Here is a 46,870-nt window from a genome sequence, read left to right on the forward strand (position 1 = left end):
CTGCGGGAGCTGGTGGCCGACGTGCGCGCCGGCCGCCCCACGTGCGCCGAGTGCCGCCCGCCCGTGGAGCGCGCCCTCACCGATTTGCTGGCCGTGCCCGCCCCCGCGCCCGTTGCCGCACCGGCGCCCTCCCGGCTGGCACAGCGTTATTTCCAAGAGTTAAGCCGCTAGTATCTTGTCTGTTTTTGCACCTCATCCTGCTGTTTTTTACGTCTTGCTGGCCTGCTGCCTGCTGCTGGGTGCGGGGTTGATGGCAATGGCCTGGCAACGCCCGCGCCAACGGCACCGCGGGCTGCGGGTACTGGCGGGCGGCGTGGCTGCCGGGGCGCTGTGGCTCATGGCCTTCCCGCCGGAGCGCGAATTACCAGCAGCACGGGCCGAAGCCATATTGCTCACCGACGGCTACCACCCCGACACCCTGCAGCAGCTCGTGCGCCGGCTCGGAGCTGCCACTCCACAGTGGTACTACGGCAGCAGTGCCATACCCGCCAAAGCCCAGCCGCTGAGCAGCCTGCTCACGCTGGGCGAACAGCAGCCGCCCCTCCGGCGCCTGCACGTGCTGGGCACGGGCCTGCCTGCCGCGCAGTTGAGCGCGCTGGGTACCATTGCCATTCAGCCGCATCCAGGGCTGTCTCCGGCAGGCTTCCAAACAGCTTTGTGGGACCGGCAGGTGGCGCTGGGACAGTCATTTGGCGTGGAAGGGAAAGTAACCCTGCCGCCGGCTGGCGAGCCGGCTTGGGTGTACCTGCGCGCAGCGGGGACACTTCGCGATTCGGCCCGGCTTCCCAAAGGCGGGGGTGCTTTCCGGTTGCGCTACCTGCCCAAAGCCGCGGGGCGCACGCAGTACCACCTGTTGCTGCGCCGGGCCGGCCAGGTACTCGCTACCGAGCCGCTGCCGGTGGAGGTGACTACCCCCGAACTACCCGCCGTGCTCCTGCTCACGGCCACTCCTTCTTTTGAATTCAAATTCCTGAAAAACTACCTGGCCGAAGCGCACTACCCGGTAGCGCTGCGCACCACGGTCAGCCGGGGAATGGTGCAAACTGACTTTGTCAACCAGCCGGCCATGCCGCTGGGCCGCCTCACGCCGGCATTGCTTGCGCGCTTTGCGGTGCTGGTGGCCGATGCTCCTACCCTGGCCAGTTTGGCACGGCCCGAGAGCCAGGCTCTGCAGGCCGCCATCAGCGGGGGCCGCCTGGGCCTGGTGGTAGTGGCCGATGCCGCTCCGCTCCCGCGCACTGTGCCCGTCGGAACTTCGTTTGTCCTGCTGCCCCGCGCCGCAGCGCAGGCCGTGTCGCAGGCCCTAACGTGGCCCGAAGCGCCTACCGAAGCCAAGGCGGCCCTGCCCGCCCAAGTTCGGGCCACACCCTTGCTGCACGCGCTGATTACGGGGCCCAACAATGCGGTGGCGGCGGCCAGCCGCCGGGCGGGCCTGGGCTTTGTAGTGGTATCGGCAGTGCCGGAAACATTTCAGTGGGGCTTGCAGGGCAACACGGCCGTGTACGCTTCTTTTTGGAACCGCCTGCTGACGGCGGCGGCGCCTCCGGCCCCTGCGGCCGCTACCTGGCGGGTAGCAGCGCAGTGGCCCCGGCCGCGCCAGCCGCTCACGCTCCAACTGGCCGGGGCGCTGCCCGCTGTCCAACCCATCGTTGGTCGTATGGCTGGTGGGCCATCGGTGCGGCTGGCCCTGCGCCAGGACCCGCGCCTGCCCGAGTGGAGCACCGCGCAGCTGTGGGCTACGGAGGCCGGCTGGCATCAGGTGCGCGGCCCGGGCAAAACCACCCACAGCTTCTACGTTTTTCCGGATTCTGCGTGGCAGGGACCGGAGTGGCAGGAGCGCCAGCAGGCGCTCCGGGTACGCTCGTCGGTTGAGCGGGCCACCACTGCGCTGCCTCCGGAAACCGTGCGGGTCCCGTGGCCTGCGGCCTGGTTCTTTGGGCTTTTTCTGTTGGCTGCCGGGTATTTGTGGTTGGAGGAAAAGCTGTAGTACTTCGGCGCGCGCGGGCGCCGCTACATGGATAGCAGGAAGGCAAAGCTGAATGGCTTGTTCTGCGGTGAGTGGATGCTTCGCTGCGCTCAGCATGACAGTACGGGTGAGACTAAGCCATTTGCTGAGGCTGCGTGCCGCGTAGCCCCAAACAAAAAGGCCCCTGCCGTAGCGGGGGCCTTAGGTTTTCAGAATAAACAGCCCGCCTGTCTTTCGGCGGGCGGGCTGCTTCACCCTAATTTTTCTGGATGCGACGAATGGCCGTAACCGAATTCTGCTGTACTTCCAGCAGGTAGACACCGGCGGCTAAGCCAGCGGGCAGGAGTACTTCGCGGTTAGCAGCCAGGGCAGCAGGAGCCAGTACGAGGCGGCCGGTCAGGTCGCGTATGGCTACAGTGGCCGCACCGGCCTTGGGCAGCGCCACGGTGATGCGGTCGGTGGCGGGGTTCGGGAATACCGTGAGGCCGGGCAGGGCGTTGCCGGCCAGCGTGGCCGACACTAGGTTGAAGGTAGCAGCGCTGGTAGCCGTGCCACCGAGCGTGGTCACGGTGAGCAGGCCGCTCACGCTGCCCGTACCGGTTGGCACAACCAGCGTGATGCTCGTGGCCGATACCACGGTAAAGTTGGTCACGGTAAAGCTGCCGATTTTCACCGCCGTAGCCCCCGTGAAATTGGTACCCGTGATGGTAACCGCCGTGCCAGGTCCGCCCGTGCTGGGCGTGAAGCTGGTGATGGTGGGCACCAACGCCGGGGCCGTGAAGTTGGTAATGGAGATATCATCGATGCTGATGCGGGGGTTGGAACCCGCTACGGTGTTGGTGCTGGAAATGCGCAAGCGCACGTTTCCAGCCTGGTTTACCGTGAAGGTGTAAGGCGTCAGCGTCGTGGTGAGAACTGCGGGCGCGCCCGCCACCGTCGTGTAGCTCGTACCGCCATTTGTTGAGATTTCGAGCAGGAACGAAGCAGGTGCATCGGTGCCGTACAGCGCAGCGTTGATGGTGATAACACCCGCGCCAGTAGGCTTATCAAAATTCATGGCGATGAATCCGCCGCCGCGAATGCGCGCCGATTTCAAGCCGTTGAACCTGTCGGCAAACGACGTACCAAGCAAGGCATCAGTGAAGTTCCACACGCCGCTGTTCAGCGTCACATCGTCGGCCGCGTAGCTGGTTTTGGTACCGGTTTCAAAGTTCTCGAAAGCACCCGCCGTGCTGGGCTTGCTCACCGTGAACGTGAAGGCGCTCGACGTACCGGCCGCGTTGGTCACCGTGACGGGGAAACTACCAGCCGTAGCCAGCGCACTGGCCGGGATGGTAACAGTCAACGAAGTAGCGGTGCTGCTGGTCTGGGTGTAGTTCACACCGTTAAAATTAACCGTGGTAGTGGGCGTGAAGCCGGTACCGGCGATGGTGAGAACAACATCGGGGCCGCCTGCAACTTGCGAACTGGGCGTGAGGGCCGAAATAGTGGGCGGAACCGCCGCGGGCGTCACCGTGAAGGTAGCCGTGCTGGTGGCCGTGCCACCCGGCGTGGTTACGGCAATGGTGCCGCTGGCCGCTGCGGCCGGCACCACGAAGGTGATGGTGGTGGCATTGACCACCGTGAAGCCGGTGATGCTAACCCCGTTCAGCGTCACTGCCGAAGCGTTGGTAAAATTGGTGCCGGTGATGGTGACGGTAGCGCCAACCTGGGCGCTGGCGGGCGTGAAGCTGGTGATGGTGGGAGCAGGAACCGTGACAGCAGTTACGGTACCGGTTACAGCCACGTTAACGGTGGTTGCGCCGGTGCTGGCCACGGTCACGTTGCCGGCGTAGGTTCCAATTGCGGCACCGGTCAGACGCACGTACACGGGGGTAGCGGCAGCAGTACCAGTAGTTTGCGGTACGGTGACGGAAGCGGCGAAGCCGGAAGTCGCGCTCAGCGACACTTCGTAGCCGGCCGGAGCCGTAACTACTACGCCCGCCGTGAGGGTAGTGCCGCCTACACTTACCGCTTGCGTAGCCGAAGCCGTGCCAACGGCGGTAGTGAAGGCGGTGAGAGTAGTGGGAGTGGCCGTAACGGTAGCCGAGGCCGGTCCCGCGCAGCCCGCGTTAAGGGGCGCGTCGGTGGCGGTTAGCATAACGGGGGTAGTGCCGCCCGTGGGGTTCACGGTGTTTGCACCGGATGGCCACACGCCGTCGGCGTCGCTGTTGCAGTTGAGCACGGCGCCGGTAGCCACCGAATACTCTACCACGCGCTGTACGCCCGCCGCATTGGCCCGGGGCACAAGGGTGTTCCAGGTACCGGCAGTGGTTGAGTAATAAGGAACAACAGAGCTGAACGTTACGCCGATGTTTTCTACCACCGTTGCGGCAAGCGGCCGGCCGGTGCCCGCCACGTTGTCAAAGAGCGCAACGGCATTGCCGGCGGTGGCGTTAGAAGCGCCCTGAATGCCCGTGCCCGTGGAGGCAAAGTCCAGGGTAGTGATGCTCTGATTGAGCGCTAAGCGCTTCTCCACCACGGTAGGTGCAGAATCCTTGGCCAGGGTAATTGCCGGAAATATCAGGTTGCCGGCGGTGTAGCGCGCATTGCCCGAATTCAGGAAGGCAAACCAGCCCGTGTAGGAGCCGGCCGCGTCCGTCACGAAGGTCATGTAGCTTCCAGACGTGGTCAAGCTGGCCGTTGAGGCCGACGAGTAGGTGACGACGTTCGTGGTGCTCACGTTGATAAACACCGGGATGCCGGCCCCCGAACTGGTGGCGCCGCCAAAGTCTACCGTGCCCCCGCCCGTGGTGGCGTTGGTGGTGCCCAGCACGTAGCCCCGGTAGAGGGTAGACGGGGTCAGGTTGCTCACCGTGGCCCGGAAGAGCACCGGCAAGCGGGTGGCAGTGCCACTGGCCATGAACTGCGGTACGATGAGGCCGGTAAAGTCGGCCTGGGTCAGCGCCTGCGCGCTGCTGCCCAGCGGCAATAGCAGGAGCAGCACAGCCAGGCAAGTGAGCAACCGCGTTGTGAAGAAGTGCTTCATATACTTAAAATGAGTGAAAAGGAGAAAAATGAATGATGATAATTGAATGAGAGGAGCTTTGAGCTTCCGCTTCCCAAATATATGCGTGGTTGGCAATATTCTGACTCATGGCATTGGAGCGTGGGGCCCGCTGCCGCTCATTCCCAGAGCGGGTAGTGCTCCAGGTGCACTTCCTGCTCAAAGAAGATGCGGGTGCTTTCCTCAAACGAGCGGGTGAAGTCCGAAACGTAGAAATGATGCGCCGGCGGAGTGGCGGCGGCTGGTGCCAGCAAGCCCTGCGCCGCCAGGTAGGCTTCGGCATCGGCGGCTACCACATCGGAGGCATCCAGCACATCCACTTGCCCCCGGTAGTAGCGCGCAATCTGGTCCTTGATGAGCGGGTAGTGGGTGCAGGCCAGCACCAGCGCGTCGATGTCGGCCAGGGCAGCGTTACTGAGGTAGGTGCCAATGATGTCGTCGCTGATGGAGTTACTGAAAAAGCCTTCCTCTATCATGGGCACGAGCAGCGGCGTGGCTAGTGACTGTAGGTCCACGCCGGCGTCGAGCTCGTCTACCTTCTTTTTGTACACATTGGAGTTCACCGTCTGCTTCGTGCCGATGAGGCCCACCCGGCGGCCGGCATAGGCCCGGCCCAGGTGCGCCACAATGGGGTCGATAACGTTGAGCACCCGCGCTTTAGAACCCACGTACTCGCGCACCAGCTCATAAGCGGCGGCCGAGGCCGAGTTGCAGGCTATCATGATGAGCTTGCAGTGCTGGCGGAGCAGCAGGTCGCAAATCTTCACCGAATAAGCCTGAATGGCAGCGGCGCTTTTGTCGCCGTACGGCAGGTGGGCCGTGTCGCCGAAGTACACAATCCGCTCGTGCGGCAGGCGGCGGGCCACGGCCCGGGCCACGGTAAGCCCCCCAATTCCGGAATCGAACATGCCGATGGGCCGGGAATCGCGGGCCGTGGTCGTGGGCAAACCAGCGGGCAAAGCAGCTGCAGTTGTCATGCGGCAAAGGTAGGCCGGGGCCCGACCTCGACCGCAGCATGGCGAGGCTTTTCCCCGCATACCGGGCCAATTCTTATAAATCTCCTATATTTAGCATCCCTTCAGGACCATCATTCCCATGAGTACCATTCTGGCCGAAATAGACCACGTCCTGGCCGCGCACGACAACCGGCAGGGCCGGCCCGTAGCCATTTACCTGGGCGAACGCAAGCTCACCCAGCTCACCCTGGACGCCGCCCGCTCTGCCCTCCCCGACCTGAGCACCGATTCGGGCCGCCCCCTCACCTACCGCAACCTCGAGCTGCTGCGCGACGAAGTGGACGTGGACGGATTACGGGTTATCTGAGCTGATTTATCTGTGGTTCAAATAAGCGGCTGCAGCACGGTCCACACCGTGCGGGCCACAATGCGGTGCCCGGCGGGCGTTGGGTGGATGCCATCGGGCTGGTTCAGGCGGCGCTCCCCGCCCACGCCTTCCAGCAGAAAGGGAATCAGGACCAGGTCTCTTTCTTTAGCAATTTCCTGGTAGAGGGCTTTAAAGTCGGCGGCGTAGGCCACGCCCAGATTGGGTGGAATCTGCATGCCGGCCAATACGATTTGCGCGCCGGGGCTGCGGCGCCGCACCGTGTCGATGATGGCCAGCAGGTTGCTACGCGTGGCGGTGAGCGGCAGGCCGCGCAGGCCGTCGTTGCCGCCCAGCTCCAGCACAAACACGTCCACGGGCTGGCGCAGCACCCAGCCCACGCGGCTGCGACCGCCGGCCGTGGTTTCGCCGCTCAGGCCGGCGTTGATTACTTCGTATTTCAGATTGAGCGAATCTATTTTCTCGGCTATCAGCCCCGGAAAGGCCTGGTCGGGCTCCACGCCGTAGCCGGCTGTGAGGCTGTTGCCGAAAAACAGCAGGCGCTTCTTGCCGGTGGCGGCCGTGGGTGGCGTGGCAGGCGTGCGGGCCGGGACAGCCGCGGGCGCCGCCGCCGGGGCATCGGCAGTGGTATTGGAGTTGCAGGCGCTCAGGGCCAGGGCAAGCAGAGCGGCAACGCAGGAGCGAACAACAATCATGGGCAGGAATTGGGACCGAAATGGTAAAGGCAGAAAACATCGCCAGGGTTTTGGCGTCTTGCCTGTTGGTAACGAACGGAGACCAGACCGGTTACGTCTTTACTGCTAATTAAAACCGCTGGCTAAACAGCTGGCTGGGCCCCTGGGCTGCTGCTCCCGCCGTTGGGCGGCAATTCATCTCCGATTTATTCTTTTTGCATGAGCATTCTCCGCGTCGATAACCTTACCAAAACCTACGCCAGTGCGGGCCACGAGCTCACGGTGCTGCAAGCCGTGAGCTTCGAGCTGCAGCCGGCCGACACCTTCGCGATTGTGGGGCCCTCGGGCTCGGGCAAAACCACGCTGCTGGGCCTGTGCGCCGGCCTGGACCGGGCCACGTCCGGCAGCGTCTGGCTCAACGGCATCCAGCTCGATAACCTGAGCGAGGACCAACGGGCAGCCGTGCGCAACCAGCACGTGGGCTTCATTTTCCAGAATTTCCAGCTGCTGCCCACCCTCACGGCCCTCGAAAACGTGCTGGTGCCGCTGGAGCTGCGCGGGCAACGCGGCGCGGCCAAAACTGCCCTGGCCCTGCTCGACCGCGTGGGCCTGGCCGACCGCGCCCAGCACTACCCGGCCCAGCTTTCGGGTGGCGAGCAGCAGCGCGTGAGCCTGGCCCGGGCCTTTGCCAACCGCCCGGCCCTGCTCTTTGCCGACGAGCCCACCGGCAACCTCGACCCCGATACCAGCGAACGGGTCGTCAGCCTGTTGTTCGACCTGAACCGCGAGGCCGGCACCACGCTGGTGCTCGTGACGCACGACCTGGACCTGGCGGCCCGCACCCAGCGCACCCTGCGCCTGCGCGGCGGTGCCGTGCTGGCCGATTACGCCAATATCGCTCATGCTCAGCCCAATGCATAGCCCGCCGCCGGCCGCCCGGCCCGCCGTGAGCTGGCTGTTCCGCATGGCCTGGCGCGACAGCCGCCGGAGCCGCGCCCGCCTCCTGCTCTTCATGGCCAGCATTGTGCTGGGCATTGCGGCGCTGGTGGGCATCAATTCCTTCGGCGACAACCTGGCCCGCAGCATCAACGACCAGGCGCGGGAGCTGCTGGGTGCCGATTTGGTGCTGTCGGCCAATCAGCCCTTTGCCCGCACCCTGGAGCCCCGGTTGCGCGGCCTGGGGGTGGCGCGTGTCCAGGAAGTGGCGTTTGCGTCGCTGGTGGAGTTCCGGCCGGGGCGGGGCGTGCGGCTGGCCCAGGTGCGGGCCCGCAGCGGCGGCTTTTTTTATGGCGACTGGGAAACCGAGCCACGGAGCGCGGCGCAGCAGTTTGGCCGGGCGGGCACCGCGCCGGGGGCGTTGGTTGACGACGTGCTGCTGACCCAGTTTGGGGCCAAGGTGGGCGACTCCGTGCAGGTGGGCCGCATCATCCTGCCCATTACTGGGCGGGTGCTGAAAACGCCGGGGCAGTCGGGCTTCGCCTCGGCGGTGGCGCCCACGGTGTTTATCCCGCAGGCGCTGGTGGTGGGCACGGGCCTGGTGCAGCGGGGCAGCCGCGTGCAATACCGGCGTTCCTACCAATTTGCGCCGGGTACTGATGTGGACGCCGTGGTGAAAACCCTGCAAGTGCAACTCGACCAGGCTGATATCGACGCCGACACCGTGGCGGGACGGCAGAAACAAGTGGGCCGCTCCTTCGCCGACCTCACCCGCTACCTGAGTTTGGTGGCTTTTGTGGCGCTGCTGCTGGGCTGCGTGGGCGTGGCCAGCGCCGTGAACCTGTACGTGCGCGAAAAGCTGGCCGCCGTGGCCGTGCTGCGCTGCCTGGGCGCCAGCGGCCGGCAGGCGCTGCTCATCTACCTTATTCAAACCGCCGGGCTGGGGCTGGTGGGGGCCGTGCTGGGTGCGGCCCTGGGGGCTGCCGTGCAAAGCGTGCTGCCCCGCGTGCTGGGTGACTTTCTGCCGGTGGCTATTACCATGAGTGTGTCGTGGCCGGCCGTGCTGATGGGGCTGGCCACGGGGCTGCTCATGGCCGTGCTGTTTGCGCTGCTGCCGCTGCTCAGCATCCGGCGGGTGTCGCCGCTGCGGGTGCTGCGGGTGGCTTTTGAAGACGACACCAGCGCCCCCGACCCCATCCGGGGCGTGGTGCTGGGCGTGATTGGGCTGTTCATTTTGGGCTTTGCCTACAACCAGACCCACAGCTGGAAGCTCACGCTGGGCTTTGGGGCGGGGTTGTTGGTGGCTTTTGCCGCACTGGCCGGCATGGGCCGCCTGCTGATGTGGCTGGTGCGGCGGTTTTTCCCGGCGGGCTGGGGCTACGTGTGGCGCCAGGGCCTGGCCAACCTGTACCGCCCCCAGAACCAGACGCTTACCTTGGTAACCTCTGTGGGACTGGGCACCTTTCTGCTGGCCACGCTTTTTCTGACGCAGGCGCTGCTGCTGGGCCGCGTGCAACTGGCTTCGCAGGGCTCGCAGGCCAATCTGGTGCTGTTTGATATTCAGTCGGAACAATTGGCAGGGGTGAAAAGCCTGCTCACTAGCCAGCAGCTGCCGGTGCTCCTGCAGGTGCCCATCGTGACCATGCGCCTGACGGCCATCAACGGCCGTAGCACCACCGCGCTCAAGAAAGACACAACCACTGGCATTCCGCCCTGGGTGCTCTCCCGCGAATACCGTGTAACCTACCGCGACTCTCTGAACGCCTCGGAAAAGCTCCTGCAAGGCACCGCCCCCACCCGCGGGCCCGATGGCACGCCACTTATATCAGTAGAATCCGGCTACCTGGAGCGGGCCAAGCTCAAGCTGGGCGACACGCTGGATTTCAACGTGCAGGGCGCGCCGCTCCGTACCATTGTGGGCGGCACGCGCGAGCTCGACCGCAGCCGGGTAGAGCCGAGCTTTCTGGTAGTTTTTCCGGCGGGCGTGCTGGAGCAGGCGCCGCAGTTCCACGTGCTGCTCACGCGCACCAGCACCACGGCCGCACTGGCCACGGTGCAGCAAAACCTGGTGCAGCAGTTCCCCAACGTGTCGGCCATCGACCTGGGGCTGATTTTGAGCACGGTGGAGGATATTCTGGGCAAAATCTCCTTTGTGGTGCGGTTCATGGCCGGCTTCAGCATTCTAACCGGCTTACTGGTGCTCAGCAGCTCGGTGGTTATCAGCCGGTACCAGCGAGTACGCGAGAGCGTACTGCTGCGCACGCTGGGTGCCAGCCGGCAGCAGATACTGCGCATCACGCTGGTGGAGTACGGCCTGCTGGGGCTGCTGGCCTCGCTGGCAGGCATTGGGCTGGCCGTGCTGGCCGCCTGGGCGCTGGCCATCTGGGTGTTTGAGGTGGGCTTTGGGCCGGCGGTGCTGCCGCTGCTGGGCCTGGCCGCGCTGGTCACGGCGCTCACGGCCGGCATTGGCTTGTTCAACAGCCGCGACGTGCTGCGGCGCTCACCGCTGGAGGTGCTGCGGGCGGAGGGGTAAGCAACTAAAGCAGGCTGCCCCGCAACTGCCGGGATTCCGGCCAGGGCGGCGCGGCTTTCTGTCCATCACACGTCCTACCTTCGAACCAGTCGAAGGCCTTGCGTTGGTGCCTGTCCGTTTTCCATATCCTGTTGTATGTCTGCTTTTTTCCGACTTTCCACCCGGCTTTGCATCGCCCTGCTTTTCGCTTCGGGCGCGGCGGGGGCCCAGCAATTGACTCTTGTTCACGCCAATGTGGTGGACGTGGCCACGGGCAAAATCCAGCCCGACATGACGGTGGTCATCGCCGGCAAGCGCATTGCCCGGGTGAGTCCTTCGGCCCGGGCCACTCCGCGCACCGGCCGGGTGGTGGATGCCACTGGCCAGTACCTCATTCCGGGGCTGTGGGACATGCATACCCACGTCTACTTCGACGGGACAGCCGCCGCCGGCACCGACCTTATCCTGCCCCTGCTGCTGGCCAACGGCGTCACGGGCATCCGCGACATGGGCAGCGAGCTGGACTCCATACTGAAAGCCCGGGCCGATGTAGCCGCGCACCGGCGGCCGGGGCCGCGCCTGGTGGTGAGCGGCCCCATGCTGGACGGGCCAAAATCGCCGTACAAAGCGTCCATCGCCATTGCCACCGCCGAGGACGGCCGCCAAGCGGTGGCCCGGCTCAAAGCGCGGGGCGTCGATTTCATTAAAGTGCAGTCGCTGGTTCCCCGCGAGGCCTATTTTGCCATCGCAGCCGAAGCGAAGAAAGCCGGGCTTGCGGTGGACGGCCACGTGCCCGATGCCGTGCGGGCCTCCGAAGCCCTGGCGGCTGGGCAGCGTTCGTTCGAGCATCTGATTGGCATTTTCGAGGCCAGCTCCACGGCTGAAGACGCCTACGTGGCGGGCCAGGAAAAGTCGCCCGGGCGGCTGCTGGCTACCTATGATGCCGTCCGCGAGGCCGCCATCATCCGGCGGCTGGCGGCGTACCCGCAGGTGTGGCAGTGCCCCACCCTGTACTGGGAGCGGGGCCAGTGGCTGGTCGATTCCATTGCCTGGCGCCAGGACCCCGACCTGGTTTACGCCGGGCACAGCTGGGTAGCGCAGCGCTGGCCCAGGGCCCAAACCAACATTGCCCGCACCATGGACACCGAGCCGCTGCCGGTGCGCGCCCGCTTCGTGACCCACGAGCTGGAGCTGGTGCGAAAGCTCCACGCGGCGCACGTGGGCTTCCTGGCCGGCACCGACACCCCGGCGGGCGTCGACCTGATTCCCGGGGCCAGCCTGCACTTGGAACTGCAGCGCTTCGTGGCGGCTGGCTTCACGCCCCTCGAAGCCCTGCAAACCGCTACCCTGAATCCGGCGAAGTTTTTCAACCGGCAGGCCGATTTTGGCTCCGTGGAGGCCGGGCGGCTGGCCGACGTCGTGCTGCTCAGTGCCAACCCGCTGACCGATATTGCCAATACCCAGCGCATTGTGGGCGTACTGGCCGACGGTCAGTACTATTCGCAGCAGGACCTGCAGCAACTGAAGCAGCGCCTGCGGCAGGTGGCCGCCGGGAAGTAGCGCTGCCCTATTTTATTGGAGGCAACGTGCGGCTTAACCCGCTGCAGCTTTATCCCATTGAGCAGGCACAGGTTTCATCGAATAGCAGGAGTATATTTGGGAATAATCTCATCGTATATGCACAAGCTCCTACTGCTCTTTGCCTGCCTCATTTGCCTACTGCCCGCCGTGGCGCAGCAGGGCCCCAAAAAACCGCTCGACCATTCGGTTTACGATAAATGGGAAAGCATTGCCAACCAAAAAATCAGCAACAACGGGAAGTACGTGCTCTACCAGGTGAAACCCCAGCAGGGCGACGCCAAACTCTACATAAAAACGGCCGGCAACCGCACGCTGCAGCAAATCAGCCGCGGCGACTCAGCCGTATTTTCGGCCGATTCCAAATACGCCGTTTTCCAGATAAAGCCGCTGTACAAGGACGTGCGGCAGGCCAAAATCAAGAAGAAAAAGCCCGAGGAAATGCCCAAGGACTCCCTGGGCATCTATGCCCTGGAAACCGGCAAGCTCACCAAATACGCCAACGTGAAGTCGTTTCAGCTGGCTGAAAAAGCCTCAGTGCTGGCCTTCCTGGCCACGAAGCCGCTGCTGAAAGACGACAAGACCAAAGCCCCGGCCGACACCCTCAAGAAGCTCACCGACGACCTGCTCGACGCCAAAAAAGCTGGCGCCACGCTCACCGTCGTCAGCCTGCAAACGGGCAAGGCCCACGAGTTTGCTTCGGTCACGGATTACCAGCTCAGCAAGCTGGGCAACAAAACGGCCTTCGCCGTGGCGGCGCCTAAGAAAAGCAAAGATGTAACGTCCGGTTTATTCGTGTTCGACCTGGTTTCGGGCAACGTAAAAAAGCAGAGTACCGGCAAGGGCACTTACAAGAACCTGGCCTTCGACGATGCGGGCCGGCAGCTGGCTTTCACGGCCGAGAAGCAGCCCGAAAAAGCCCTGTTGAAGCCCTTCAGCCTGTACTATTCGGACTTCACGCAGGACTCGGCCACCACCATCATGCGGCCCAGCGACAAGGCCCTGAAAACGGGCTGGTCGCCGAGCGGCTTCGGCAAAATCGTGTTCAGCGAAAACGGCGAGAAGCTGTTTTTCGGCACCGCGCCCGACCCCATTCCGCAGGACACCACGCTGGTGGAATTTGAGCACGCCAAGCTGGATGTCTGGAACTACAAGGACGACTACCTGCAGCCCACGCAGCTCAAAAACCTGAAGAAGGACCTGCAGCGCAACTACCTGGCCGTCATTTACCCCCGGCAGGCCAACAAATTTGTGCAGCTGGAAGACGAGTACCTGCGCGATTCGTACATGGCCGAGAACACCAACGCCGAGTACGTGCTGGCCGTGACCGATACCGCCAAGCGCATAGCGGCGCAGTGGGAAGGCGGCACCCGCAAGCAGGCCTACCTGGTCTCGACGCGCACCGGCGAGCGCATTGCCATCAACCCCAAGGCAGCCAAAAGCCGCTTCCAGCTCTCGCCCCACGGCGACTACGCCCTGTGGTACGACGACGCGGCCAAGGCGTGGTTCTCCTTCGCTGCGGCCACCCGCAAAGTCACCAACCTGACCGGCAAAACCGGCGTGTCTTTCACCGATGAGGAGAACGACTCCCCCACCGAGCCCGAGGCCTATGGCGTGGCCGCCTGGACCAAAGACGACGCCGCCGTGCTGCTATTTGACCGCTACGATATCTGGAAAGTGAACCCCCAGACCGGGGCCGCCGTGAACTTCACCAACGGCCTGGGCCGGGCCAACAAGCTGATTTTCCGCTACCGCATGCCGGTCGAGAAACAGAAGTTTATCGAGCCCAAAGACGAGCTGCTGCTGCTGGCTCAAAATGAGGCGAGTAAGGAATGGGGCTACTACCAAAAGGCCCTTGCCAGCACCAAAGCGCCGCAGCGCCTGACCATGGGCAAGTTTGGGTACTCGCAGCTGCTGCGGGCCAAAAATGCCGACGTGCTGCTCTACACCAAGTCCAACGTGAGCATGTCGCCCGACGTGTACGTGAGCCGCGACTTTGGCAAGGAAACCAAGCTGAGCGCCATCAACGCGCAGCAGCAGGACTACAACTGGTTCACGGCCGAGCTGGTGCACTGGACCACGCCCAAGGGCTACAAGGCCACCGGCGTGCTCTACAAGCCCGAGAATTTCGACCCCGCCAAAAAGTACCCCATGGTGTCGTATTTCTACGAAAAGCTCTCGGACGGCCTGTATAAGTACACGGCCCCGGCGCCCACGCCCTCGCGGCTCGACATTGCCATGTTTGCCAGCAACGGCTACCTCGTGTTCACGCCCGACATCAGCTACACCATTGGCGAGCCCGGCCCTTCGGCCGTGGAGTTCATCAACTCGGGCGTGGAAGAATTGAAGAAAAACAGCTGGGTTGATGGCGCCCGCCTCGGCATTCAGGGCCAGAGCTGGGGCGGCTACCAGGTAGCCTACCTCATCACCCAAACCAACATGTACGCCGCCGCCTGGGCCGGCGCGCCCGTTGTGAACATGACCTCGGCCTACGGCGGCATCCGCTGGGAATCGGGCGTGAGCCGGCAGTTCCAGTACGAGCGCACCCAGAGCCGCATCGGCGGCACGCTCTGGGAAAAGCCCGACCTCTACATCCGCAACTCGCCGCTGTTCCAGTTACCTAAGGTGCAGACGCCCGTGGTCATCATGTCGAACGACGCCGACGGGGCCGTGCCGTGGTACCAGGGCATCGAAATGTTTACCGACCTGCGCCGCCTGGGCAAGCCCGTGTGGCTGCTGCAATACAACGGCGAAGCCCACAACCTGGTGAAGCGCGAAAACCGCAAAGACATTTCCATCCGCGAGCTGCAGTTTTTCGACCACTACCTCAAAGGTGCCCCCGCCCCCGAGTGGCTTTCCACCGGCGTTCCCGCCGTGGAAAAGGGCCGGAACTGGGGCTTTGAAACGGCAAAAGGCGCCGGGCTGTAGAGGAGATAAATATTGCCCAAAAGAACGTCATACGGAGCGCAGTCGAAGCATCTCTACCGCATTAGTAACTCAATCAATTGGATTAGTTACAGCACGCGAGATGCTTCGACTGCGCCCCGCGTGACGTTCTGTTTTTCAGCCTCAACTTACTGGTTGAAAAAACTCTTAATGGGTCACCCCGCCGTTTGGCATGCTCTGGAAAAGCGCGACTCCGGCTTGGTTGGTGGTGATGGGGAGATACACCACCAGCTCCGTGAACCGGCCTTCCTTCGACGTCAGGGTGAGGGTGCCGCCGTGCGTCTGGGTGATGATGCCATAGCTCAGCGACAAGCCGAGCCCGGTGCCTTCTCCCGGCGGCTTGGTAGTGAAAAACGGCTGAAATACTTTGGCCTGCACTTTCTTGGGAATGCCCGTCCCATTGTCGCGCACGCATATTTCTACGCCCTGGCCCGAGGCCGAGCGGCGGGTGCTCACCGTGACGGTGGGCTCGTAGCCAGCGGAAGCGGGGCTGGCAAGTTGCTGGAGGTCCTGCTGGCGCTGGTGCACCGCATACAGCGCATTGGCGCACAGGTTGAGCAGCACCCGCTCCAGGTCCTGGGCCACCACCGGCACCGGACCAAGGTCGGGGTCCAGGTTTGTGTGCAGGGTGGCCTTAAACTCGTGGTCCGTGCCGCAAATGTTCTGGTAGGCCAGCGTCAACGATTCTTGGACCAGGGCATTGAGGTTGGTGGGCAGCCGCGGCGCGGGGCCGCTGCGCGAGTGCTCCAGCATGGTTTTCACAATGGCGGAGGCCCGCTGGGCGTGCTGCCTTATTTTTTCTTGGTTGAGCTGCACATCCGCCGCCAAGGCTACCAGGGCCTCGCGGTCCAGCTCCGGACGGGCCACCTCGGCGTGTAGTTCAGCGGTCAGCTCGCTGTTGACGCCGGCAAAATTGGTGACGAAGTTGAGGGGGTTTTGGAGCTCGTGGGCAATGCCCGCGGTGAGCTCACCCAGAAAAGCCATTTTCTCGTGCCGGAGCAGCTGTTCCTGGGCCGTTTTCAGGTCGGCCAGGGCGGTGCGCAGCGCGTCGCGCTGGGCCGCAATCTGGGTGTTCCAGGTGTGCAGCTGCTGGTTGGCTTGCTGCTTCAGGCGGTTGTTGCGCCACAGCAGCAGCAGCAGGGGCACGGCCGCCAGCAGTGCCCCCACCAGCGCCACCTGGCGGCGCCGGGCAGCGGCCAGCCGCTGCTGGTCGGCCAACTCGTCCTCGCGCAGCCGTTCGCTCAGGCCCAACGCCTGCACCTGGGCCATCTTGGCCAGCCCAAAGAGGCTTTCCCGGGTGGCAGTGGCCAGGGTGAGGTACCGGAAAGCCGTGGCGGTGTCGCGCTGCGCCGCATAAGCCGCGGCCAAAAACTGGCTGGCCTCCAGAATGCCCTTGGGGTACCGGCCCTGTTGCCCGGCCGCCAGGGCCAGCTTGGCTACATACAGGGCCGAGTCGGCCTGGGTACCGCCCTGCCGCTCGTACACGCGGGCCTGGCCCAGGTAGGCCCGGCACAGGGCAAAGGTGATGTGCCCTCCACGGGCCCGCCGGATGCTGCGGCGGTAGTAGGCCTGCGCCACTCGGGGGTTGCCCAGCGCGGCGTGCACGTTGCCCAGCATGGCGGCATCGCCCACCTCGCTGGTCAGGTCGTGCTCCTGCACGTCCAGCACGTAGCCGCGCTGCAGGTAGTACAGGGCCGAATCGAGCTGGTGCAACTGCTGGTACACGTTGCCGATGTTGCCCATTACCCGCGTGAGCAGCTTGATGTTGCTGCTTTTTTCGGCCACGGCTTTGGCGCGGAAGAAATATGCCAGCGCGGGGCGGCTGTTGCCCTGCTCCCAGTAGAGGTAGCCCAGCGCATTGAGGGACCGGCCCAGCAATTTGGGGTCGCGCTCGGCCTCGGCCACCCGCAGCCCCTGCAGCCCTATTTGCAGCGCCGCCGGGTAGTTTCCGGCCTCCCGGAACCCAGACCCCAGCCTCACCAGCGCCCAGCCCTCGCCCCGCCGAAACCGCAGCTCCTGGGCAAGCTGCAGCGCCTGCTTGCCGTAACTGATGGTGGCCAGCGGGTCGGTCTGGGTGAGTTCGTAGGCCAGCTGGGCCAGCAGCATCACGCGCGCCGTATCGGCCGGGGCCGTCTCCAATTTTAGTCGTAGGCTGTCTATCCGTCCCGGCGGCGAAGCCAGGGCACCATAAGCGGGCACCACCCACCACAGGAACAAGGCGCACAAGGTGGTCATTGCAAAAAACGAAAGCACTCGGGTGAAAAACCGTCACCGTCGCCAAGAGTCCGGCAAAGCACCGGTGTTCCACGCTTGGCCGCGCACACCGGCTATCCGTCACCATCCAGACAGGCTCCCACCCCGGAGCCACCTGTAGAAGTTCTGCTACTGACCGAATGCTAGTAGCTTATATATATACCAATTTTTCAGGGAATAGTTCCCACACTGGCATATTGGACTTCAGTTTACCATTGCAGCTATACCCGGCCTTTATGGTACCTCAATTGCGTCCAGCAGTGGCATCAGCCACGCGAGTTGCCAGATGTAAGCCGGAAGTTGGAATCCTGATAGAATGCAGGTCTTTTCTCCGCCCCCCCGCCGCGACGGGCCGTGTCGGGGGCCGCTGAAGGGGCAACAGAAGCTCCCAGTCAAGGAAGCCAGAAGCCCCTGAGTAACTACACCGGGAAGAATTGCTTCACATCAAAATTGGCAATTGTATTGGCTAGTTCTAAAGGACTGCTGCCGCTATGGTTTTTCAAAGTGGCATTAGCCCCGTTTGCAAGCAAGAATTTTATCATCTCACCTCTACCGCGTGATTCAAAAGTTGCTCGCCACAATGGCGTATTGCCATAAGAATCTTGGGTATCAACTGTAGCCCCGGCACGAAGTAGCTTTTTGGCTACCTCAACATCATGGGATTGCGCGGCGAAGTGTAATGCGGTCCAACCATTATTGTCTGAAATATCCAATGAAGGTTGTTTGGCGAGCATCCATTCAATCATGTGTGCATCCCCAAATACGACCATCTTAGAAAGTAACGCTCTACCACTTCCATCCTTCAAATCGACTGTATAGGGAGTAAGCAATGATTCAAGTACGTCAAAATCCTTTTGGTGCATTGCACGAATAGCCTCATCTGATAAACGTTGTCCAGGGGTCTTGGATGGCATATTCAATTCGTTAAAAGGTCGATAATAATTATCTACTGTAATAATAGTGGCTGTCGCGCTTCTGCGAGGCATCTACCAACCCCGCCCGCCTCGGCCGTACCTTTGCGGCCTATGAATCTGTTATCCGCCGAGAACATCTCGAAGAATTACGCCGACCGCTGGCTGTTTCAAAACCTCAACTTCGGCCTGCAACAAGGGCAGCGCATTGCTTTTGTGGGCATCAACGGCACCGGCAAAACCACGCTCATGCGTGTGCTGGCCGGCCTCGAAAACCCCGATACCGGCTTGGTGAGCTCCCGCAAGGGCATCCGCGTCACCTACCTGGGCCAGAACCCTGTGTTCGACGAAAGCCTGAGCGTGGAAGAAGTCCTCTATGCCAGCCAGAACGACACGCTCAAGGCCATCCAGGAGTACGAGCACGTGGTGAACGACCCCGACCACAAGTCCGACGACCTCCAGCGCGTGCTCGAACGCATGGACGCCCTCAACGCCTGGGACTACGAAGCCCAGGTGCAGCAGATTCTGGGCAAGCTCGGCATCCTCGGCGAGCTGCTCACACGCAACGTGAGCCAGCTCTCGGGCGGGCAGCGCAAGCGCGTGGCACTGGCCCGCGTCCTCATCGAAGAGCCCGACGTGCTGCTGCTCGACGAGCCCACCAACCACCTCGACCTGGCCACCATCGAGTGGCTCGAAAACCGCCTGAACTCGCCCAGCCTCACCCTGCTGATGGTGACCCACGACCGGTACTTCCTCGACAAAGTGGCCAATGAAATCGTGGAGCTCGACAAGGGCCAGATGTACCGCTACCAGGGCAACTACGCCTATTTCGTGGAGAAAAAGGCCGACCGCGAAATGCGCGAAACCGTGGAAGTGGAGAAGGCCCGCCAGCTCTTCAAAAAGGAGCTCGACTGGATGCGCCGCATGCCTCAGGCCCGCGGCACCAAGCAGAAAGCCCGCATCGACGCCTTCTACGTCACCAAGGAAAAGGCCAGCACCAACCTCAACAAGCAGCAGATTGAGCTGAGCGTGAAAACCACCCGCCAGGGCGGCAAAATCATCGAAGCCGACAGCCTGAACAAGAAATTCGGCGACAACGTGGTGCTCGACGATTTCAGCTACGTCTTCAAAAAGAAGGACCGGATTGGTCTCGTCGGCCCCAACGGCGCGGGCAAATCCACGCTGCTCAACATGCTCACCGGCAAGCTCGCGCCCGACAGCGGCACCCTGGAAGTGGGCACCAACACCGTGTTCGGCTACTACACCCAGACCGAGCTGGAATTCGACCCCACCCAGCGCGTCATCGACATCGTGAAGGAAGTGGCCGAAGTGGTGGAGCTGGCCAACGGCGACGTGCTCACCGCCAGCCAGTTCCTCAACCTGTTCCTGTTCCCGCCCGCCCAGCAATACACGCTGGTAAACAAGCTGAGCGGCGGCGAGAAGCGCCGCCTGCAATTGCTGCGCGTGCTCATCAAAAACCCCAACTTCCTCATTCTTGACGAGCCCACCAACGACCTGGACCTGGGCACGCTCAACATTCTGGAAGACTTCCTGCTGCACTTCACCGGCTGCCTGCTCATCGTGAGCCACGACCGGTACTTCCTCGACCACCTCGCCGAACACCTCTTCGTGCTCGAGCCCGGCGGGGCCGTCCTCAACTTCCCCGGCAACTACACCGACTACCGCGAGTACCTCGAAGAGCGCGAAGCCGAAGCCGCTATTCTCGAAGAAGAAAAAGCCGCCAAAGCCGCCCGCGCCGCCGCCAAGCTGGCTGCCCCCGTGGCAGTGAGCACAGCAGTAGCTGCTTCGCCCCAAAAGCGCCGCGCACCTTCGCCGAGAAAAAGGAATACGAGCAGCTCGAAAAAGCCATGGCGACGCTGGAAACCGAAAAAGAGGACATCACCAGCAAGCTGAACGGCGGTGCCGGCAGCCCGCAGGACTTTGCCACCTGGGGTGCCCGCCTGGCAGCTGTTGAAAAAGAACTGGGCGAAAAGGAGGAACGGTGGCTGGAGCTAGCCGAACTAGGCTAGCAGAACGTCAAACTCCCCTCCCTTTTTAAGGAGGGGATGTGAGCGCCGAAGAGGCGCGAACGGGGGTGGTTGAGCCGTTGAACGATGGATGAACAGGCGACTGCGCTATTTGCGCCGGCTGGGTTGTTCGGGTGTCGTTCAACGACTTCATCACCCCCGTTTTTGCTGCGCAAAAACTCCCCTCCTTAAAAAAGGAGGGGAGTTTTTCGTTCTGGTGCTACCGCCTTGTGCGCTTTTGCGCGAACTCCAGCGGTACCATGGTGCTGCCCACCGGCGCGCGTACCACCAGGGCGTCGGCGGCATCGTAACGGGGGAAGTAGAGGTAGCCGCGCACCTCGTGGCCGGGCTGCAGGGTTACTTTGCGCAGGGCGTATTCCTGCAGGTTGGCGGCGCGCTGCTGCATAACTTCAGCCGCTACAGCGTGTCCGATTTTGGCGGCGGCGGAGACGGCGCTGTAGGTCACGGCCGCGTCGCGAATGGCGGTGCGGCTTTCGGCTTGGGAGCGGGTTTCGTTTTTGCCAATGCTGGCCACGTCGGTAGCTATGCTGGCCACGCTCAGGGCCACCCCAAACCAGTCGATGCGGGCGGCTTTGTCGGCTTCCCGCTCGGCGCGTTCGCGCAGGGAGGTTATCTCCGGCTCCGGGTCAAATGCCGACACTTCGCGGGGCGGCAGCGGGGGCAGCGGCAGGGCCATGCTGGCGGCGGCCACGGCGGCGGTCACCTCATCGCCGGGCAGCGGCTTGGGGCGCTTGGCGCGCTGGTCGGGCGCGGCGGCAGGGGCCGGCAGGCGGCTGGCCTGGTACTGAAACGCCGCAGGGTCCACGATGAGCGGACGGCGCGTGGGGTTGAAATATTCGGCCTCGAAAACCACCCGCGTGGGCTCGTAGCACACAAAACTGAGGCGCACTTCCACGCTGTCGGCCACGGTAAGAGCCTGCTCGTGGCCGTTGGCAAACAGGCCGGTGGGCCGGGCGGGCTTCAGGGCCAGTTCGTAGGTAGGGGCGCAGGCCGTGGCCAGGGCAGTGAGCGCCAGCAGGCAGCACGGGCGGAGGTAGGGAGGCAGCATCATACAGACCAATTGGCAGGAGAAAGGCTTCCTTCGGAAGATGCCGCCGCCCAAGTTGGGGTTGCATCGCCGCTCAGTAATTTATTCGATATAGCTGTCTCCAAATAATCAAAAGCAAAAAAAACGTCATGCTGAGCATATCTAAGCGCCTCCCCAACGCCGTTTGTCATCCTGAGCGCAGCGAAGACCTTATCACCGATGACCGAATTGCTCAAACGTGAGAAGGTCCTTCGCTGCGCTCAGGATGACAGGGGGCGTGGTACAGAGACTTCGACGGCGCTCAGCATGACGTTCTTTAAGAGGTGCTTCAGTTATCAAAAACAACTCTGCTTTTTACCGTATTCCTACTTCCCCACTCAAGTCGGAAGGAAGCTGAAACGCGCCGTTGGCATCGGGCGCACACGGCCAAATCCGGCGCACCGCTGCCAGCGGCACCGGCCCAAATACGTGCGCAAAGTGCTGCTGCCGGCTCTCAACCCATTCCCGCTCTACGCGCACGCTGGCCGCAACCAAAGCGGCTTCATCCCATTCCAGCAGCATCAAATCGGTCCGGCCGGCATAGTACCGGCTGGCTGTTTCCAGAATTTGGTGCTGCTCGGAAGAATGAATAAAGCCCTCAGCGGCCAGGTCGGCGCTGGCGAAAAAGCCGGTTGTTTGGGCCTGCTGCCAGTCGGCGGGTTCGGCAATGCGGTAGAGCATGGTGGTTTGCTATCAGTCAAAAAAAAGAACGTCATGCTGAGCGGAGCCCAAGCATCTCGCGTGCCACCACTAATCCAACGATAGAATTTAGTGACTGCACGCGAGATGCTTCGGCTCCGCTCAGCATGACGTGCTGGTTTCGTGCTCTTACGAAGCCGCTCAGCTTATGCTTTCCACAGCTCCTGCTGCACCTGCTTGCCTACGGTGAGCATGATGCGTACGGGGCTTGGAATCAGGGTGATGCGGGCTTCCTTACCGGGGTACTTCTCCGAATCGACCCAGACGCCCTCTTTGGGCGAGGGCGTGGAGCCGGGCGTGCTGGGCAGGTAGGCGGTGGGCAGCAGCACGTCGGTGTCCGATTTGAGGTCGGTGTGCACCTTGTCGAGGGCCGCTTCCAGGAACTCGCCGTACTCGTCGTTGAAGTCGTCCTCCAAATCGTGCAGGGCCTCTTCCACGTCGTCGTAGCGCGCGTCGTCGTATTTAAGGGTGTGCAGCTCAGCCTTCTTTTCAATCAGGGCCACAAGGGCTTGGTTCAGTTCTTCGGTATTCATGGGCGCTAAGGCAGGTGATTGGGCACAAAAATGGGCATGAATTGCTAAACACGCGCCGTTGCCGGTTTGCACTTTGGGCGGCACCCCCTGTTTTCGTCCCGAACCCGTAATTTTACCGCATCACTCCCACCCCCATTCTCCCCTTCCCTCCATGCATACCATGACCTCGCCCGAAGTGCTGGCCCAGCCCGCCCAGGACTTCCTCCCGCTCAAAGGCACCGACTTCGTTGAATTCTACGTCGGCAACGCCAAGCAGTCGGCCTACTACTACCAGGCGGCCTTCGGCTACGAGCTGGTGGCCTACGCCGGCCCCGAAACCGGCCTGCGCGACCGCGCCAGCTACGTGCTGCAGCAGGGCAAAATCCGCATCGTGCTCACCACTTCCCTCCTGCCCGACTCCGAAATATCGGAGCACGTGCGCCAGCACGGCGACGGCGTGAAGGTGATGGCCCTGCTCGTGGACGATGCCCGCCAGTCGTACGAGGAAACCACCAAGCGCGGTGCCCGCTCGGCTTTCGAGCCCTATACTATTGAAGATGAGCATGGTTCGGTAACCATGGCCGGCATCTACACCTACGGCGAAAGCATCCACACCTTTGTGGAGCGCAACAATTACACCGGCCCGTTTATGCCCGGCTTCGTGGCCAAAACCAGCCTCGTGCCGCAGGGCGCGCCCGTGGGGCTGCTGCACATCGACCATTGCGTGGGCAACGTGGGCTGGGGCGAAATGAACACCTGGATTACCTTTTACGAGGACGTGATGGGCTTCAAGCTGCTCATTACATTCGATGACGACGACATCAGCACCGAGTATTCGGCCCTGATGAGCAAGGTGGTTTCCAACGGCAACGGCTTCGTGAAATTCCCTATCAACGAGCCCGCCGAAGGCAAGAAGAAGTCGCAGATTGAGGAATACCTCGACTACTACCACTCGCCCGGCGTGCAGCACATCGCCATTGCCACCAACGATATCCGCAGCACCGTCACCGAGCTGCGCCGCCGTGGCGTGGAGTTCCTGAGCGTGCCCGGCGCCTACTACGACGACCTGCTGGAGCGCATCGGCGCCATCGACGAGGACCTGCAGTCCCTCAAGGACCTGAACCTGCTGGTGGACCGCGACGAGGAAGGCTACCTGCTCCAGATTTTCACCAAGCCCGTGGAAGACCGGCCCACCGTTTTCTACGAAATCATTCAGCGCAAAGGCGCCAAGAGCTTCGGCAAAGGCAACTTCAAGGCCCTGTTCGAAAGCATCGAGCGCGAGCAGGCGTTGCGCGGCAATTTGTAATATCCGCTTCAGTTAGCCACGTAACCAGAACGTCATGCTGAGCGCAGCCGAAGCATCTCGCGTGTGGTAGTAATTCAATCGTAAGGATTAGTTACAGCACGCGAGATGCTTCGGCTGCGCTCAGCATGACGTTCTTTCGTTATTCTTTCCTCGCTCGTTACGGCGCGTGGGTTGACTTTCCGCTCAACCTCTTTCCTTTACATCCGTTCTTTCTTTCTCTCCAAAACACCGCCTTATGCCCCTCGCCCCCGCCATTCAGCAATCCATCAACACCTGGCTCACGCCCGAGTACGACGCCGAAACCCAAGCCGCCATTCGCGACATGCAGGCCAGCGGCCAGGACGACCAGCTCACCGACGCCTTCTACCGCAGCCTCGAATTTGGCACCGGCGGCCTGCGCGGCATCATGGGGCCGGGCTCCAACCGCATGAACCGCTACACGCTGGGCATGGCCACGCAGGGCTTGTGCAATTATTTAATAAAGAGTTTTCCGGGCCAGGAAATCAAAGTGGCCATTGCGCACGACAGCCGCAACAACAGCGCCGAATTTGCGCAGATTGCGGCCGGTATTTTTTCCGCCAATGGTATCGTGGTGTATTTATTCGACGGCCTGCGTCCCACGCCCGAATTGTCGTTTGCCATTCGGGAGCTGGAGTGCCAAAGTGGCTGTGTGATAACGGCTTCGCACAACCCCAAGGAGTACAACGGCTACAAAGTGTACTGGAACGACGGTGCCCAGGTAGTGGCCCCGCACGATGCCAACATCATTGCCGAAGTAAATAAAATCACCAGCGTTGGCGAAGTAAAATTTGAAGCCGACCGGTCGAAAATAATTAGCGTTGGGGAGAACATTGACGCCCTGTATTTCGCCCGGGCCAAGCAGCTCAGCATCGACCCGGCCGCCATCCAGCGCCAGCACGATTTGAAGATTGTGTACACGCCCATTCACGGCTCGGGCATCACGCTGGTGCCAGGGCTGCTGCGGGAGTTCGGCTTCACCAACGTGAGCGTGGTAGCGGCCCAGGCCACGCCCGATGGCAACTTCCCCACCGTGCAGTCGCCCAACCCCGAGGAGAAAAGCGCCATGCAGTTGGCCCTCAACCAGGCCCAGGCCCAGGACGCCGACATTGTGCTGGCCACCGACCCCGACGCCGACCGCGTGGGCGTGGGCGTGAAAAACGACAAGGGCGAATGGGTGCTGCTCAACGGCAACCAAACCGCCGCCCTGCTCACCTACTACCTGCTGAGTGCCCGCCACCGCGCGGGCCAGACCACCCCCCGCGACTTCATTGTGTACACCATCGTGACCAGTGAAATCATCGGCGACATTGCCCGCCAGCACAACGTGAAGAGCTACCAGACGCTCACCGGCTTCAAGTACATTGCCGGCATTATCCGCGAGCTCGAAGGCCAGGAAACCTACATCGGCGGCGGCGAGGAAAGCTACGGCTTCCTCATCGGCGACTTCGTGCGCGACAAAGACGCGGTATCGGCCTGCGCCCTGATTGCCGAAATGGCCGCCGTGGCCAAAGACCAGGGCCGCACTCTCTACCAGGAAATGGTGCAGATGTACGCCCACTACGGCCTTTACGTGGAAGACCTGATTTCCCTCACCAAAAAAGGCCAGCGCGGCGCCGAAGAAATTCAGGAGATGATGGCCCAACTCCGCGCCAACCCGCCCCAGACCATCGCCGGCCTGAAGGTGGTGGAAATCCGCGACTACAAAACCGGCCGCATCCACGACCTGCGCACCGGCCTGTCCACCGAAACCGGCCTGGAAAGCTCCAACGTGCTCCAGTTCATCACCGAAGACGGCAGCAAAATATCGGCCCGCCCCAGCGGCACCGAACCCAAAATCAAGTTCTATTTCAGCGTAAAGCAGCCCCTGAAATCAGTGGTGGATTTTGATTTGGCTACGGGTTTGGCGCAGGAGAAAATCCAGGCAATAATTGCCGACATGCAGCTGAAGTAGCTCATGTAGTTTAACGGTGTGTCGTTGCGGCAAGTGTGCTAATTTGGTATGCTTGCCGCAATTTGCTACCGTGACAGCTGCAGCAACACGGATGATAGTAGCTATGTTAACAGACGGCACCAAACAAAGTAATGACAGAGATAAAACTTTATAATAGGCCATTTAAAGGTTTAAAAATAATTGCATTGACAATTCCATTTGTGGCATTTGGAATTTGGACGATAATTGAAAAACCAGTCGGCTCAACTGACTATATAATGGCTTGGCTATGCATCTGCTTTTTTGGACTTGGTATTCCTGTCGGACTCTATCAAATATTTGACAGACGACCTCAAATCATAATAAACGAAACCGGAATTTGGGACAGAACAACGAAACAAGATTTAATAAAATGGGAACAAATAGAAGACGCTTATCCGCTCGACATTTATAAGCAAAAATTTGTTTGCTTGGATCTTGACGATACATTCGAAATCAAGAAGAAACTTTATAAATGGGCGGCTAAAATTAATGAAAACATAGGAGCCCAGAAAGTTAATCTATTGTTGAGCCAACTTAAAATAGACGAACATACAATGACAAAATTTATAAAGACAATGTCAAAGACTGAAAGAGAAAACAGGACTGCCGTAATCAGAAAATATTTTGACAACTGAAAAAAGAATTACAGCAACTAACACGGGTTTGACAAGAGTAGCTGTTTAGTACTCCGCAGACACATCTGTGCTTAATCAAGCTTTGGTCCTCCGCATCAGCATTTATGGCGAAAATCGCCTTACTCGTCAAGCCCGAAACCGTTAGTCCCCACCCGCCAACTGACAGGCTAAAAGCACCTCAACCAGCAAATATTACCCGCAACTATAATTTACTTCGGCCTTACAGCCGCACTCCAATGCCCGGCCCTAGCAGATAAAACCACTTGCCGGCCGACAGCAGATACCCGCCGCCCAGATACAGCGGAAACGTGAACTTGGCCTCGCGCCGCGTGGGGTACACCGAGCCCAGAATCACGATGCCCAAGTCCCGGTCGTTGCTGCTGGTGTTGCTCAGGTTGAAGGCGTTGAGGGCCACGAAGCCCGCGCCAATCTTATAGGGGCGCAGGCGGTTGATTTTGTCGGGGCTGTAGAAGCTGAGCTGCGCCAGCGTGGCCAGCGAAATGCCGCCGAACGAGCCGTAGCCGCTTTCGCCCTGCCGCCGCGTGAGCAGGCCGGCCGGAAAGCTCACGTCGATGTCGAACTTGTAGCGGCGCTTGAGCACCACTTCCACGGTTTGGGTGTAGCCGGGCTCTGAGTAGGGCGCCGTTTGGTGCTTCACCGTCACGAGAATGCGGCTCCAATCGTCGAGGTCGTAGGTTTTGCGGGCCAGCAGGGTGTTCAGGCTCAGTGGGTCGGTGCGGCACTGCTTGTCGGCGTAGAAGGCGGCGCGGGGCGAGTTGTCGCCGGGGCAAATCACCACGTTGTCCACGGTGCGCAGCTCCATGAGCTCGCCCTTGCTGTTGAGCGTGCGGATTTCGAAGCTCAGAAACTGCTTGCCATACAGCTGCTCGCCCTGGTCGATGCCGTTGGGATTAAACTGAAAAACCACGTCCCGAATGGTGCCGTCATAGAGCACCGGCCCGCCCAGCCGGGTGATGGGCCGGGCTGCCACGCCGTAGCCCACCGACACGAAATCCAACGGATGCGGCCGCTGAAACTCCTTGATGATGAGGGCGTGGCCAATGGGCTGCCCGAGGTTGTAGATGGTGCTTTTGCGCTTGGCATAGCCCACCGGCACCAGCACCCGGTACACCAGCCGCGCATCGGTGCGCACCGACGAATCGGAGGGCACAATGGGCAAATCTTCGAACGAGAGGCGGGCTTTCTGCAGCCCCTCGCCCTCCAGGCGCACGTCCACCATTTCGCCGGGGCTCACGCTCAGGTTCGAGGTCCATTCGCCGCCGCGGTGCAGCACCTGCACGCTGCGCACCACGGTTTCGGGCGTGATGTCGAGGTTGGTGATGTAGCGGGCAGCGTCGTTTTCCTTGATGTAGAGGTAGCCCGCCGTCTGGCGGTGGGTGTTGTAAGGACGCAGGTAGCACAGCACCCGGTCGTTGCTCAGGTACTGCCGCGTGAAGAGTTCGGCAATGAGCGTGCCGCCGGGTTCTTCCTGGTCCTCAATGCGGTAGGTGCGCCGCAAGTCGAAGCTGCGGCCGTTGTCCAGAATCAGCTCTATGCCCCGGCGGCGGTTCAGCTCATTCAGGGTCACGCTGCGCTGGTCGGGCGAGAGGAACCGCAGCCGGCTCCCTTTCACGTTGAATTCCTGCCGCAGCACTGGCAGCTGGTAGCTCAGGCGGCCGTTGGGCAGCAGGGTGGGCCGCTCGGTTTGCAGCTTCACCTGCAGGGTGCGGGCGCCCAGCTGGTGGGGCAGCACGTGCAGGCGCAAGGTGCCATCGGGTTCGGCCACCACCCGGTAGTCGAACTCGGGGCCGCGCACCCACTCGCCGGTGGCGCGCACGTTGCGGGCATGCGAGCTGGTGAGCTCAAGTACCTTTTCCTCGCCCACAAACAGCTCGTTTTCGGGCACGCGCAGGGCCAGCGTGGTGCGGGCCAGCGGCAGCAGCGCCACTTCCTGCCGCCGCGGCTCCCGGCCCACCGAGTCGGCGGGCTGCTCCACCACCAGGCGCAAAAACTGGCTATTGGTCAGGTTATTAAATTTCAACCGCGTCCGAAACCCACCGTCGGCTTCTTTGGTCAGCGAATCGAGCTGCTGGTAGTCGGGCGTGCGGCGCAGGCGCAGGGGTTTCGCGTTGGCGCTGGCCGGGTACAGGCGCAGCTCCACGGTTTCATCGTCGCGCCGAAACCAGAAATACTGCGCGGGCACGCCCTGCACGTCCACGGTATTGCGGCTGAGCAGGTACACGGCCGTATCGGTCTTCAGGCTCACTTCCCGCACCACGGCCCCGCCACCCGGCACCGTCTGGCCCAGCCCACGCTGGGAAAAGCTCAAAAGCAGAACACCTAAAAGGGCAAAAACAAATCGAAATCGTAACAAAAAAACCATCCCACACAACCGAGACGGACATTTAGCCTCGTGCGGCAAAGGTCGGGAATGCTAAGCCCGGCTACAATCTTTCGTATATAATTTAGCTGGAATGGGAGCACCTCATATCTTCTTCCGAGGCGCAGTGCCCAGCAGCAGCAGCACCAGCAGTAGAAACCCAGTAGCGCCCAGGCTCCACCAGGTTATTTCGGGCACGCCGCGCCGGTACGGCATATCCGGCGAGTAGCGCCCCAGCAGCGTGAGGCCCGAAAAAATGAGCCCGCCCATGCTCAGCAGGGCCAGAATGGTGCGGCTCACCAGCTGGTCGGCCTTGCGCATGAGCGTGTTGTAGCCCACTAGCTCAAACTTCAGCCGCAGCTCGCCCTTGCTGATTTTGCGCACAATCTGGCGCACGTCCGAGGGCAGCGTTTGCAGCAATGCCAGGAGCTGCGTGCCCGTGTATTCGGCTTCGCTGAGCAGGTTTTGGCGCGAGTACTGCTCCCGCACGATTTTGGCGCCATAGGGCCGCACAAACTCAAAGGTGTTGAAATGGGGGTGCAGCACCTTGCCAATTCCTTCCAGAATAACCAGCGCCCGCAGGATGAGAAACACCGCGCCCGGCACCTGCAATTTGTAATTGTAAATCACGGTTTGGAGCGCGTCGGCCAGGTCGCTCATGCTCATCTCCTTCACGTCGAGCGTGGCGAAGTCTTCAATCAGCTGGCTGAGGTCGGACTCGAACGCGCGCATGTCCGGGATTTCGGCCGTGAGGGCCAGCCTCCGGAAATTGAGGGCCATGCTGCGCGCATCCTGCCGCGCCATGCCAATAAACACGCCCGCAAACGCGTACTTCTGCTGCTTGGTGAGCCGGCCCACCATCCCGAAGTCAATGAGCACGATGGTGCCGTCGGGCTGCACCAACACGTTGCCGGGGTGCGGGTCGGCGTGGAAAATCCCGAACTCAAAAATCTGCGTCAGGTAAATATCCATGCCGTTTTCGGCCACGGCACCCGGGCTCAGGCCCCATTCCTGCAGCTGCGCTTTATCGGTGATTTTGCAGCCGCTTATGTACTCAATTACCAGTATACGCGAAGTACTCAACTCCCGGAACGGTTTGGGAATGTAAAACGAGGTGTAGTCCGCATAGAGCTTGCGGAACTGTTCCATGGAGCGGGCCTCGGCCGTGTAGTCCAGCTCCTTGCTCATGCTGCGCTCGAAGGCGTCCACTACGTCCTGCGGGTTGGCCAGGCCCTGCTTTTGCAGGAAGCCCGCCGTGAGGCGCACCAGCTCGTGCAGCAGGGCCAGGTCGGAACGCACTTTCTCGCGCACGCCGGGGCGCTGCACCTTCACCACCACTTCTTCGCCCGTGAGCAGCCGCGCCCGGTGCACCTGCCCAATGCTGGCCGAACCCAGCGTCACGTCATCAAACTCGCTGAAAACCTCCGTTATCGGACAGCCCAGCTCCTCTTCAATAATCTGCCGGGCCAGCACCACGTCAAACGGCGGCACGTTGCTTTGCAGCTTCTCAAACTCGTCAATCAGGGCCTGGGGCAGCAGGTCGGCCCGGTTGCTCATGGCTTGGGCCAGCTTGATAAAAGTGGGCCCCAGCTCTTCAATAATGAGGCGCACCCGCTCCCAGCGCGTGGTTTCAAACACCTGGCGGTCGGCCCGCTGCCAGTTCAGGCGGCGCGCCTGGCTCACCAGCCGGCGCAGCGGCGTGGTGGTCACCACGTCCTCGAAGCCATAGCGGAGCAATACCTCCGCTACCTGCCGGATGCGCGCAAGGTTGGAAATCGTGTTTTTAAACATCGGCAGTGAAAGTAGTGCTACGGCGCGGCTTTGGTGGCCGGCCCCGAACAAAAGCCCCGCTCACAAGACGCGAACGGGGCTTCTGATAACCTTATGAGGCAAAATACCTACGCCTTGTCGCCGTTGACCGCTGAGGAGTTGGCAGCGGCAGCGGGCTTTTTGGCGGCAGGCTTCTTGGCCGCACCAGCTTTGGCCGCTGCCGATTTCTGGGCCGTGCCCGCTGCACTGCTCACTTTGTCGGCCGCTTTTTTGGTGGCACCGGCTGCCTTGCTGGCAACGCTGGAGGCGGGCTTGGCGGCTGCTTTGCCAGCGGGCTTCTTGGCCGCCGACGACTTCGAACCGCTCTTGTCTTTAGCCTTGGTTTCGCTTAAGCCCACCGTGCTCTTGATGCGCTCCGAAAGGCCCTGGAACTGCTTCTCTAATTCCACGCGCTTGGTCTCGCCGCTTTTCATGAGCTCGTCCACAATCTTCTTGCCCTCGGCCTGGGTCATCTTGTTGTCTTTCACCAGCTTCTCGATGGTGGTTTGTACCGACTTGCTGCCCTGCGCGATGTAGCCCACGCCGGCATTTACGAACTTTTTGAACAAATCTTCCATGATGAGGAACGGGTTGGGGTGAAAATGAAATCGGATAAGCAGCTGAAATAAAGTCTATTGCCCCAAAAGATTAGTATGCAAGCCGACTATTTTCGTTGCAAACCTACGCACGCAACGCAATATAGTTGAGCAGTGTACGCCTTTTTCCTGTAAAAAGTGGAGTGAAAGCCTTCCAGGCGAGAAATATTTTTGAAAACCGCTGCTTCCCTACCCGCTACTGCCTTTGGCCGAGTCCCGCCAGCCGTGTGCTCAGGCGGCCCGGCGGCGCGGGGTGGCGCGCCGGGGCTCGGCGACAGGCGGCGCAGACGCCAGATGAGCATGACGTTCTGCTTTGTCTTAACTATGGTTTTTGGCCCAGCTTATTGCCCCGGTAGCCTTTGATGGCCAGCGGTATCCAGCCCAATACGGGCACGAAGTACGCGAGGGTAATGGGGTTGCGCCACACCATGCGCAACCAGGCGCCGGGGCGGTCGATTTGCATGCGAAAATTGCGGCGGCCCTCCTTCACGTACAGCCGCTCAAACTCGGCAAACATGGCGGGCCAGGCAAAGGGCAGGAAAAACGGAAAGAACCGGCGGTTTTCTTTGATGCGCTGCCAGAGCTCGCCCCAACGGTAGGGTTTCTGGCCGTGGTTGTGCACGGCAACGTCCATCTCGGCCTGCATTTGCAGGCGTATCTGCTCGGATATGGCCAGGTAGTCTTCGCGGGTAAGCTCGTCGCGGTTTTTGGTGGTGAGGTCGGAGTGCCGGATGCGGGTGCCCATCACGAAGGTGAGCTTGGCCGGAAAAGCCAGGTAAAACGCCCACGGCTGAATAATGACCAGCACCAGCATCAGGGTGAGCGGCAAAAACGGGATGCCGATTTTTTTGGTCAGCCGGTTGATGGGCTCGAAGCTGTAGGCGTAGGGGTTGAGGTACTCGGCGTTGATGGTGTAGAAGGGCACAATGTCGGTGCCGTGCTCCAGGCTCAGGCGCACCATGCTGGTGGCCAGGCGCTGCAGCTGGTACTTGCGGTTGAACCCCTTGCCGATGCCGGGCACGCCTTCCGGGTACAGCATCAGGTTGTGGTCCTGGTAGTACATCATGGTTTCAAAATTCAGCGTCGTGGCGTCCACACAGCCGTTTTTCTTCCAGAAATCCTTCACCAGGTAAGGGTTCATCAGGGCCGTTTGCGAGAGCATGGGGGCCGAGAGCGGACGGGGCAAGTCGCGCAGCGAGCCCCGGGTTTTGAGCAGGTGGCGCCACAGGTGCGAGAGGGCCACCATGGCGTCCCAGGGGAAGGCCATGCCGGAGTGGTTGCTGGCAAAAATCAGGGGCCGGTCGGGCCGGTTGCGCTGCGGGAAATCCTCAAAGCCCACCAGCTCCGAGCGAAACCACACCCGGTCGAGCAGCTGCAGCAGGTTCTCGTCCAGCGTCTGCGTAAATTCTTCCCGGAAATAGTCGTCGTAAATGTGCTGGTTCGCCTGAATAGCGGGCGGAGGCAACGTGGAAGAAGCGGCAGGGGGCATAGGCAAAGTAGCAGCAGGCGGAGGAAAGATAGGCGAATTTCACCCGCCGCCGGGCTCCCTCCTGCCCCACTCTGCCGCCCGGCCCTGCCTAGCCGCGGCTGCCAAAAATGGCGCTGCCCACCCGCACCAGCGTGCTGCCCTCGGTCACGGCCAGGGCGTAGTCGCCGCTCATGCCCATCGATATTTCGCAAAAAGCCGGCTCATTGGCAAAATGAGTGGCTTTAAGCTGCTCAAAGTACCCGCGCAGCTGCCCAAACTCCTCCCGCAGCCGGGCCTCGTCGCGGGTGAAGGTGGCCACGCCCATTACGCCGGTCAGGCGCACGTGTTGCAGCTGCCGGAATTCGTCGGAGGCCAAAATTTCGTCGGCCTCGTCCAGCGACAGGCCCGACTTATTTTCTTCCTGCGCGATGTGAAACTGCAGCAGCCCGTTGATAACCCGGCCGTGGGTGGCAGCGTGCTTATCCAACTCCCGCAGCAGCTTGAGGCTGTCGATGCTTTGCACGGTGTGCACAAACGGCGCCACCAGCTTGGCCTTGTTGGTTTGCAGCTGCCCAATGAGGTGCCACTCCACGTCGGCGGGCATCTGAGGCTGCTTGGCGGCCATTTCCTGGGGCCGGTTTTCGCCAAACATACGGGCACCTGCCGCGTAGGCTTCCTCCAGCTTCTCCACGGGGTGGGTTTTGGTGACTACCACCAGGCGAGCCGCCGTGCCAGCCAGCTCGTTTTCAATGCGGTGGATGTTCTCGGCTATGCTCATCGCTGATTGGCGTTGATTGAATTGATTTCGTTGATGATTTTTATCTGATATGTTAATGGAAGAACCTCGCAAAACAACAGGTGTTTGAACCGACTAGCAGAACCAATGGCATTCGCCATCAACGAAACTATTTCAATCAACGCCAATCAGCGATTTAGTCCTCCAGCGGATTGCTCAGGAAAGTACTTTTCAAGAGCAGCCATAGCAGCCACAGGCCGATGGACAGCCAGAGGTAGGGCAGGTAAAAATCTTTGGTGTTGCGGTAGCGGGTCTGCTTAATTTCGGACTTTTCCAGGCGGTTAATCTGGTTGAATACTTCGCGCAGGCCCGCCGTATCGGTAGCCCGGAAGAACTGGCCCTCCGCCGCGGCGGCCAGCTCGCGCATGGTGGTTTCGTCGAGGCGGGTGTCCACGTAGCGGGTTTCGCCTTGCTCGTTTTTGCCGTAGGGCACAAACCCGTCCTGCCCCAGCCCGATGGTGTAGATGCGAATGCCGTAAGCGTGGGCCAGCTTTGCCGCCAGCACGGGGTCGAGGCTGCCCGCGTTGCTCTCGCCGTCCGACAGCAGAATGCACACCTTGGAGCGGGCCGTGGACTCGCGCAGGCGGTTGGTGGCCACGCCCAGGGCGCTGCCAATGGCCGTGCCATCGAGCTTAATCATGCCGAAGCGCAGGCTGGCCAGCTGCTCCTGCAGCAGGTCGTAGTCGGTGGTGAGGGGAGCCAGCGAATAAGCATCTCCGGCAAACGCCACCAGGGCCAGTCGGTCGCCGGCCCGGCCGCGCAGGAAATCGGCCGCAATGCGCTTGGCAGCGGCCAGTCGGTTGGGGCGCAGGTCCTCTATTTCCATGGAGCCCGACACGTCGAGGGCCAGCACAATGTCGATGCCACGGCCGGACTGCTCCACCCGCTCGTCGGTGCGCTGGGGCCGGGCCAGGGCCACCACGGCAAAGCTGAGCGCCAGGCCCAGCACCACATCGGGCAAAAACCGCAGAGCCGCCATCCAGTCGCGCGGGTTCGCTTCCGGCCCCAGGGCTACCCCCACCGTAGCGCGCCGCCGGGCCAGTACCCAGCGCAGCACAAACAGCAGGGGCACCGCCGCAATGAGCAGCAGCAGCCGCGGCTCCTGCCACTGGTAGCCCGCCAGGGTGGTATAGCGCAGAAGGGTGAAAAAGTCGTTCAATTAAAATTGGTAGTTGTACTTCGAAACAAGTGCTAATGGTAATGATTAGTAATAGACGCGTAGCGCCGCTCGGCAAAGCCCCGCAGGCGCTGAAAAGCCTGGTCTACTTCCTCGGCATCTTCGGTCTGCAGGTTGCCATAAATAACTTTATCGGTGGCGCTGAGGGCTTTGCTAACGTCAACCTCGTTTGCGAAATAGGCCACAATTTCGCGCGTCGTGAAGGAGCTTAGCTCGCTGTTTTCGAGGCTGGCGAGGTAGTTTTTCCAGAGCGCCACGGCCCTTTCCACATTATTAGCGGAGCGCGACAATTCGAAGCGTTCGACGTGGCGGGCAAACTGGGCCAGGAAATAGCCGTGGTTTTTGCGCATTTTGTACGCCTGGTAGCGCCGGGTAAGGGGGCGGCGAAACAGGGCCGCGCTGCCCGCCAGCAGCAGCAGCACGGCCACCGCGCCGGCCACCCAATACGGGTAGTTAAACACGGGCTCCACCGGCACCAGGTCCAGGTTCTGGCGTAGTTCGGGCCGGGCGGTGGCGGTGGGCTGCGGCGCGGCCGTGCGGCGCAGGCGCACCTGGCTGGCGGGCGGCGCCACGCGCAGCGTGTCCTCGCCCCGGAGTATGGCCACGGGCAAGGCCAGGCGCTGCACCGAATCGAGGCGGAACGTGCGGAGGTGGTAAATGGCGCGGTCCAGGCTGCGGCCCTGGCGGGTGCGGGTGGGGAAATACGTTTTGCCCACGTACTCAAACGGCCCGAATTCGGCCAGCGAATCCGGAAACACCACTTCCAGGTCGGGCGCGTGCTCGTAGCGCAGCTCGTAGTCCAGCGAATCGCCCACGCGCACGGTGGCCTGCAAAAACCGGCCGGTGGGCACCGGCAGCGCCGGCGTCTGGGCCGCGGCCCGCCATACGGTCCCCGTGGGCCCGAGCACCACCAGCAGTACCGCCAGCAGCACGGCGAAGCCGGCCCGGTTTGCCGGGGGCAGGCGGCGAGCAAAAACAGCGGGTGAATGCGTCACGGTCAGGTCTGTTGGCGGCGATGCCGGAAGAGGTTCACCAGCTGCGGCACAAAGTCGCCTTCGGTGCTCAGGGCCAGAAAGCCGGTGCGGGTGCGGCGGCAGATGTTCACGAGCTGGCTTTCCTGCTGCCCGGCGGCGGCGGCCACCCGGGCCCGGAAACCGGGCGCCGACGTATTGACCCAGCGCACCCGGCCGGTTTCGGTATCGCGCAGCGGCACAATGCCCAGGGCGGGAAATTGCCGCTCGCGCGGAGCCAGCGTCTGCACCACTATCAGGTCGTGGCGCTGGGCCAGCATGGTGAGCTCGCGCTCGTAGCTGCCGTCAATAAAATCCGAAATCAGCACCACCAGGCTGCGGCGCTTGAGCAGGCCCAGCGCCTGCTTGATGCCCGCCCCGATGCCCGTGCGTCGCGACACCGGCTCCAGCGCAAACAGGCGCTGAATGAGGGCGTAGGCCGCCCGGGAGCCCTTGCCCGGCGGCATGTACAGCTCTTTCTGGTCGGAAAAAGCAAAAAGGCCCAGCGCCGAGCCCTGGCGGGCGGCAGAGAGCGCCAGCAGGCCCGCAATGTCGCGGGCCACGTCGAGCTTGCGCTGCTGGCCGTCGCCCACGTCCAGCGAGCCGCTCACGTCGAGCAACAGCAGCACCTGCTGCTCTTTTTCCTCGCGGTAGGTTTTCACAAAGGTGCCGTGCCCTTTGCTCGACACCGCCCAGTCGATGGCGCGCACCTCGTCGCCGTATTGGTACAGGCGCACATCGTCCACTTCCAGCCCGGTGCCCTTGAACACGGAGTGAAAATCGCCCTGCAATTGGGCCTCCACCGCCTTGCGAATGCGGATTTCGAGGTGGCGCAGGCGGCGCACCAGGGCAGTCAGGGCCGAAGGCACGGAGGGGTTCATGTCGGCGAAGCTACGGCTTGAGACTAACTTTACGACTGTGAAATCATTCCATTGCCGCTGCCTGGGCTCGCTGCTGCCCCTTCTCTTGCTGGTTCTGCCCGCGTGCCAGCGCCCCGAAGAGCCCCCGCAGCCCGCCGACCTGGTGCCCAAAGAGCGAATGACAGCCCTGCTAACCGACCTGCACATACTGGAGGCGCGCCTGGAAAACAGCCGTTTAAGCCCCGACTCGTCGCGGTCTCTCTACCTCTCGCAGCACAAGCTGGTGATGAAAAACCTGCAGGTCACAGACTCAGCCTTCCATCGCAGCTACCGCTACTACAGCATCCACGGCAAAGACCTGGATAATATCTACAAAGTGGTGATTGACACCCTGAAAGCGCGCGAAAACCGCCTGGAGCCTTCAAAAACAGGCCTGCTAACCCCGCCGCCCCCAATTCCGCAGCAGGACCGATAACCGCTACTTCGACTCAGATAAGTCGGCTGCCGTTGGGCACGGCACCTGGCACTCCGGCCAGCACAATGTGTCCGTCGGCATCAGCAAAACCGGTCACGAGTACTTCAGAGCGAAATTTGCCAATTTGCTTGGGCGGGAAGTTGACCACGGCCACTACCTGCCGGCCCAGTAGGGTGGCGGGCGTGTAGTGGTGCGTGATTTGGGCGCTGGATTTCTTCAGGCCGATTTCGGGGCCGAAATCAATGAGGAGCTGATAGGCCGGGCGCCGCGCCTCCGGAAAAGGATGCACTTCCCGAATGGTGCCCACCCGCAGGTCGACGCGTTCAAACTCAGTCCAGGTCAGCGCGGGAGTTTCCATGCCCGAAAGTAGCAACCCGGAAGCAAGGCGGGCTATTGAGGTGCCGCGAAGGCTTCGAGCTGGGCGAGCTTAATCTGGGTCTGCTTTTCCCAATAGTCCTGCTTCACGGTGTTGAGGCCGTGGTTGGTTTCCGCATCGAAGCGGTTTTGCTCCCGGTCCCACTCCGCGTACACGCCCTTGGTGAGGTTGTTGAACGCCGGCTGCAGCTTGGCACAGTCTGCTTTGGCCTGAAACACCACCAGCTTTTGCCGCATAATGCGGGCGTACACCTCCGTAATATCGAAGTGCAGCTGCTCGTGGCGCAGCAGCTGGGGCGTGAAGTTTTTCGGGTCGCGAAACCACGACAGAGCCGGGTCGAAAGTGGCCTGCACCGTGCCGGTGAACACGAAGTCGCGGCACGCGGCCCCGGCTTTGATGTCGGTGGTCGTCAGGGCCGCCAGCTTCTCGTAGGACTTGGGGCGGGCCTGAAAATCTTCAATAGCGAGCCGGCGCGTAGCCGACCACGGAATGGGAGCCGCCGCGGGCTTGGCGGGCTGTGTACCAGTGCCGGGGGCCGGGGCAGCCGGCTGGCCGGGCTTGGCCACCGGGCCTTGCAGCCACAGCGCGGCCACCACCACGAAAGAAGTCAGAAACGAGAACATGAATTGGTAGTAAAAGCGAGGAAAACGACGTTTAACAAGTCGAACAGTGTCGGCTGCGCAAAAATTGCTCCATTGCTCAATAATAAGCACTCGTGCAGAAATATTCAGACCGTCATGCTGAGCTTGTCGAAGCATCTCTACCACGCCTCTTGTCATGCTGACGAAGGAAGCATCCTCTCGCCGGAGAACGAATCGTTGCTGGGTGAGAAGGTCCTTCGCTACGCCGACCTTTGGTTCGCAAGCTCAGGATGACAGAAGAAGCAGTAGAGATGCTTCGACAAGCTCAGCATGCGTTTTTTTTGCTGCAGGCGTTTCTGCACAGATTCCTAACAACCAAAAACTTCCACCTGACCTCCTACGCCGTGGCGTGCTCCCCGGCAACTGGCAGCGCCGCCGCGTATTCAGGCCTGGTTTCGCGCAGAAAACGCAGCAGCAGCACCACCGCCACAATGGTCAGGCCCACGAGCAGGCCGGTCCACACACCGGGCGCGCCCATGCCCATCTTGAAGCCCAGGAAATATCCCAGCGGCAAGGCCACCGCCCAATACGCCAGCAGGGCCACCACCGAGGGCACCTTCACGTCTTCCAAGCCGCGCAGGGCACCCAGGCCCACCACCTGCAGCCCATCGGACACCTGAAACAGGGCCGCTACCAGCAGCAGCGTAGCGGCCTGCTCCACCACCAGCGGGTCGCTGATGTAGATGTAGGGCACGGCGTGCCGGGTGGCAATGAGCAGCACCGCCATCACGCCCATAAACCCAAACGTGAGCCAATACGCTGCAAACCCCGCCTGCCGGGCCGCCAGCAGATTGCCTGCGCCCCGCAGGTTGCCTACCCGAATGGTGGCCGCCGCCGCAATGCCGCTGGCCGCCATGTAGGTCATGCTGGCCACGTCGATGGCTACTTTGTGCGCCGCTTCGGTGGTCACGCCCAGCCAGCCCGCCATGAGCAGCGACGTGGCAAAAGCGCCCACTTCCAGGGCCATTTGCACGCCAATGGGAGCGCCCAAATCCACCACGCGGCGCACGGTAGTGCCCTCCGGCAGCCAGCTGGTCACGGCCGCGCGCTCGGCGCGCAGGCGCTTGGCCCGCAGCACGTAAGCACCCATAAATACCGCCATCAAGGTGCGGGCAAACAATGTGGCCCAGGCCGAACCCATCATGCCCATTTCGGGCGCTCCCCACGCTCCGTACACCAGCGCGTAGCACAGCACGCCATTCAGCACGTTGCCCAGAATGGACAGCCACATGGCCTGCCGCGTGAGCCCCAGCCCCTCGGCAAACTCGCGGAAGCCCTGGAACACCATCAGCGGAAACAGCGACAGGCTGATGACCTGCACCCAAGGGCCGGCCAGTACCACTACCTCGGCCGGCTGGCCCAGCCACGGCAGCAGGTAGGGCACCAGCTGGCCCAGCCCGGCCAGCACCAGCCCGGCCAGCGCATTGGTCCACACCGAAGCCACCAGCAGGCGGCCGAGCTCGGGAAAGTCGCGGCGGCCGTCGGCAGCGGCCACCAGGGGCACGCTGCCCATGCTCAGGCCCACGCCCAGCACCAGCAGCACGCTGGTGGTGCTCACGCCCACGCCCACGGCCGCCAGGGGCACCTTCCCAATATGGCCCACCACCACAGAATCCACGAAATTGACCATCACGTGGCCCAGCTGCGAGAGCATGACCGGGTAAGCGAGCAGCAGCGTTGGACGCAGATGCGGACGAAGATTTTTCAACACAAAAACAGAAAGCAACCGGCAACCTAGCCGCCGCAAAGGTACGGCTACCGGCTTGTGGGCAAACGCCTCACAGCGCATTCCAGAGGCTCTTAAAATGGAGACCAGCGCTCCGCCAAGTGCTTTTGTTCCAAAAACCCGGTTACCGGACCGCCACTGGTGCCAGCACCTGCTGCATAATGGCCGCGGCCCGCGCAAGGTCGGCCGTGGGTAGGGCATAGGAAAGCCGCGCAAAACCCGGCGCGCCGCACGTGGCCCCGTCCACTACCACCAGCCCGGCCGCCGCCAGCCGCTGCACCAGCTGCGCCGATGCGGCGTCGGCCGGCAACTGGGGGTCGAGAAAGCGAGTGAAATCTGCGAAAACGTAGTAAGTCCCCCCGGGAATGGGACCAGCTACCGCACCGGGCAATGCTGCCAGGCTATCCAGCAACAGGCAGCGGTTGCCGGCCAGCTGGGCGCACAGCGCCCCGGCAATGGCATCGGCCTGTCGGGTAGCGGCCAGGGCAGCGGCCTGTGCCGGCACGGGCACCGCCAGGCCGGTGCCAAACAAGCGGGCCGCTACGGCCGGGGCCAGCGCGGGCGGCACCACCGCACACCCCACGCCCCAGCCCGCCAGGGCCAGCGACTTAGAGAAGCCACTCACCACCACGTGCCGTTGGTGCGGGTCGGGAAAGGACAATAGGGTGGGCACCGACTCTGGTCCGAAGTTGATGCCTTCGTAAATCTCATCGCTGAGCACCCACAGCTGCGGGAATTCTGCCGTGACGGCCAGTACTGCCTCCCACTCCGCCCGGGAATACACCCGCCCCGTTGGGTTATTAGGGTTGCTAATTATCAGAAGTTTAGTATCCGAAGTGAGAGCGGCTCGCAGCACCTCCGGGGTCAGGGCGTAGTCGTCGGCCGCGGCCAGCGGCAGGGTGCGCAGCGTGCCACCGGTCCGGCGCACCAGTTCCCAAAACCCAAACCAGTTGGGCGTAGGCATCAGCACGTCGTCGCCGGGAGCTAGCAGCTCGCTGAGGATGGCATAAAGCCCGGTTTTGGCCCCGCTGGTCACCATAACCTGTGCCGCGCTCAGGCTGGCGGCCCCGCGCTGCCGGTAGCGCTGGGCCAGGGCTTCGCGCAGCTCAGGCAAGCCGGCCGCAGGGCTCACTTCCAGCGGCTTGGCCTCGTGCTGGGCATCGGCCAGCACGGCCAAAGCGGCTTCCATGGCCGCGGCAGGCACCGCAAAATTTCCGTATCCTGAGGCTAAGCTGACCATGTTTTTTTCTCGTTTAACGCTTGGGCCAGGGCCCTGTTACTCATGCGCGGCCATCACCACATCGGCAAAGTCGGTGTCGGCATCGGTAAAGGTGTCCACCACCCGCAGGCCCGCCTGAGCGGCCAGCTCCTCAATCTGAGGCAGCGTAAATTTAAATGAATTCTCGGTGTGAATCACCTCCCAGGCGGCAAATTGAAAGGTTTCGTCCAGGGCCGGTATGCGCACCTGCTGGGCCCTGGTGCTCACCAGAAACGACCGCACCGCACCGCTGAGGGGGCTGTAGTCGGTGAAGTGCTGCCAGTTGGCCAGGTCGAAATCCGCGTGCAGCTCCCGGTTGAGCCGAGTGAGCAGGTTGAGGTTGAAGGCAGCCGTAACGCCCTGGCTGTCATCGTAGGCAGCGCGAATGCGGCGCGGGTCTTTCTGCAGGTCGAAGCCGATGAGCAGGCGGTCGGCTGGGGCCAGGGGCGCGGCCAACTGCCGCAAAAAGCTCAGCCGGTCGGCCGGGGCAAAATTGCCGATGTTAGACCCCAGAAAAAGCACGCCTTTGCTGCCCGGACGGCTGCCGAGCTGGCTCAGGGCCGTGGCGTAGTCCGACACCACCGGAGCCACCTGCAGGCCGGGCATTTCCTGCTGCAGGCCATTGACCAGCCCCGACATGGCCCCCGCCGAAATGTCCACCGGGGCGTAGGTAAAGTCCGCATCGGTGCGCAGAAACTCGCGCAGCAGCACCTTCGTTTTGGAACCGTCGCCCGCGCCCAACTCCACCAGCGCAAACGGGCCGTTGACGGCTGGCCGCAGGGCCTCGGCAATGGCCGCGCCATGCTGCTCAAAAATGGCAAACTCGGCCCGCGTGGGGTAGTACTCCGGCAGCGCCATAATTTGCTGAAACAGCCGACTGCCCGCGTCGTCGTAGAAGTACATGGACGACAACGCCTTGGGCGTTTGGCGCAGGCCCGTGGCCACGTGCTGGGCCAGCGCGCTTAGGGGGCGGCTTAGGGTGGAAGATGAACTCATGCAGCTGCTAAAAACGAGTTAAAAAGAGTAGTAACCGGAAACTTGCGCTTGGGCAGCGCCGCTTTAGCGGGCCAGCCGAATGCCGGTGAATTGCCAGCGCTTGTCGGCGTGGAAAAAGTTGCGGTAGCTGATGCGGATGTGGTTTTCGGGGGTGGCGCAGGAGCCGCCGCGCAGCACCAGCTGGTTCACCATAAACTTGCCGTTGTACTCGCCCAGTGCCCCGGCGGCGCGGGAGTAGCCGGGGTAGGCATGGTAGGCCGAGTAAGTCCACTCCCAGCAGTCGCCCAGCAGCTGATGGCAGGCGCTGGGGTCAGCGTCGGCGGGCAAGGGCTGCGGGTCCAACGCGTTGCTTTCGAGCCAGGTGCCGCCCTCGGGGGTGGCGTTAAAATGGCAGGCGGCGGTTTCCCATTCGGCCTCGGTGGGCAGGCGGGCGCCGGCCCAGTTGGCGTAGGCATCGGCTTCGTAAAAGCTCACATGGGTAACGGGCGCGGCGGGGTCCACGGCCAGCAGGCCGTGGTGCGTGAAGCGGTACCACCCGCCTGCCTTCTGCACCCAGTACAGCGGAGCGGTCCACCCTTCGGCCTGGAGCAGGTCCCAGCCCTCCCCCATCCAGAAGCGGAAGTCGCGGTAGCCGCCCGCTTCCATAAAGGCCAGGTAGTCAGCATTGGTCACGAGGCGGTTTTGCAGCTCAAACGGCGCCACCAGCACGTCGTGCGCGGGTAATTCATTATCGAAGCAAAAACCCTCTTCCTGAAAACCTACCCTGCAAATGCCCCCGGGCACCGGCAACCACGTGGCGCTGGCAACTGGCGCGGCCGCCTGCACATTAGCCTTTTCCGAAATTGGCAGGTAAGCCGGTGCCAACGGACTGGTGCTGAGGATGTACTTGATGTCGGTAGCGAGCAGCTCCTGGTGTTGCTGCTCGTGCTGCAGGCCCAGCTCCAGCAGCTCAAAAAAGGTGGCCGGCAGCTCGTGGGGCTTCGCGAGCAGTGCGGCCAGGGCGGCGTCTACGTGGTTGCGGTAAGCCAACACGTCGGCCAGGGCCGGGCGCGAGAGCGTGCCCCGGTCGGCCCGGTTCACGCGGGACCCCAGCGAGTTGTAGTAAGAGTTGAACAGGAAAGCGTACTCCGGGTGAAATACCTGGTAGCCGGGTGCGTACTCCCGCAGCAAAAACGTTTCCCAGAACCAGGTGGTGTGCGCCAGGTGCCACTTGGGCGGGCTCACGTCTATCATGGGCTGCACCACCGTGTCTTCGGGCAGTAGCGGGGCACACAGGGCGGTGCTTTGAGTGCGCACGGCTTGGTAGCGCGCCAGCCAGGACGGGGCAATGCGGGGTGGCGACTGAATTTCGAGGGTGGAAGACATGGGCAGGGGCGTGAGCGGAGACAACAACTAGAACCACTAACCGGGTTAGCAGGGCGGAGGTTGCGTTTGCAAGGAACCGGCATTAAATACGGGGTCGTGAGCCAGTATACAGCAAACACGCAGTGAGCCTGCGAAAGGTACGTAGAAGCTCTTCCGTACAAAGTGGTATTTGCATTCATTTTGAGTTCAAATCACAACTAAACAGCTGGGTTAAAGTAGGATTATCGCCAATTATGATTACACTTGCATCATTCCTCACCTTCTTTCCATATTCCAATGGCATCTTCAATTTCTGATATCGCCAATACCGCCGGCGGTGCTGCCAAGAGTGGCACCCGTCCCGCCAACCGGGTAGGTACTAAAAGCCGTAGGGGCTTTGCTGCCATGAGCCCCGAGACCCAGCGCCGCATCGCCAGCGAAGGCGGCAAAGCATCGCACGCCAGCGGGCGCGGCCACCGCTTCTCGGCCGAAGAAGCCCGGGACGCCGGCCGCAAGGGTGGCCTGGTAAGCCGCCGCGGCAAGACCTCGCCCACGGCCAGCAAGTAAGCGCCACCCAGGCGGGCGATGCCGCGCATCTTTGCGCTATGCTTCGCCTCACCTACACGCAGCGCGCCCTGCGCTTCAACTTTCCTGCCCGCACTTCCCGGGGTGCCCTTGCCGAGCACGTGGCCTGGTACCTGTACCTGACCGATACCGCCGCTCCCGCTGCCGCCGGCCTGGGCGAGGCCGCCCCGCTGGCGGGCCTCAGCCCCGATTACGACTCCACATTTCCAGACGCAGTAGCCCAGCTCTGCGACCGGTTCAATGCCGGGGCATTTGCCACTTTCGCGGTGGCCGATGTCCCGGCATTTGTGGGTCCGGGCCTGCCGTCGCTGGTGTTTGCCCTCGAAACGGCCGTGCTCGACCTGGCCCACGGCGGGCTCCGGCAGCTCTACGCCAACGCCTTCGGCCAGGGCCGGGCCGCGCTGCCCATCAACGGCCTGGTGTGGATGGGCGACGCGCCGTTTATGCGCGAGCAGATTCGGCAGAAGCTGGCGGCCGGGTATTCGTGCCTGAAACTCAAAATTGGCGGGCTAGACTTCGCCACGGAACTGGCGCTGCTCACCGAAATCCGCGCCGTGGCGGGCCCGGAGCAGCTCATGTTGCGCGTGGATGCCAACGGGGCCTTCGCCCCCGCCGACGCTCCCGCCAAGCTGGAACAGCTGGCCGCCTTTCGCATTCATTCCATCGAGCAGCCCATCGCGGCCGGGCAGCGCCCCGCCATGGCGGCCCTGGCTCGTGCCTCGCCCCTGCCCATTGCCCTCGACGAGGAGCTGATTGGGGTGGTGGACCCGGCCGAGCAGGCCGCGCTGCTCGATGAAATTCAGCCGGCCTTCATCGTGCTCAAACCCACGCTGCTGGGCGGCCACGCAGCCACGCACCGCTGGGTGGCGCTGGCCCAGGCCCGGGGCATCGGCTGGTGGATTACCTCGGCGCTGGAGTCGAACGTGGGCCTGAACGCGGTGGCCCAGCTCACCGGTCAGTACGAGGTGGCCGGCTTTGCTCAGGGCCTGGGCACGGGCCAGCTGTACCAAAACAATGTGGCGGCCCCGCTGGATATTACGGGCGGCTGGTTGCGCTACGACCCCGCCGGGGCATGGGAGCTGCCGTAGGCCGGTGCGCCGGCATCAGGTAATGGCGCGGCTTCTTCGCTTAACTTACCGGTTCGGTTGCGTTTCCTCGCTATGCTTGTTTCGCGTGTTCTGCGTTTGCTCCTTTTCCTGGGCCTTGGCTGGGAAATGCGCACGCCCGCGCACGCCCAGCCCGGTACTGCGCCGGGTCTTTTCGGCTTGAGCAACCCCCGGCAGAAAAAGGCCCGCATTCCCATTCAGCTGCAACGCAACCTGCTGGTGGTGAAAGCCAATTTGAACGGCAGCGGCCCCTACAATTTCCTGCTCGACACGGGCGTGAACACGTCCATCATCACCTCCCCCACCCTGGCCGACTCGCTGGGGCTGCGGCATGGGCAGCAGTACCGCGTGGTGGGCGCCGGTGGCCTCGATACGGGCCTGCTGGCCTACCAGACCGACAGCGTGCGGGTAGAGCTGGACGGCGTGGTGGCCCCGCACATGACCTGGCTGGTGCTCTCCGACGATGCCCTGAACCTCTCGGGCTACATCGGCATGCCCATTCACGGCATCCTGGGCTCCGAGCTGTTCCGCAGCTTTGTGGTGGCCCTGCAGCTGGATAACAACCAGATGGTGGTGCACGACCCGGCCACGTTCCGCGCTCCCTCCGGCAAGAAATGGGACGCGGTGCCCCTGACAGTACAAAAAAACAAGGCCTACTTCACCGCCAACGTGCAGCTGACCGACTCGCTGACCCTGCCGCTAAAGCTGGTGCTCGACACCGGTGCGAGCCACGCCCTATCCATAGAGCTCGAATCGGACCCGCGCCTGATGGCCCCGGCCCGGCGCCTGCCCACCGACCTGGGCCGGGGCCTCTCGGGCATTGTGCAGGGCTACCTGGGCCGGGTGCCCACGCTGCGGCTGGGGCGCTACCGCCTGCGCTCGGTGCTCACCTCCTACCCCAACGCCGCCGATGTGCAAAGCCGCACCGACGTGGCCCGCAACGGCAACATTGGCTACGAGCTGCTCAAGCGCTTCTCGCTCATCATCGACTACCCGCACCAGCGCATGCTGCTGCGGCCCAATTCAAGATTTCGGGACCCGTTTGAGCACGACATGTGCGGCATTGAGCTGCTGGCGGCCGGCCCCCAGTACCGCCGCTACCTGATACTTCGCGTCATGCCCGGGTCGCCGGCCGATGCCGCCGGCCTGCAGGTCGAGGATGAGCTGCTCAGCATCAACTTTCTACCAGTGGAAGGCTTCACCCTCACCCAGCTCGACCGCATCCTGCATTCGGAAGACGGGCGCGTGCTGCTCCTGGTGCTGCGCCGCGCCGATGGCAGCCTGCACACTGCCTCGGTGCGCCTCAAACGGCAGATTTGAGCCGGACCGGCGGCTGTACCTTCGCGGCGTATTACCGCCATCACAACTCCCCATCCGCTTTCTATGACTGCTCGTCTTTTAATTCAACTCGCTGGCCTGCTTGGTGGCCTGGGCGTGGCCATCGGCGCCTTTGGGGCCCACGGCCTGCGCGGCTTCCTTGAAAAAACCGGTCGTTTCGATACCTTCGAAACCGCCGTGCGCTACCAGTTTTACCACGTGCTGGCGTTGCTGGCCATCGGCGTGCTGTGGGCGGCCCGCCCCGAGCTGCGGGCGCTGGGCACCACGGGCTGGCTGTGGCTGGGCGGCATCATCGTGTTCAGCGGGTCGCTGTATGCGCTGGTGTTCACAGGCGTTACCAAGCTGGGCGCGGTGGCGCCCATTGGCGGCCTGCTCCTCATGGCCGGCTGGATTAGCCTGCTGCTGGCGGCACGCAAGCTGTAGCGCGCTGGCCCGGCCGCTGGGCCGGCTGCGTCTCACCCTAAAAAGCTGCGCGCTTGCGGTCAGGCCCTTTTAGGGTCGGTTCTA

Annotated in this window: 38 protein-coding genes; 16 read left to right on the forward strand and 22 right to left on the reverse strand. The window is 62.4% G+C overall.

Annotated elements, in window-relative coordinates:
* Nucleotides 1-214 precede the first annotated feature (214 nt).
* Nucleotides 215-1,987 (forward strand): hypothetical protein, encoded by a 1,773-nt coding sequence (locus tag BEN48_RS07540; protein ID WP_070733985.1) that lies wholly within the window; start codon nucleotides 215-217, stop codon nucleotides 1,985-1,987.
* Between the two features lie 235 nt (nucleotides 1,988-2,222).
* Here BEN48_RS07540 and BEN48_RS07545 read toward each other — a convergent pair whose 3' ends face one another.
* Together BEN48_RS07545 and murI are read right to left on the reverse strand one after the other, a co-directional pair.
* Complete coding sequence (locus tag BEN48_RS07545) at nucleotides 2,223-4,994, reverse strand: beta strand repeat-containing protein (protein ID WP_070733986.1); 2,772 nt, start codon at nucleotides 4,992-4,994, stop codon at nucleotides 2,223-2,225.
* A 137-nt stretch (nucleotides 4,995-5,131) separates the two neighbouring features.
* Complete coding sequence (gene murI, locus BEN48_RS07550) at nucleotides 5,132-5,989, reverse strand: glutamate racemase (protein ID WP_070733987.1); 858 nt, start codon at nucleotides 5,987-5,989, stop codon at nucleotides 5,132-5,134.
* A gap of 118 nt (nucleotides 5,990-6,107) precedes the next feature.
* Between murI and BEN48_RS07555 the strand changes: the two genes are divergently transcribed.
* The gene (locus tag BEN48_RS07555; protein ID WP_070733988.1) at nucleotides 6,108-6,335 is read left to right on the forward strand and encodes a hypothetical protein; all 228 of its coding nucleotides are present in this window, start codon (nucleotides 6,108-6,110) and stop codon (nucleotides 6,333-6,335) included.
* A 17-nt stretch (nucleotides 6,336-6,352) separates the two neighbouring features.
* Here the strand turns inward: BEN48_RS07555 and BEN48_RS07560 are convergent, their stop codons facing one another.
* On the reverse strand, nucleotides 6,353-7,048 hold the full coding sequence (locus BEN48_RS07560) for an arylesterase (RefSeq protein ID WP_070733989.1): 696 nt from the start codon (nucleotides 7,046-7,048) through the stop codon (nucleotides 6,353-6,355).
* A 198-nt stretch (nucleotides 7,049-7,246) separates the two neighbouring features.
* Between BEN48_RS07560 and BEN48_RS07565 the strand changes: the two genes are divergently transcribed.
* From BEN48_RS07565 to BEN48_RS07580, 4 genes are all read left to right on the forward strand, one after another.
* A complete protein-coding gene (locus BEN48_RS07565) occupies nucleotides 7,247-7,948 on the forward strand; it encodes an ABC transporter ATP-binding protein (protein WP_070733990.1) in 702 nt (233 codons plus the stop codon).
* Nucleotides 7,941-10,496, forward strand: a complete 2,556-nt coding sequence (locus BEN48_RS07570) for an ABC transporter permease (protein WP_070733991.1) — start codon at nucleotides 7,941-7,943, stop codon at nucleotides 10,494-10,496. The genes BEN48_RS07565 and BEN48_RS07570 overlap by 8 nt, the downstream gene beginning before the upstream one ends.
* A gap of 135 nt (nucleotides 10,497-10,631) precedes the next feature.
* Nucleotides 10,632-12,035 carry an amidohydrolase family protein gene (locus BEN48_RS07575; protein ID WP_070733992.1) on the forward strand — a complete coding sequence of 468 codons (1,404 nt, stop codon included), beginning with the start codon at nucleotides 10,632-10,634 and terminating at the stop codon, nucleotides 12,033-12,035.
* Nucleotides 12,036-12,152: 117 nt separating this feature from the next.
* Nucleotides 12,153-14,981: an alpha/beta hydrolase family protein gene (locus BEN48_RS07580; protein WP_070733993.1), complete on the forward strand. Its 2,829-nt coding sequence runs from the start codon at nucleotides 12,153-12,155 to the stop codon at nucleotides 14,979-14,981.
* A 165-nt stretch (nucleotides 14,982-15,146) separates the two neighbouring features.
* On the opposite strand, the gene BEN48_RS07585 is transcribed toward BEN48_RS07580, so the two are convergent.
* Both BEN48_RS07585 and BEN48_RS18085 read right to left on the reverse strand, forming a co-directional pair.
* Nucleotides 15,147-17,234, reverse strand: coding sequence for an ATP-binding protein (locus BEN48_RS07585; RefSeq protein WP_070733994.1), 2,088 nt, complete (start codon nucleotides 17,232-17,234; stop codon nucleotides 15,147-15,149).
* A 437-nt stretch (nucleotides 17,235-17,671) separates the two neighbouring features.
* Nucleotides 17,672-18,166 (reverse strand): ankyrin repeat domain-containing protein, encoded by a 495-nt coding sequence (locus BEN48_RS18085; protein WP_158010123.1) that lies wholly within the window; start codon nucleotides 18,164-18,166, stop codon nucleotides 17,672-17,674.
* A gap of 111 nt (nucleotides 18,167-18,277) precedes the next feature.
* Here BEN48_RS18085 and BEN48_RS07590 point away from each other — a divergent pair, with 111 nt between their 5' ends.
* Both BEN48_RS07590 and BEN48_RS20075 read left to right on the forward strand, forming a co-directional pair.
* Nucleotides 18,278-20,077 carry an ABC-F family ATP-binding cassette domain-containing protein gene (locus BEN48_RS07590; protein WP_317043688.1) on the forward strand — a complete coding sequence of 600 codons (1,800 nt, stop codon included), beginning with the start codon at nucleotides 18,278-18,280 and terminating at the stop codon, nucleotides 20,075-20,077.
* A complete protein-coding gene (locus BEN48_RS20075) occupies nucleotides 20,032-20,193 on the forward strand; it encodes an ABC transporter C-terminal domain-containing protein (RefSeq protein WP_317043689.1) in 162 nt (53 codons plus the stop codon). The genes BEN48_RS07590 and BEN48_RS20075 overlap by 46 nt, the downstream gene beginning before the upstream one ends.
* A 217-nt stretch (nucleotides 20,194-20,410) precedes the next feature.
* Here BEN48_RS20075 and BEN48_RS07595 read toward each other — a convergent pair whose 3' ends face one another.
* From BEN48_RS07595 to BEN48_RS07605, 3 genes are all read right to left on the reverse strand, one after another.
* Nucleotides 20,411-21,262, reverse strand: coding sequence for a hypothetical protein (locus BEN48_RS07595; RefSeq protein WP_070733995.1), 852 nt, complete (start codon nucleotides 21,260-21,262; stop codon nucleotides 20,411-20,413).
* A gap of 330 nt (nucleotides 21,263-21,592) precedes the next feature.
* Nucleotides 21,593-21,958 carry a DUF952 domain-containing protein gene (locus BEN48_RS07600; RefSeq protein ID WP_070733996.1) on the reverse strand — a complete coding sequence of 122 codons (366 nt, stop codon included), beginning with the start codon at nucleotides 21,956-21,958 and terminating at the stop codon, nucleotides 21,593-21,595.
* Nucleotides 21,959-22,122: 164 nt separating this feature from the next.
* Nucleotides 22,123-22,509 (reverse strand): hypothetical protein, encoded by a 387-nt coding sequence (locus BEN48_RS07605; protein WP_070733997.1) that lies wholly within the window; start codon nucleotides 22,507-22,509, stop codon nucleotides 22,123-22,125.
* 151 nt (nucleotides 22,510-22,660) lie between these two features.
* Between BEN48_RS07605 and hppD the strand changes: the two genes are divergently transcribed.
* The 3 genes from hppD (at nucleotide 22,661) to BEN48_RS07620 (ending at nucleotide 26,422) form a co-directional block, all read left to right on the forward strand.
* Nucleotides 22,661-23,794, forward strand: coding sequence for a 4-hydroxyphenylpyruvate dioxygenase (gene hppD / locus BEN48_RS07610; RefSeq protein ID WP_083320866.1), 1,134 nt, complete (start codon nucleotides 22,661-22,663; stop codon nucleotides 23,792-23,794).
* Nucleotides 23,795-24,029: 235 nt separating this feature from the next.
* A complete protein-coding gene (locus BEN48_RS07615; protein ID WP_070733999.1) occupies nucleotides 24,030-25,766 on the forward strand; it encodes a phospho-sugar mutase in 1,737 nt (578 codons plus the stop codon).
* Nucleotides 25,767-25,897: 131 nt separating this feature from the next.
* Nucleotides 25,898-26,422 carry an STM3941 family protein gene (locus BEN48_RS07620; protein ID WP_070734000.1) on the forward strand — a complete coding sequence of 175 codons (525 nt, stop codon included), beginning with the start codon at nucleotides 25,898-25,900 and terminating at the stop codon, nucleotides 26,420-26,422.
* A gap of 220 nt (nucleotides 26,423-26,642) precedes the next feature.
* Here BEN48_RS07620 and BEN48_RS07625 read toward each other — a convergent pair whose 3' ends face one another.
* The 8 genes from BEN48_RS07625 to BEN48_RS07660 form a co-directional block, all read right to left on the reverse strand.
* Entirely contained in the window at nucleotides 26,643-28,751 is a 2,109-nt protein-coding gene (locus BEN48_RS07625) for a hypothetical protein (RefSeq protein WP_070734001.1), read from the reverse strand.
* Nucleotides 28,752-28,907: 156 nt separating this feature from the next.
* The gene (locus BEN48_RS07630) at nucleotides 28,908-30,593 is read right to left on the reverse strand and encodes an ABC1 kinase family protein (protein WP_070734002.1); all 1,686 of its coding nucleotides are present in this window, start codon (nucleotides 30,591-30,593) and stop codon (nucleotides 28,908-28,910) included.
* A gap of 107 nt (nucleotides 30,594-30,700) precedes the next feature.
* Nucleotides 30,701-31,189, reverse strand: a complete 489-nt coding sequence (locus tag BEN48_RS07635) for a phasin family protein (protein WP_070734003.1) — start codon at nucleotides 31,187-31,189, stop codon at nucleotides 30,701-30,703.
* 340 nt (nucleotides 31,190-31,529) lie between these two features.
* On the reverse strand, nucleotides 31,530-32,696 hold the full coding sequence (locus tag BEN48_RS07640) for a lysophospholipid acyltransferase family protein (protein WP_070734004.1): 1,167 nt from the start codon (nucleotides 32,694-32,696) through the stop codon (nucleotides 31,530-31,532).
* 88 nt (nucleotides 32,697-32,784) lie between these two features.
* The gene (locus tag BEN48_RS07645; RefSeq protein ID WP_070734005.1) at nucleotides 32,785-33,453 is read right to left on the reverse strand and encodes a YggS family pyridoxal phosphate-dependent enzyme; all 669 of its coding nucleotides are present in this window, start codon (nucleotides 33,451-33,453) and stop codon (nucleotides 32,785-32,787) included.
* A gap of 154 nt (nucleotides 33,454-33,607) precedes the next feature.
* Entirely contained in the window at nucleotides 33,608-34,630 is a 1,023-nt protein-coding gene (locus BEN48_RS07650) for a VWA domain-containing protein (RefSeq protein WP_070734006.1), read from the reverse strand.
* Between the two features lie 32 nt (nucleotides 34,631-34,662).
* Nucleotides 34,663-35,643 carry a hypothetical protein gene (locus BEN48_RS07655; RefSeq protein ID WP_070734007.1) on the reverse strand — a complete coding sequence of 327 codons (981 nt, stop codon included), beginning with the start codon at nucleotides 35,641-35,643 and terminating at the stop codon, nucleotides 34,663-34,665.
* Nucleotides 35,644-35,645: 2 nt separating this feature from the next.
* Entirely contained in the window at nucleotides 35,646-36,539 is an 894-nt protein-coding gene (locus BEN48_RS07660) for a DUF58 domain-containing protein (RefSeq protein WP_070734008.1), read from the reverse strand.
* Between the two features lie 37 nt (nucleotides 36,540-36,576).
* On the opposite strand from BEN48_RS07660, the gene BEN48_RS07665 reads away from it, so the two are divergent.
* Nucleotides 36,577-36,993, forward strand: coding sequence for a DUF4296 domain-containing protein (locus tag BEN48_RS07665; RefSeq protein ID WP_070734009.1), 417 nt, complete (start codon nucleotides 36,577-36,579; stop codon nucleotides 36,991-36,993).
* A gap of 13 nt (nucleotides 36,994-37,006) precedes the next feature.
* Here the strand turns inward: BEN48_RS07665 and BEN48_RS07670 are convergent, their stop codons facing one another.
* From BEN48_RS07670 to egtB, 6 genes are all read right to left on the reverse strand, one after another.
* On the reverse strand, nucleotides 37,007-37,351 hold the full coding sequence (locus BEN48_RS07670) for a tRNA-binding protein (protein WP_070734010.1): 345 nt from the start codon (nucleotides 37,349-37,351) through the stop codon (nucleotides 37,007-37,009).
* 32 nt (nucleotides 37,352-37,383) lie between these two features.
* Complete coding sequence (locus BEN48_RS07675; RefSeq protein ID WP_070734011.1) at nucleotides 37,384-37,992, reverse strand: DUF922 domain-containing protein; 609 nt, start codon at nucleotides 37,990-37,992, stop codon at nucleotides 37,384-37,386.
* 355 nt (nucleotides 37,993-38,347) lie between these two features.
* Nucleotides 38,348-39,718 carry an MATE family efflux transporter gene (locus tag BEN48_RS07680; RefSeq protein ID WP_241502211.1) on the reverse strand — a complete coding sequence of 457 codons (1,371 nt, stop codon included), beginning with the start codon at nucleotides 39,716-39,718 and terminating at the stop codon, nucleotides 38,348-38,350.
* 142 nt (nucleotides 39,719-39,860) lie between these two features.
* Nucleotides 39,861-40,976 carry a pyridoxal phosphate-dependent aminotransferase gene (locus tag BEN48_RS07685; protein WP_083320870.1) on the reverse strand — a complete coding sequence of 372 codons (1,116 nt, stop codon included), beginning with the start codon at nucleotides 40,974-40,976 and terminating at the stop codon, nucleotides 39,861-39,863.
* Between the two features lie 36 nt (nucleotides 40,977-41,012).
* Nucleotides 41,013-41,990, reverse strand: coding sequence for an L-histidine N(alpha)-methyltransferase (gene egtD / locus BEN48_RS07690; protein WP_070734014.1), 978 nt, complete (start codon nucleotides 41,988-41,990; stop codon nucleotides 41,013-41,015).
* Between the two features lie 63 nt (nucleotides 41,991-42,053).
* Nucleotides 42,054-43,355 (reverse strand): ergothioneine biosynthesis protein EgtB, encoded by a 1,302-nt coding sequence (gene egtB, locus BEN48_RS07695; RefSeq protein WP_070734015.1) that lies wholly within the window; start codon nucleotides 43,353-43,355, stop codon nucleotides 42,054-42,056.
* A 276-nt stretch (nucleotides 43,356-43,631) separates the two neighbouring features.
* Here egtB and BEN48_RS07700 point away from each other — a divergent pair, with 276 nt between their 5' ends.
* The 4 genes from BEN48_RS07700 (at nucleotide 43,632) to BEN48_RS07715 (ending at nucleotide 46,786) form a co-directional block, all read left to right on the forward strand.
* Nucleotides 43,632-43,901, forward strand: a complete 270-nt coding sequence (locus BEN48_RS07700; protein ID WP_070734016.1) for a KGG domain-containing protein — start codon at nucleotides 43,632-43,634, stop codon at nucleotides 43,899-43,901.
* Between the two features lie 38 nt (nucleotides 43,902-43,939).
* On the forward strand, nucleotides 43,940-45,007 hold the full coding sequence (locus tag BEN48_RS07705; protein ID WP_070734017.1) for an o-succinylbenzoate synthase: 1,068 nt from the start codon (nucleotides 43,940-43,942) through the stop codon (nucleotides 45,005-45,007).
* Between the two features lie 72 nt (nucleotides 45,008-45,079).
* The gene (locus tag BEN48_RS07710) at nucleotides 45,080-46,345 is read left to right on the forward strand and encodes an aspartyl protease family protein (protein WP_083320871.1); all 1,266 of its coding nucleotides are present in this window, start codon (nucleotides 45,080-45,082) and stop codon (nucleotides 46,343-46,345) included.
* Between the two features lie 63 nt (nucleotides 46,346-46,408).
* Nucleotides 46,409-46,786 carry a DUF423 domain-containing protein gene (locus BEN48_RS07715; protein ID WP_070734019.1) on the forward strand — a complete coding sequence of 126 codons (378 nt, stop codon included), beginning with the start codon at nucleotides 46,409-46,411 and terminating at the stop codon, nucleotides 46,784-46,786.
* Nucleotides 46,787-46,870 lie beyond the last annotated feature (84 nt).

The organism is Hymenobacter glacialis (assembly GCF_001816165.1).
Classification (GTDB): Bacteria; Bacteroidota; Bacteroidia; order Cytophagales; family Hymenobacteraceae; genus Hymenobacter; species Hymenobacter glacialis.

What these genes read in the sequence shown, in the direction of transcription:
- BEN48_RS07580 (WP_070733993.1), top strand. Translation starts at nt 12,153, where the DNA reads ATGCACAAGCTCCTACTGCTCTTTGCCTGCCTCATTTGCCTACTGCCC.
- BEN48_RS07565 (WP_070733990.1), top strand. Translation starts at nt 7,247, where the DNA reads ATGAGCATTCTCCGCGTCGATAACCTTACCAAAACCTACGCCAGTGCG.
- BEN48_RS20075 (WP_317043689.1), top strand. Translation starts at nt 20,032, where the DNA reads ATGGCGACGCTGGAAACCGAAAAAGAGGACATCACCAGCAAGCTGAAC.
- BEN48_RS07590 (WP_317043688.1), top strand. Translation starts at nt 18,278, where the DNA reads ATGAATCTGTTATCCGCCGAGAACATCTCGAAGAATTACGCCGACCGC.
- BEN48_RS07710 (WP_083320871.1), top strand. Translation starts at nt 45,080, where the DNA reads ATGCTTGTTTCGCGTGTTCTGCGTTTGCTCCTTTTCCTGGGCCTTGGC.
- BEN48_RS07605 (WP_070733997.1), bottom strand. Translation starts at nt 22,509, where the DNA reads ATGAATACCGAAGAACTGAACCAAGCCCTTGTGGCCCTGATTGAAAAG.
- BEN48_RS07555 (WP_070733988.1), top strand. Translation starts at nt 6,108, where the DNA reads ATGAGTACCATTCTGGCCGAAATAGACCACGTCCTGGCCGCGCACGAC.
- BEN48_RS07600 (WP_070733996.1), bottom strand. Translation starts at nt 21,958, where the DNA reads ATGCTCTACCGCATTGCCGAACCCGCCGACTGGCAGCAGGCCCAAACA.
- BEN48_RS07670 (WP_070734010.1), bottom strand. Translation starts at nt 37,351, where the DNA reads ATGGAAACTCCCGCGCTGACCTGGACTGAGTTTGAACGCGTCGACCTG.
- BEN48_RS07620 (WP_070734000.1), top strand. Translation starts at nt 25,898, where the DNA reads ATGACAGAGATAAAACTTTATAATAGGCCATTTAAAGGTTTAAAAATA.
- BEN48_RS07585 (WP_070733994.1), bottom strand. Translation starts at nt 17,234, where the DNA reads ATGACCACCTTGTGCGCCTTGTTCCTGTGGTGGGTGGTGCCCGCTTAT.
- BEN48_RS07575 (WP_070733992.1), top strand. Translation starts at nt 10,632, where the DNA reads ATGTCTGCTTTTTTCCGACTTTCCACCCGGCTTTGCATCGCCCTGCTT.
- BEN48_RS07705 (WP_070734017.1), top strand. Translation starts at nt 43,940, where the DNA reads ATGCTTCGCCTCACCTACACGCAGCGCGCCCTGCGCTTCAACTTTCCT.
- BEN48_RS07560 (WP_070733989.1), bottom strand. Translation starts at nt 7,048, where the DNA reads ATGATTGTTGTTCGCTCCTGCGTTGCCGCTCTGCTTGCCCTGGCCCTG.
- BEN48_RS07685 (WP_083320870.1), bottom strand. Translation starts at nt 40,976, where the DNA reads ATGGTCAGCTTAGCCTCAGGATACGGAAATTTTGCGGTGCCTGCCGCG.
- murI (WP_070733987.1), bottom strand. Translation starts at nt 5,989, where the DNA reads ATGACAACTGCAGCTGCTTTGCCCGCTGGTTTGCCCACGACCACGGCC.
- BEN48_RS07645 (WP_070734005.1), bottom strand. Translation starts at nt 33,453, where the DNA reads ATGAGCATAGCCGAGAACATCCACCGCATTGAAAACGAGCTGGCTGGC.
- BEN48_RS07545 (WP_070733986.1), bottom strand. Translation starts at nt 4,994, where the DNA reads ATGAAGCACTTCTTCACAACGCGGTTGCTCACTTGCCTGGCTGTGCTG.
- BEN48_RS07715 (WP_070734019.1), top strand. Translation starts at nt 46,409, where the DNA reads ATGACTGCTCGTCTTTTAATTCAACTCGCTGGCCTGCTTGGTGGCCTG.
- BEN48_RS07635 (WP_070734003.1), bottom strand. Translation starts at nt 31,189, where the DNA reads ATGGAAGATTTGTTCAAAAAGTTCGTAAATGCCGGCGTGGGCTACATC.
- BEN48_RS07630 (WP_070734002.1), bottom strand. Translation starts at nt 30,593, where the DNA reads ATGTTTAAAAACACGATTTCCAACCTTGCGCGCATCCGGCAGGTAGCG.
- BEN48_RS07675 (WP_070734011.1), bottom strand. Translation starts at nt 37,992, where the DNA reads ATGTTCTCGTTTCTGACTTCTTTCGTGGTGGTGGCCGCGCTGTGGCTG.
- BEN48_RS18085 (WP_158010123.1), bottom strand. Translation starts at nt 18,166, where the DNA reads ATGCCATCCAAGACCCCTGGACAACGTTTATCAGATGAGGCTATTCGT.
- hppD (WP_083320866.1), top strand. Translation starts at nt 22,661, where the DNA reads ATGCATACCATGACCTCGCCCGAAGTGCTGGCCCAGCCCGCCCAGGAC.
- BEN48_RS07700 (WP_070734016.1), top strand. Translation starts at nt 43,632, where the DNA reads ATGGCATCTTCAATTTCTGATATCGCCAATACCGCCGGCGGTGCTGCC.
- egtB (WP_070734015.1), bottom strand. Translation starts at nt 43,355, where the DNA reads ATGTCTTCCACCCTCGAAATTCAGTCGCCACCCCGCATTGCCCCGTCC.
- egtD (WP_070734014.1), bottom strand. Translation starts at nt 41,990, where the DNA reads ATGAGTTCATCTTCCACCCTAAGCCGCCCCCTAAGCGCGCTGGCCCAG.
- BEN48_RS07615 (WP_070733999.1), top strand. Translation starts at nt 24,030, where the DNA reads ATGCCCCTCGCCCCCGCCATTCAGCAATCCATCAACACCTGGCTCACG.
- BEN48_RS07595 (WP_070733995.1), bottom strand. Translation starts at nt 21,262, where the DNA reads ATGATGCTGCCTCCCTACCTCCGCCCGTGCTGCCTGCTGGCGCTCACT.
- BEN48_RS07640 (WP_070734004.1), bottom strand. Translation starts at nt 32,696, where the DNA reads ATGCCCCCTGCCGCTTCTTCCACGTTGCCTCCGCCCGCTATTCAGGCG.
- BEN48_RS07660 (WP_070734008.1), bottom strand. Translation starts at nt 36,539, where the DNA reads ATGAACCCCTCCGTGCCTTCGGCCCTGACTGCCCTGGTGCGCCGCCTG.
- BEN48_RS07570 (WP_070733991.1), top strand. Translation starts at nt 7,941, where the DNA reads ATGCATAGCCCGCCGCCGGCCGCCCGGCCCGCCGTGAGCTGGCTGTTC.